A 57671-nucleotide genomic window follows, 5' to 3' on the forward strand; every position below is an offset into this window, starting at 1 on the left:
CAGCGGCAGCCACAATAACCGCAGCAACCTGTTTGTCGATGCCGCGACGGGCGCCACCATGTCCGCCGGCGGCAACAAGGAAAATGACAGCAGCCGTCAGCGCGCGGCCCAGCTGGCGTCGGGTTTGTATCAGCTGGGTCAGCAGATCCAGGCCTTGGCCGGCGGAACGCTGCCGCAGTTCCAGGTACAGGCCAGCGAGGAGAAAAGCGGTTACAGCATCGGGGCGCTGAACCGGCTGAATACGTTCGGCGGCAATGATTATGAAGCCATTGCCCGCAACTTTGTCTCCGATGCGGTCAGCGCGCTACAGGGCGGAAATGCGGCGGCCATCGATATCCTGAAGGCCACGGATTGGAGCAACCTGACCCGTGGGTTCAGCGAGGCGGCTGCCAGCATCTATCAGCTGCTTCACCCCCGGCCCATGGCCAATGGCGGTGTGGTCACCGGCGGGATTCCAGGGCGCGATAGCGTGCCCTTGCTGGCCATGCCGGGTGAACGTCTTTTCTCGGTCCCGCATAGCGTGATGCTGGAGACGATCTATCGGCAGGCGGCGCGGGCAAGCCAGGGTCAGCCGGCCAGCGATCCGGCGCAGTTGGCGGAACTGCGGGCCATCCGGCAAGAGATGGCGGCGGGGCGGGAGCGGGAGGCGCAGGGGCGGGTCATGATTGCCGATCTGACGGCCCGTCTGGTCAAGTCCAATGAGCAGCTGGCCAAGCTGGCCCGCACCGAAAAGGCGGGGGGTCGGTGATGGGGGCTGCCTTTGATGCGCTGATCACCGATCCGGCATCCATCCGCGATTATCTGGTGACGGCGCAGCCCTATGCCATCGTGCGGGCCAGCATGGCGCAGCAGGCGGCGGGTAACCGGCTGCTGGCGGCGGCGGGGACGTTCACGGTGCTGCGGGTGGGGGATGCGCTGACCCTAACGCGCCCGGCCCTGGCCGATGTGTCGGTGACCATCGCGGATCTGGCGCAGGATGGGTCCTGGGTGGCGGTGACGGGTGTGACCCTGACCGATGTGGCGGCAGCGGGCCTGGAGCTGACGGGGTTGGTCACCCGCTACTGGTCGGTGCATGGCTATAATAGCAGCCCCGCTGACAGCCCCGCCAATGTGCATTATGAGGGCCGGGTGCAGAACGCTTTGCGCTTTACCCGCAGCATGTATGGCGGCGCGCGCATTGGCGGGCGGTCGATCCCCGGTTTTGGCGATATCGCGCTGAACAATCGCGACGGTGCCTGCGACGGTTTCGGGGAATGGGGGTGGGATGGCCGGCGCATCACGGTCGAGCTGGGCGGGGAGGATTTCGCGCGGGCCGATTTTGGCACCATTTTTGTCGGGATCACCGATGGCTGCACCCTGGATGACGGGACCTTCAGCATCGCCGTCAAGGACCTGACCAAGCTGCTGGATCAGGATCTGTACAGCCCGCGCTATCGCGGGACGGGCGGGTTTGAGGGGGGCATTGACCTGCGCGATCAGGCCAAGCCCATCTGCATTGGTAAAAGCTTGAATGTGGAGCTGGTGCCGCTTGGCATCGTGAATGGCCGCTTCACATTCCAGTTTCACGCCGGCGGGGCCGTCCATGCCTATGACAGCGGCTGGCATGTGGTGCGGGACCGGGGCGTGCCCCTGACCTATGTCGCGGCCAATCCGGCGGCGGGGCAATGGACCCTGGATGCCGCCAATGGTGCCGTGATTGTCGGGGGCGATGAACCCAGGCTGCTGACCGCCGATGTCATCGGCAGTGTCGATGCGCCGGCAGAGCCATCGGCGGCACGGGCCATGGAGTATCTGGCGACGCGGCGTCTGGTGCTGGACAGTGCCGTCAGCCTATCCAGCCTGACCATCGGGACCGGCAGCCGCACCCTGGCCCTACGGGACACGATGCCCATTGGGGTGGGCGGTTACGCGCTGATCGCCGCCACGACGGCGCCCGACAGCAGCTGGATGTTCGGGGAGGTTACCGGATGGGCGGCGGGGGTGCTGACCGTCACCGTGACGGCGGCGGCGGGGGTTGGGACCTTTGCCGACTGGACCGTGACCAAGATCGGTCTGTTGCCGGCGGAGATTGCCACCGCCGGCGGCGGCGATGTCTTTGATGCGCTGCATGCGATCAACCCGGCGGCTGTGCAGGTGTATCTGCGCGATGGTGGCAACGCGCTGGATGTGCTGGACGAAATCGCCAACAGCATTGGGGCCTGGTACGGGTTCAGCCGCGCGGGCCTGTTTGATGCCGGGCGGCTGGAGGCGCCGGCGGGCGCGCCGATTCTGGCCATTGACGGCGATAATCTGCTGGATGGTTTCGCGCGGGAGGAGGCGCGGGCGCCCGTCTGGCGCATGTCGGTGGGGTTTGCCCGTAACTGGCGGGTCATGGCCGTCGATGATCTGGCCGATAGCGTCCGCCGCAATGCCGTGGCCAATGGCACCTTCGACAGTGACACCGTCTGGGCCAAGGGCACGGGGTGGAGCGTTGCTGGCGGGACGGCCAGTGCCGCTGCCGGCTCTGCCTCTGACCTGACGCAATCCATCACTCTGGATGTCGGGCAGGATTACATCCTGACCGCCGATGTCTCCCGGTCGGCGGGGGCACTGACCTTCAAGGTGGGTGCCCTGACCCTGGGGGCGGTGTCGGCCAGCGGGACGGTTGAATATGTGTTCACGGCGACGGCGGCCACGCCCGTCCTGACCCTGGCCAAGGATGCGGCATTTGCCGGATCGCTGGACAATATCGCCATCACAACGGCGCAGCTGCGGTTTTTCCAGTCGGCGTACCGGTACCCGGTCGCGTCGGCCAATGGCCGGGTGCGCAGCCTTTATGGTCAACGGGCCGCCGCAGACCGCCTGGATACGCTGCTGCTGTCTGAGGCGGATGCGCTGGCCGAACAGCAGCGACAGATGGACCTGCATGGCGTGCCGCGCGCGGTTTTCACGGCGCCCGCCAAGACGGAACCCTTTGCCGTGGAGATTGGACAGGCCGTCAGCCTGACCGATGGTCGTTTCGGCCTTTCCGGCGGGCGCCTGATGCGCGTGCTGGGGATTGATGAAGATGCGGGCGACAACCGCGTGACCCTGACGCTCTGGGGGTAAAATGCCATTGGATGGAATGACCGGACGCGCACGCAATGTCGTGATCGCGAACAATGATTTTGCGACCAAGGACGGCGCAGTCCTGACCAGCCCGACCAGCTTTGTCGCGGGCATGGGCCTGTCCAATATCCTGAATGACCGGCTGAAAATGGTCTGCCGCACCATCGGCAACAGCGTGATCCTGGATCTGGATATGGGTTATCCCGTGCCGGTCAGCCTGATCATGATGTTGGGCCATAATTTTACGGCGGCGGCCCGGTGGCGCATTCGCGGCGCGCGGGCCCGCAGCGGTGCGGCCAGTGATGCCGGTGGGTATAGTTTCGCCCTGGCTGATACGGTCTATGACACGCGCAGCATCCTGGCCAGCGGTACCGCGCGCGGGGCCTATAGCTGGACCAGCACCATGCTTGACCATGATTTGACCAGCGGGACCCTGCCGGCTGGTCTCAGTCTCAGCCGGGCCAGCACGGCGACATATTCTGACTATACCGGCACGATGCGGACGGCGGCATCCGGTGAGGCGCGGTTTGATTATGACCCGGTGACCAAGACGGCGCGCGGACTGCTGGTAGAGCCGGCGGCGACGAACCAGGTGTTACGCTCGGAGCAGTTTGACAATGCTTTGTGGACAAAAATACAGGCTTTGGTCACGCCTAGCGCAGGCTTGTCTCCGGCGGGAACAAATTCTGCCCAGAAAGTAATCGAAGCGTCGGCATCAGGTATTCATCTCGCGTTGCAGACTACAGGGATGGTCGGCAATATCGTAGTCACAGGTTCTTGCTACTTTAAAGCCGCTGAGAGGTCCCGTGTTCGGTTGGCAATAGTCGATGCCGGCACGGGAGCTAGCTTTATTCAGGCGGATTATGATTTAGTAACTTTAAACACGGCGGCAGCCAACGCAGGAACGGCATCGGGGGCGACGGCGCGCATCCAGAATGTAGGTCTCGGATGGTTTAGATGCACGGTGAGTGGCATCCCAAGCACAACAGGTAATGCCCTTAGATTTGATATGTACCTGCTTGATAACGCCGGCAGCAACTCTTATGCAGGCGACGGTACGTCTGGGCTTTTCGCCTGGGGTGCGCAACTCGAAGCCGGATCGGCTCCCACCAGCTACATCCCTACTGCCGGCACTACAGCGACCCGCGCGGCGGATGTTCCCGCGATGCCGACCAGCGCGCTGCCGTCGTTCAACGCGGCGGGCGGGACGATCATCGCGTCGGTGAATTTTCCGTTTCAGGGCGGCTCTTTCTTCCCCTACATGGTGGCGTTGCTGGGCTCAAATCCCAACACAGATATCATCGGCCTACACACGCGTCTGTCTGGCGTCGGTGGCGCAGTCGGTGGGTTTGAGGCCGCTATTGTGGCTGGAGGGACGGCATCGTTTGCCGAGACTATCGCTGTAAGTATTCCCGGCACATGGACTGGCGGCATAGCTTACGACAACACAATGGCCATTGCTGGTGCCAATGGCACGCTTACGTCCGCGGATGTCACTATAACGCTGCCAACGGTGACGACATTGGCATTCTGCCCATCGGCTAGATTCCAGCCGCAGTCATCTGCATGGATCAGCCGCTTTACCTACATCGCTAGCCGGGTCAGCAACGCCGACCTCCAGACCCTGACCAATCCGGCTACCTCTGCCGCGACCCGCGCCGCGACGCTGGCGGTCTATGCCGGCACCGAATCTATCCAGCCCATTACCCTGGGGGCAGGCTCCAAGACTGTCTATGTCGATGATCAGGACATGCGGTTTTATGCGGGTGTCCGCGTCCGGCTGTCCATCGACAGCAGCAATTACATGGTCGGGACCGTCGCATCCTATGACCGGCCATCGCGCCGGCTGGTCGTGTCTATCGGGTCGGTTGTCGGGTCTGGATCGGCGGCGACGGTCACCATCAGCCGCGAGGCAGCAGACCTGGCCGTCTGGCCGGCGGTGGAGCCTTTTGGCCTGACCTATTGGGGTGATTTCCGATGGGGCGGGCAGATCGACCTGCTGGGAGAGGGGTATCAACCGCCGGGCGTGCATATGCCGGGGTTGGCCAATGGTGATGGTCAGCCCATCTATGCCCGCTATCTGAAGATCGAGGTGCAGGATAGCAGCCTGTCCTGGCTGGATATCGGGCGGCTCGTGGTTGCGGCGGCCTATCAGCCGACCATCAATATGGCCTGGGACTGGCGCGTCAGTTGGGTTGACCCGTCGCAGCGGGAGCGGTCACGCGGCGGGCAGCTTTATGTCGATGGCCGCAAGCAATGGCGGGTGGCCTCGCTCCAGCTGGCCAATGTCGGGCGCGATGAGCTGTTGAGCCAGGTCTATGAGCTGCGCCGCGCCGTTGGCGTGCGCAAGCCCTTTGCCCTGATCCTGGACCCTACCGACCCGGCCAACCTGCACCGGCTGACCATTTGGGGATCCATCCCTGACCAGACCATGGATTTTTCAAACCCCCAGTACGGCGATTACCGCGCCGCACTGACCGTGGAGGAGCATTTCTGATGCCAACGCTAAATGGCAATAATTACGATAGCGCTTCATTCCAGGGGCAGGCCTATGCCTCCGAAGATGGCGGCTTTGTACCGGCGCTTGACGATGCCGTCGCCCACTTTCGCGGCATTTACCGGGCATATAGCGCCACCAGCCTGACCATTGGTAACGGGACCAAATCGCTGATGGTCGATAAGGATCGGCCCCTTTTCGCGGGCTTTTGGGTCCGGATCGAAAGCGAGGCGAACAGCGGCAATTACATGGAGGGGACGGTCACCAGCTATAATGCCGACACCGGCGCCTTGGTGGTGAGCGTCGCTGTCGGCGATACCGGCGGAACGGGGACGCTATCGGCCTGGAACGTCCTTTCGATGGGAAAACGCGGGGCGACGGGGAACGCCGCCACATCGGCGACGGAAGCCAATCAAGGCGTGGTCGAGCTGGCCAGCCGGGCGGAGGTGGCCGCGCGGGCAGATGCATTGCGCGTCGTGGTGCCGGCCTACCTGGACCTCCGCGACCGCAGTGCCAGGACCAGCAACACCATTCTTGGTGTCGCGGATCGTGGCCATTTCATCGACATTGCCAGCGGCACGTTCACCCAGACCATCACGGCGGCGGCGACCATGGGGGCCGGATGGTGGTGCCGTCTGCGCAATAGCGGAACGGGCGACATCACCATTGACCCCAACGGGTCGGAGACCATTGACGGCCTGACCAGCTTCGTCATGTATCCCGGTGAGTGCCGGGACATTTTCTGCGACGGCACCAGCTTTTTCAGCGTGGTGGTGTCCCCGTTCCGCAAGGTCTTTGCGAGCAGCGCGACATGGACCAAGCCGCCCGGATATCTGGCGTTCGATGTGGACGGCCTGCCCGGCGGCGGCGGTGGTGGCGGCGGCGGGCGCCGGTCGACCGGCAACAGTGCGATGGGCGGCGGCGGCGGCGGCGGCGGCGTTCGTCGGCGGCTCCGGCTGCTGGCGTCGGCCCTGACCGCCACGGTTTCGGTCACCATTGGAGCGGGCGGGGCCGGCGGAACCAATGCTGCGGATAGCGGCAACGGTGGTGATGGCGGAACCGGTGGAAACACCTCATTCGGGTCGTACCTGACCGCCTATGGTGGGGCTGGTGGTACGGGCGGCGGTGGCACCACCGGCGGCAACGGCGGTGGCGGCGGCAGTGACCTTGCGGCAGGCAGTGGCACATCTGCCGGCGCCCCCATGGTTTCCGGTTCACCGTTCGCCGGTGGCACTGGCGGCACGTCAGGCGGCACGAAAACAGGCTCTCCTTCGACCTTTGGCGGTGGCGGTGGCGGCGCCACGGCGGAACTCTCCGATGCTGGCAATGGCGGCGGCAGCTTGGAAGGTGGTGCCGGCGGTGGCGCCGGTGGTGCGCTGACCAGCGGTTCTACCCCGCGCCTGGGCGGTGTCGGCGGATCGCAGACTGCAACCAGCGGCGGGGGTGGCACCAGTACCAATGCCGCTGCTGGCGGGGGCGGTGGCGACTATCAGGGCGGCGGTGGCGGCACGCCCGGTGCTGGCTTTGCGCCCAATGTCGGGGGCGCAGGTGGCAAGGGCGCTGGTGGCGGCGGCGGTAGCGCGGCCCGCGATGGTACCGGCGGTTCCACGGCTGGCGGTGCAGGCGGTAACGGTGAACTCGTTGTGATCGGGGTGGTGTGATGATCGAGCTGAACAATTACGCGCGCATCGAAAACGGCCTCGTGGCCGAAACCATTGCCGCCGCTGCCCCACCGCCGGAGGGCGAGTGGATTGCGTGCGCCGGCGATGTTGAGGCCGGATGGCTATTCGATGGCCAGGATTTCTATGCCCCGCCACCACCGCCGGAGGTTCCGGGCCTTTACGCCGAGCTGGTTGACAGCGTCGTCACCAACCGCGTCGTGGCCGCCCCCAGCGTCGCTGCGGAGCGTGGCTGGGAAGCTATCGGCGATGACGTACAGATCGGCTGGGTGCGGGATGGGGATGGGTTTATCCCACCCCCGCCACCCGTGCCGGTGCCCGTGCCAAGCCTGAAAAAGATGACGTTCCTGGGCCTGTTGGTGTCGGTGCTTGGTGAGGCCAGGTCGATTGCCATCCTGTCGAATGGCCCGCTTCTGCTGGTATTCGCGGGGGCGGAAAAGATCGACTATGTCGATGTCTTTGTCGGCATTGATGGCGACCCGGCGCAACCCAGTTACACGGCGCAGCTGCTGGCGGTGGAAGCCGTCACGGAGGCCGAAGTGGCGGCCCTGCTGGCGGCCTGGCCTGTCATCTGATCGTCCCGGACGATTGGGGGCGACAATGTCTATGTGGCATTTGCTGGCCTGGCGGATTGGCCAGGGCGGGTCCTTGCTGTCCTGCGCCCTGAATGTCCTGATCGGGACGGGCCATCGCAAGCTGACCTTGTCGGCGGGCACATGGCAGTTGCACCGACAGGGGGCGCGGCGGGCGCGGCTGTTGCTGCCCCTGATCGAGGGGATCAACCGGTTTTTCACACGGCCCGACCATTGCCGGCGGGCCTGGATCAAACACATCCCCATCCTGGTGATGGAGGGTATCGATATTGGCGATGGGAGCGGGGGATAATGAGCAATCAGGACAAGGATGCCCTGACGGTGGGGGCGCGCGGGGTTTTCATCCCCACGGCCTTCGTGCTGCTGGTGGGCGGGGGTATCTGGTATGCGGCCATTCAGCACGCAGCGGTGCAGGCCCTGACAGTCAAGGTTACGGCTCTTGAGGTGCGTGTGGAGCAGCGTACCGAGACCGAACTGCTGATCGACAAGCGGCTGGCGCGGGTGGAGATCCTGTTGGAGACAATCGCCGCCCGATTGCCGCGCGATGATGCCCGGCCGGGCGGCCCCCGCTAAGGCCATCACACCATCACGACATTGACCAGCCCGGCCTTCGTGCCGGGCTTTTTCATGGGGGATTGTCATGATCACGACGGCATTGCTGGCGGCTCTGGTGCCGACCACACGGCCCGGTATCCTGGCCAGTTTCGCCCCGCCGCTGGAGGCGGCGTGCGAACGCTTTGACATTGGCACGCCGGCGCGCAAGGCGATGTTCCTGGCGCAGGTGGCCCACGAAAGCGGCGGCTTCAGCCGGCTTTCGGAAAGCCTGAATTACGCGGCGGACAAGCTGGTGCCGACCTTCGGTGCGTCGCGGATCAGCGAGGCGGATGCCGCGCGCCTGGGTCGTACGCCCACCCGGCCCGCCGATCCGGCAGCCATCGCCAACATCGTCTATGGCGGGGAGTTTGGCCGTGTGCAGTTGGGTAATGTCCAGCCGGGCGACGGCTGGCGTTATCGCGGGCGGGGCCTGATCCAACTGACGGGCCGTGCCGCCTATCAGCGGGCGGGGGCTGCACTTGGCCTGGACCTGATCGGACAGCCTGACCTGTTGCTCAACCCTGACTATGCGGCCCTGTCGGCGGCGTGGTTCTGGGATTGGAAAGGCTGCAATCGCTTTGCCGATACGGGTGAGCTGACGGCCTGCACCCGCAAGATCAATGGCGGCGTGATGGGGATCGATGATCGCCGCGCCCTGTGGGTGATGGCCTGCAAGCTGCTGGGGGTGTGAGATGCTGGGCAAGATACTGACGGGCCTGATCGGCGGTGGTGCCCAGGCGGTGGCCACGGCCATCACGCCCTTTACCGGCGACAAGGTGCAGGATGAGGCCAGCCGGCACGCGGAGATGCTGGCCCGGTTTCAGCAGTACGGGGCGGAGTTTGCCGACCGCCAGAACCGCACCTGGTGGGACAGCTTCATTGATGGTCTGAACCGGCTGCCGCGCCCGGCCATGGCGCTGGGGGTGATTGGCATTTTCGTGTGGGCGTCCATCGATCCGGTTGGGTTCGCGGCGGCGGCCCAGGCCTGGGCCCTGATCCCGGATGAAATGTGGGTCGTGCTGGGCGCTGTCGTCGCGTTTTTCTTCGGCGACCGAACCTTGTTGGCGGCACGGCGTGGCAGGGGTCCGACAGTAGAGCAGGTGCGGGCGGTCATAGCCACGCGGGCGGAGATACAGGCGATGCAGCCAGCGCCTCCGTTGCCACCGGCACCGCCGCCGGCGCCCATGGATGACGCGCAGTATCAGGCGGAGATGGCCGCCACGGGGCGGCCACTATCGGATGAGGCCATTAGGGAATGGAACCGGCGACACGCCGCAGACAAGCGGTGATGCTCTAGCGGTGATGTGCGTCTGCTGCCGCAGCAGTACCGGGCGTTGCGCCCCGAGGTGACAGGATCAGCTTACAATCCCTGGGTAGCCCCTCCCAGATCAGCCGGAGCGTGGTGGCGTGTGCAGCCGCCGAAGGCCAGCCCAGGGACTTTGCTTCTTGATCGTCGGCGCAAAAACCGAGTTCAATTTCGCCCGGTCCATGCGTAGCCACCTGGATCGCGATCACCTTTAGAGCTTCGTCAGCGGCCTTCTGCTGACGAAGATAGAGGTTCCTGAGATCGGCAATCCATCCTGCCGGCACGTGCATTTTGTGTGGCCGGTTGAGAGCATCCTTCACTGTTTGTGTGGACACGCCGAGAAAGGCCGCCGCCTGTGGGGAGGAAAACCCGCAGGCGGCCATCGCCAGGTGAAGGGGAGTCATTCTTCCTCGCTTTCGACGTTCGCGACCATCGCATCATATTCGGTGTCGGTGGCCGCCACGGCGCCGTGCCAAGCTTGCCCCACGATCTTTTCCCGGAGCTGGTCCAGCGTCGGCGCAAACAGCAGGGTTGGGAGCAGCCGACCGGTGCCGCCATAGCTGTTCTGCGAACGCTCGGAGATATGGACCGTCTGCACCCCACCCTCGCGGCGGAACTTGAACAGGTAGCCGTCCTCACCCAACAGGGTCTCAGCGGCATCGCGCAGAGAAAGCCCCCGACCGGAAATGTTGGACAGGTTGCCCTCGGAGTAAACGGTATAGGTGACCTTGCTCATTTCGGCGCTCCCGACTTGCCGCTGGCCATCCCTGCGGCGAATAAACAAACGATACCCTACGTTCCGTAGGGTTGCAATAGATATTTGTGAATGCGACACGGGCTTGCTTCGTCTAAATGTTCTTATTGTGTTCTCATTATGGAGCCGCGCATCGACCATTCACGGCTAGTCGGCACCCTGGGTGACCTGATCCAGCGAGAGATAGACCTTTGCATGTTCTGTCAGGTCTGCGACGACTCGCGGCTATGGGCTTTTGATTGGCTGGATCGGGACGAAGGAGGGGCTGGCTAGCCTCATTGGTGGGACACAAACAGCAAAAAGCATAATGAAATCATATGGCTTTTTTGCGTCCCACATTTAACTAATGCATTGAAAAATATGAATGTTTATGGTCCCACCGGAATCACCATCCCGAAGTAAATTTAGTCTGTCACGAAAAGGCCCGGGCGTTGTTCCGGGTCTTTCGTTTTTCCGATGTTTCCATCATCGGTGGAAAAATCCGTTCCCTGCCCAAAGGATATAAGCAGGCGATTGCGCGTTATGCGTGTCGCCTACATACTATGCTGTGTGGAAAGCCATCCACCAGTGGCGGCGACGGGCGATTCCGGCGTCGGCGGGGTTCCGGTCGTGTTTCCACTTCTCTTGTGCACGGAACACGCCTGTGTTGAGCCCTTGGTACCGTATCCAGGACGATGAAACGATACGGGCCGCCCAATCGGCGGCCTTTGTGCGGCAATTGCCCATGATTATCTTGGGGAACTTGCTGGGCGCCTGGATCGGTGCCGTCGTCCTTTGGCATGATTTCTCGCTTCTGGCCCTGATGCCCCTTCTGGTGGGCGTACCCTTGTTGATGCTGCCGGCCATCAAGGGGCTATTGCGCAGTCGGGGACGGCGTCCGCCACGCACGGCTTCCCGCCGCCGCATCCGTACCATCATCATCAGTTCCAGCATCATGGGCCTCTATTGGGGCGGCATGATGCTGTTCTACCTGTCCAATGCCGCGCTGGAGGCAAAGGCGCTGCTGCTGGGTGGCTGCGCCTTCCTGGCGGTCGGCGCGAACGCGGCTCTGTCTGTAGTGCCACAGGCCTGTGTCGCCTATGCCGGCCCCATGATGGCGGCTGCCATCGTGATGAGCATTTCCGACCGCAGCGACCCGATCTGGTTGGGCATGTCCCTGCTGATGCTGCTGATGACCATGGGGCAGATCCTGTTCTTGCGCGGCAACTGGGAAGGGTTTCGCACCCTGCGCTGGGGAGAGGAACGGATGGCGGCGGCACAGCGCGTCGCCAATCTGGCCTGGCTGGTGGAGGACGTGGGCGGCGGTTGCGAAATCTCCGGCAATCTGCCGCGTCTGATGGGCCTGTCGCATGACGAGGCGATGTCCACCGAACGGCTGCCCGCCCTGATCGCCGAACGTCTGGAGGCGGGGGAGCAGGCGGACGCACTGCGCAGCGCCGACGGTGTCATCAACCGCCTGTGCCGGCTGACCATGCCCGATGGCGGCCATCGCTGGATTCGGGAGGAAAGCGCCCCCGTCCTGGGTGATGGCGGTCGTGTCAGCCAATGGATTCGTACCTTCCAGGATGTCAGCCTGCTGGAGGAAACACGGGCCACGGCGCGGTCGCGGGAAACGATGCTGGCCACCGTCCTGGACACCGTGGATCAGGGGATTGTGGCCTTTGATGCCGATCTGCGCGTCCTGGCCTTCAATACCCGCTTCATTTCCATGCATGGTCTGCCACCCGGCCTGTGCCGGCAGGGCGTGGGCATGCGCGAGCTGATCCGCTGGAAAGCCCTGCGGGAAGAATATGGTCCCGTGGCGCCAGACGGTGTCGATGACCTGATCGAAGAAAGGCTGCGCGCCACCGCCAACAACGAGCCGCATCATTTCGAACTGACAAGGCCTGACGGAACCGTGCTGGACGCGCATGGAAACCCGATGCCGGGCGGTGGCTTCGTCACCTCCTATGCCGATGTCACCCAGGCGCGCCGACGCGAGGAGGAGCTGCAGCGGCTTGCCGAGGCGCTGGGCGAAGCGAAACTGGCCGCCGAGGCCGCCAGCCGCGCCAAGTCGGAATTCCTGGCCAATATGAGCCATGAAATCCGCACCCCCATGAATGCCGTGATCGGCATGAGCTATCTGGCGCTGCGCACCGATCTGCCGCCCAAGGCGCGGGAATATCTCACCAAGATCGAGGAAGCGGGCAAATCCCTGCTGGGCATCATCAACAGCGTCCTGGACCTGTCGAAGATCGAGGCAGGCCGCGTCACCATCGAATGCGTTGATTTCCTGCTGGATGAGCTGCTGGACGCCGTTGCCTCGCTGCATGCCGATGAGGCGCGGCGCCACGGCCTGCAATTCATCCTGCGCCGGCCCACGGGTGCGCCACGTGTTCTGCTGGGCGACCCGCTGCGCCTGACCCAGGTGATCAGCAATCTGATCGCCAACGCCATCAAGTTTACCCACGAGGGCCGTGTCACCGTCACCGCCGCGTTCGAAGCGGAGGAGAATGAGAGCCTGCGCCTGTCGGTGCAGGTGGAGGATACCGGCATCGGCATGAGCGCGGAGCAGATGGAACGGCTGTTCATCAGCTTCTCCCAGGCCGACAGTTCCACCACCCGCCGCTATGGCGGCACCGGGCTGGGTCTCGCCATCAGCCGACAACTGGTAGAGATGATGGGGGGCACCATCGGCGTTGAAAGCGCCGTCGGGCAGGGCAGCCGCTTCCATTTCAGCCTGCCGCTGCGCTGGCGTCCCGTTGCATCCGGCGATCTGCTGCACAGCGACGTGGACCTGACCGGTAAGCGTGCTCTGCTGGTCGATGACAGCGCGCTGGCCATCGACGTCCTGACCAGCATGCTGGAACAGTACGGGCTGGCGGTGGAAGGGGTGCAGACGGTTGAGGAAGCGCTGGAGCATCTGCGCTGCGGCGAGGGACCGGCGTACGATCTTGTCATCGCCGATTGGCGCATGCCGGGAACGGACGGGCTGGATCTGTGCCGTGCCATCATGGCCGCCGCGTCGCCGCCACCGCCCATGCTGATGGTCACAGCCTATGATGTGGACGAGTTGGCTGCCGCCACGGCGGGCACGCCCGTGCGCAACATCCTGGCCAAGCCCGTGACGCCCACGGCCCTGCGCGAGGCGTTGCGTCAGTCCTTTGCACAGGCGCGGGGGCCGGCATCGACCAGCGCCCGGCCCGAGGAAAGGCTGGCCCCGGTTGCCGGTGGCGAAATCCTGCTGGTTGAGGATAACCCGCTGAACCAGCAGGTGGCGTTCGACATGCTGACCCGCTGGGGCATGCATGTCACCCTGGCCGAGGATGGGCGGCAGGCCGCCGACAAGGTGAAGGCCGGCCGGTTCGATCTGGTGCTGATGGATATCCAGATGCCGGTGATGGACGGGTATCAGGCGACCCGCGTGATCCGGGAAGAGGCGCTGGCCATGCCCGGCAAGCCGCGCCTGCCCATCCTGGCCATGACCGCACATGCGCTGCAAAGCGACCGGCAGAAATGCCGCGAGGCCGGCATGGATGGCCATGTCACCAAGCCTGTGGTGGTGGACGAACTGGTCGAAGCGCTGCTGACCTGGCTGCCGCGCCGTGACGCGGACGCCGCCGTGGTCTCCACGCCCCTGACTGTTCCCCCGCGCCTGATGATCAATTTCCTGCGTGAACTGCCGCCGCTTCTGGATGTGGAGGACGCGCTGAAACGGGCGGATGGCAATCCCGATCTGCTGCTTCGGCTTCTGGATGGATTCGCCCGGCAGCAGGGGGCGGATTTCCTGCATCTGCGTACGGCGATCCAGGCGCGCGATGCGGACACCGTCCTGCCCATCCTGCACACGCTGGCCGGTACCGCGGCCAGCATCGGTGCCGCCGACCTGGGTGATCAGGCCCGCGCGGTGGAAGACATGATGCGCTCCGGCCATGATAACTGGGCCGCTTGCGTTGAGCCCGTGCTGGACCGGCTGTCGGCCATCCTGGCCCGGTTGGCACAGCGGCCCACCCAGACGCCGGAGGCGGACGCGTTGCCGTCGGTGGAGCCGGAGGCGCCCCATATCCTGGTGGTTGATGATAACGATATGAACCTGACCCTGGTGACCAGCGTGCTGGCCCGTGCCGGGTACCGCGTCAGCCAGGCCCTGTCGGGGCAACAGGCCATCGATGCCGTTGCAGACACGGCGTTCGATGCCGTCCTGATGGATGTGCAGATGCCGGGCATGGATGGGGCCGCCGCGACGCGTCGTATCCGGGCTCTGCCGGGACCGGGCCGGCATGTGCGCATCATCGGCATGACGGCGGCGGAACGGTCGCGGGCATGGCCGGCACTGGCGGTGGCCGGCATGGATGGCTTCATCGGCAAGCCCTTTACCGCCACCTCCCTGATCGATCAGGTGCGCGCCGAAATGTCATCGCCCCTGATCCGCGAAGAAGAGGATGAGGAAGAGGGCGCCTGATACCATCGGTCACATATTGTGACCGATGGTACGGCGGCGACTGCCGCCGCGCCGCCCATGCGGCGTAGCCAAGGGCGCGGATGCGCCCGCCCGGCGATTGAGGGGCACGAAAGCTTGACCATCGGTCATGATTTCGTGCCGCTGGTATGACGCCGATCAGCGGGCCAGCGAGGCCAGCGGTACGCGCGTCACCTCGATATCTTCCTTGTTCGTGCTGTAGGCCACGTAGAGATAGCCGTTCCAGATCAGGCTTTTAGGATAATGATATCCGGGGCGTTTGAACCGGCCTGCATGCCTTAAAGGCGGCAGATCGCCGGCACCGCGCAGCAGGAACGAGCGGTCGAACACCTGTCCGTCCGCCGACAGGGTCAGGGCCAGCGGACTCCGTGCCTTGTCCTGGCTGACGGCGGTGGCCAGAAATGCGGTGCCGTCCGGCAGGTTGCCGGCACTCTGCTTGGCCCGCGCATCGGGCATGGCGGTCAGCGCAGGTGTCGTCCAGCTTTCGCCCCGGTCGCAGCTTTGCGATGCCAGTTGCCGGAAGCTTTCGGCCTGATCGCGGAACACCATGATGGCGCAGTCCCCACGCAGGAACAGGCTGGGTTCCAATTCCCGGCTGACCCGTCCCTCATGCGGCAGATTGTCAAACCGCCCAGGGACCCAGCCCGTCACGGCCAGGGGATCATCCGTGTACCAGGGGGCGACGATCATGCCCGGTCGTTGATGAAAGGCGGTGATGATGCGGCCCTCGCGAAGGGCGTGTGGGTCCTGCTCAATAATCCCCTCAACGGGCTTTCCATCCTTGCCCATCACCCGGTGTGCCGGTGACCAGTTCTGTCCGTCCGTACTGATCCTGTATTCGGCATAACCGCCATCGCCAGACTGAAACCCCGTCGGCCAGACATTGGTGAAGGCGACCAACTGCTTCCCATCAGTCCACCAGCCGCCGTTGGAGCGCATCTCCCCCGGTTTGGTGGCGGGGGGTGACAGGGCGGCGGGCGGGGACCAGGTCTTGCCGCCATCATCGCTGACGCTGTGCGCGATCCAGGTGTCAAGCGTATCCTCGTCCCGCTGCGATGCCTGCCATTGTGCATGCAGCCGTCCCTTGAAGGCGGTCAGCACGACACCGTTATGGAACTTATCCCGCGTATCGGGGCCGGGGGAGAAGATCGTGAAACTCTCTGTTCCCGGCGCCGGCACCAGCCCCAGATCGCCGGGCCGATCATGGTTGAACAGGCCGGTCGCCACCGTATAGGGCGGTGCATCTGCCATGGTCACCGGTGTCATAAGGGCGAGGGCGCTCAACAAAGTAATGCCCGGCAGCAATTTCATATGTGGTTTCCCTGTGTCTGGGCCCCATCGGTGACGCGGCGGCGCAGGTTGCCCACCGTCTGCGGCGATACGCCGACACGCCGGGCGATTTCACGGTCGGGCAGGCTGGCCATGGTGGGATCGGACAGAATGCGCATCACTTCCTCGCGCCGTTCAGAGGCGGTGCGGAAATGGGTCGGTGAACCGATCTCCGTCTCCGGCCCATCCTGTTCCCGGCCCGCGCGGTCGATACCGGCCAGATGGCGCAGGTCGGCCAGGATCGCTGCCTCCACCCAACTGCCGCGCCCGCTATGCGCCCGCCAATATTCGGCCCTGGCCAGGGCATCCTGGATCGTTGCGGCGCGCAGCCCATGTTCGACAAGCCGGCGGATCACGATGGCGCGGGCATAGGCGGGCAGGTCCAGATGGCGTGTCGGCTCGATATCCTCGGCGATCACCTGTCCATCCAGTCCCCGGACGGACGCGATTTCGAACCCACGCTTTTCCCAATATTCAAGCTCTGCCAGCGCCCCCGTGACACTGATCGGCAGGGAATAGGCGGTTTCCACGGCCCGGCGGATTTCCGGGGGCATGTGCCGGGGCAGGCTGTCGCTGGTCCAGCCGGACAGGCTTTGCGTCCAGCGCTCATTGGGTGGCTCCTGCGCGACCGACCAGCGGGCGACAGCGGCCCGCAGCAGCTTTTCCCGCGAGCAGGGGGCCATCACGGCGTCGCGCCCGCCATGCCGGTCCAGTACGGCTTGCGCATCGGGCACACCGGCCCGCGCCCGCCGGCCCCTGAAGTCGGGCCGTGGAGTGGTGGCGGCATGGGGTGCTGCGGGCGGGGGCGGTGGTGCAGGCGGGGGAGGCGGCGGCGGTGGTGCGACCGGTGCTGTTTCCATCAGCATCGCAGCCAGATCGGCGAAGCGTTTGCCGTCGCGGGCCAGAAGGCGCCGTGCGCTTTCAATGGCGGCTGCGGCCTCGCCCTCGTTCGAGCTGTCGACCAGGGCCAGCACCTTGCCCAGCTTAACGAGATCCAGCATCCGAAAACCGTCCATATTGGACGGTCAGCATAGCAGCACCCCGCGCCCTGTCCAGTTCGGCCACGCGGCAGCGCACAAATTCTCCCGATCCTTGGTTGCGCGACGGGCATTACAGTTTCCGGTAAAGAGACGATTCTGCCCCATTATGGAAGTCCGTGCCCGTCCGGCATCAAGTGCTGACATACATACGCAATCTAAATTCTATCGAAGCGCAATAGGGGCGGTAATGGCTGAAGGGCAGGGGATTGGTGAATGACCCGGACGGCAAACACTGATCCGATCCTGATGATCCCCGTGGCGCCCAAGGATTTGCCGATGCCGGACAAAAACCGCATCCGGACGCGGTGCAATCATTTGCTGCGCTTACCCGGATGGTGGTAGCAATAAGACGGGCCGGGTTGCCAGCCGCGTGGGGCGGCGGGACCGGGTAACGGCCCGACATAAGGAATGGTGCGGCATCTTGCACGAAATGGGTAACATTCCGGGTCTGTCAGAGGCGGAGTATACCGCCCTTTACGACCGAATCGCACAGTCGCCGCAAGGACTTGCCTTTCTGCGCGAGCATGCGCGCCGGGCGGGCGACGCGGGCCAGTCAAAGGTCGACGCGGCGTTGCAGGACCTGCGCTATCTGTTCGAAAGCCAGGCTAGCCTGATGCAGACCTCTGGCCGGGCCGAGGTGCTGCGTAATGAGCTGCTGGAAATGGCGGCCTCCATCGAGCATGCGCGACGCGAGATTGCGGCGCTGCGCCCGAAGGACCAGTCCAACAACCGTCTGGACATCGCCACCAACGAGCTGGATGCCATCGTTTCCACGACGGAGCGGGCGTCGATTGAGATTCTGCAATCCGCCGAACGGTTGATGGAGGTCGCGGGCCGGCTGAAGCGTCTGGGCGCCGATGCCGATCTGGTCAGCGATATCGAGAACGAAGTTACCAATATCTTCACGGCCTGTTCCTTCCAGGACCTGACGGGGCAGCGCACCAGCAAGGTGGTCAACGCCCTGCGCTATGTGGAGCAGCGTATCAACGCCATGATCTCCATCTGGAGCATCGAAGGCGTGAAGGCGCCGGCCCCCGCAGGCCCTGTCGATTCACGTCCCGATGCACACCTGCTGGGTGGGCCGCGCGATGATGGTGTGAACCAGAATGATGTGGATGCATTGATGTCGGGGGCCACACCGGCACCGCGTCCGGCATCGCCGCCCCCACCGCCGCCGAAGCCGGCGTCCCCTGCCGCCGCCTCTGCGGCGGATGAGGAGCCGCCGAACCCGCTTGATCAATCCGAAATCGACAATCTGTTCGACTGATTTAACGGAGACTTCTGATGGACTACACCGTCCACACCGCCGCTGATGGGTTGCGCGTCACCCTGTCGGGCCGTATGACGCTGATCGACCATGAAAAGTTCCGCAACGTCGTCGATGCGATCGAAAAGGCGGAAGGCACCGTCTGCATTTTCGATCTGACGAAGCTGGAATTCGTCGACAGTTCCGGCCTGGGCATGTTCCTCATTGCCCGCGACGTCGCCCTGCCGAAGAAAATGGAGATCGAGCTGTTCGGCGCGCAGGAATCGGTCAAGCGCATCCTGCAGATCGCCAAGTTCCAGACCCTGTTCCGCGTCACCCCCTGATCCTGGCGCACCGATGGTGACTGCCGCCGACCCCTCTGCCGCGCCCCCCCACCCGCCATCCATCGGCGGGGAGGTGGCGTCGGCATTGCTGTGGCGGCTGGCAACCGGGCATGGGCTTCGCGTTGTCGATTGGGCCGTCGAAGCGGCGGAGATGGGGGAACTGACGGTCGCCCCCGATATCCTGGTGGCCTTGCGGGGATGTGTCCGTGACATTGGCGCCTCCCTGTCGCTGGGCGGGTCGGCCTATGTTGAACTGGGCGATGACACGGACCTGCCGCCGGGACTGCTGACGCTGTTGTCGGGGCCGCCCTGTCTGCATGTGTCCCTGTCGACGGCGACCTGTTTCAGTTTGGATCTGGCACCGCTTCTCTGTGCCACCATGGTGGCACGGGGCTGGTTGTCCGCCGACCGCCGGGCCGATGCCGAAATCTGTGTGCATGAGGCGGTCAGCAACGCCATCGTCCATGGCAATCTGGATGTCCATCAGGGGCCATCCGCCGATGCCGGCGCCTTTGACGGTTTCTTCCGCGCGGTCCAGACCCGTTTGGCCGACCGCGCCCACGCCGCCCGCCGCGTGACGGTGGAGGCGGTGGCCGAACCGGACATGCTGTGCATCACCATCCGGGACGAGGGGCGGGGCCATCCCGGTCATGTCCTGACGGCGGTGGAACGGCTGGAGGCCAAGTCAGGCCGGGGTATCCGCATCATGGGTGAACTGGCCGACCGCGTCGCCTTCACCGAGGGCGGGCGTGCCGCCAACCTGTATTTCCGCCGATGACGGAGGTGCCACCCCTCCCGGCCCTGGGCCCCAACCGGATCAGCTTTGCCGATTGCCGCGTCCTCATCGTCGATGACAGCCGATTCAACCGGGAGATCCTGTCGCGTTTCATGCAATGGGTCGGCATCGGCCGCATTGATTTCGCCGGCAATGGGGAGGAAGGGCTGGCCCATCTGCGGACCACCAGCTACGACCTGATCCTGCTGGATACCGACATGCCGGTGATGGATGGGTTGAGCCTTTGCCGCCATATCCGTGGCGAACCGGCCTGGGCCGACCTTCCCGTGCTGATGCAGACATCGGCGGCCAGCGACCCGGCGGGCGTGAAATGTTTTGAGGCCGGGGCCAGCGACATCATCACCAAGCCCATCAATCCCGGCGAATGCATGGCCCGTGTCCGCCTGCATCTGGAAAAGCAGTTCTTCTTCCGCAATCTGACGGATTTCCATCGCCGTTTGCAGAGCGATCTGAAGCTGGCGCGGTCGATGCAGAAATCCCTGATCCCGGATGCCCGCACCATCGCCGGGGCCAGCCAGCGTCACAAACTGTCCATTGAGGGCCATTTTGAGCCGTCGGACGAACTGGGCGGTGATTTCTGGACCATATTCGACTTAGGCGACGATCAGTTGGGTGTGCTGGCGGCGGATTTTTCCGGCCATGGCATTTCGGCGGCCATCAATACCTTCCGATTCCATACCCTGATCGAACGTATTCCGCCGCAAGGGTTCGAACCGGTGGAATGGCTGACCATGCTGAACCGGCCCTTGAAGGACCTGTTGCCTGTGGGGCAGTTCGCCACCTGCTTCTATGGCATCATCGACAGCCGCTTGGGCACCCTGTCCTATGCCGCCGCCGGTGCGCCCAGCCCCATGCTATTTCATAACGGTCACGTAACGATGCTGGATGCCAGTGGGCTTATGCTGGGTGTTTCCAACAATCCGTCGCTGACCGCCGATACGGTGCCGTTTCCGCGCGGGGCGTCCATCCTGATCTATTCCGATGCGATGACGGAGGCCGATGACAAGGGCGGCCACCTGATCGGGGAGGATGGGTTGCTGCGCCTTGTCCGGCAATGTTTCCCAGGGGGCGAGAACAGGCTTGCGCGATTGCTCGCCGCCTTCGACACTATGGCTGCACGGCCCCTGGCCGACGATCTGACCGCCATTTGCATCAGCAGGGTATGACCATGCCGGCGATGTCCCTTTTCACCTGGTTCAAAGGTCTGTTCAAGCCCAACCGCCGCCGCTACGACCGGCATGCGGTACAGTTCCCCGTCCGCATCCAGGCGGGCGGAGAGGGGCATGAATGCAGCATGCGCGACGTTTCGCCCAGCGGTGCCATGCTGGTGGATGCCCCCGACCTGACCATCGGCACGCTGTTGCAGCTGGAAATCCCGCAGATCGCGCTGACCGCCAATGCCCGTGTCGTGCGACGCACCGAAATGGGAATCGGGATTGAATTCTCCAAGGAAGGCATCGGGGCCATCGTCGCCGGCTGGGCAAGGGGGCAGAGCCCGCTAACGCCGTAACCGCGCAGGAATGCCAGGGTCCTGGACGCCGCTCTTGCGTCGGCGTGATGCACGGGCCATGTGCTATGGTCTTTCGCGTGCCACCCACGGAACCTGACCTTGGCCAAACCCATTCCTGCCCCCGCCGTCAAGCGCTCGACCCCGACCGGCACCCTTCTGCGCCGGCTTTCCGGGGCCTATCTGGGGCCCTACAAGCCGAAGCTTCTGGCGGCCCTGCTGCTGATGGCGCTGGAGGCGGCGGGCACCGGGGCGGTTGCCTGGGGTTTCCAGCCGCTGCTGGACCGCGCGTTCCAGCCGGACAATCAGGGTTTCCTGCTGCCCTTCGCCGCCCTGATCATGGCGGCGTTTTTCGTGCGCGGTACGGCGGCCTATGGCCATTCGGTGCTGGTCAACCATGTGGGGCAGCGCATCGTGGCGTGCATCCAGGCCCAGGTCTATGGCCACCTGATCCGTTCCGACCTTGCCTATCTCCATGGCCGCGCCTCCGGACAGTGGATTTCGCATCTGGTCAATGATGTGAACCAGATGCGGCTGGCCGTGTCGGAATGCCTGACGGGGGCCGTCAATCACAGCCTGACGCTGGTCGTTCTGGTCGTCATGATGTTCTATCAGGATTGGCGCCTGGGCCTGATCGCCTTCACGGTGTTTCCCGTGTCGGGCTGGTTCCTGGGCCGGCTGGGCAAGCGCCTGCGCCGCATCGCGGCCAGCCAGCAGACCGAGTTGGGCAATTTCTCCGCCGTGCTGGGCCAGACCTTCCAGGGCGCGCGCCATGTGAAGGCCTATGGCATGGAAGCGCATGAGGAGGCGCGGGTCGGCATCACCATCGACCGGCTGCGCAAGCTGACAGCCAAAAGCTACCGCACCGGCGCCTCCATGCTGCCCATCAACGAGATTTTCAGCGGTGCCGCCGTCGTGGGCGTCATTATCTATGGCGGCCTGGCCATTGCCGATGGCACCCGTACCGCGGGACAGTTGGTCAGCTTTATCGGCTCCTTCATGCTGGCCTATCAGCCCATGAAGGCCCTGACCAAGCTGAACGCGCAATTGCAGGTCGGGCTGGCGGCGGCGGAACGGGTGCTGGGCGTGCTGGACATGCCGCCATCCATCACTGACCGGCCGGGCGCGGCAACGCTGCCGGCGGATGCCACCCACGATATCCGCTTTACCGGCGTCCACTTCTCCTATGATGGGGAGAAGGAGGCGTTGGACGGCGTGGATATCATGGTGCCGGCGGGCCGCACGGTGGCCCTGGTCGGGGCGTCCGGATCAGGCAAGACGACGGTCCTGAACCTTATCCCCCGCTTTTATGAGGTGACGGGCGGGTCGGTTACCGTGGCCGGGCACGATGTGCGTGATCTGACCCTGTCCAGTCTTCGCGCCTCCATCGCGCTCGTCAGTCAGGAAACCGCCCTGTTCGACGACACGATCCTGGCCAACATCGCCTATGGCCGCCCCAGCGCCAGCCGGGCAGAGGTGGAGGCGGCGGCCCGCGATGCGGCGGCCCATGAGTTCATCATGGAACTGCCCCATGGCTACGACACGATCGTTGGTGAAATGGGCCTGAAACTGTCGGGCGGGCAGCGTCAGCGCATTGCGATTGCCCGCGCCATGTTGAAAAACGCCCCCATCCTGCTGCTGGACGAAGCGACCTCGGCGCTGGACAGCGCGTCCGAACGGGCGGTGCAGGATGCCCTGCGCCGTCTGGCGGCGGGCCGCACCACCCTGGTCATCGCCCACCGCCTGTCCACCATCGCCGATGCCGACCATATCTATGTGATGGATCAGGGCAGGGTGGTGGAGCAAGGGACGCATGGCGAACTTTTGGCCAGCGGCGGTGCCTATGCGCGGTATCAGGCGCTGCAGGGTGGTGCGTGACTTCCGGTGCCAAAGTCGTGGCGGCTGTGTAGCGCGGATTAGGCGCAAGCCGTAATCCGCGGAAATCCCGTCACCGTGGCTCCGCGGATTACGCTTCGCTAATCCGCGCTACCCTTCTTCTTCGCGCCGATCTTTGGCTCCTCGCCCTTCACAAGGCGGGCGATATTGTCCTTGTGGCGGATATAGACTAGCACCGCGATGAACAGGCACAGGCCCGCCACGGCGGGACCGGCCAGGAACCAGGCCACCACCGGGCTGGCGCCCACGGCGATCAGGGCCGACAGCGACGAGATGCGGAACAAAGCTGCTGCCAGCAGCCAGGTGCCACACGCCGCCAGACCCACGGGCCAGGAAATGGCCAGCAGCACGCCAAGCGAGGTGGCCACACCCTTGCCGCCCTTGAAGCCCAGCCAGACGGGGAAACTGTGGCCCAGCATGGACCCCGCCGCCGCCGCGATCCCGGCCTCCGTGCCTGCGACATACAGCGCGATCAGGGTGGCGATGGCCCCTTTGCCGCTATCCAGCAGCAGGGTGGCAAGGGCCAGCGGCTTGTTGCCGGTGCGCAGCACATTGGTGGCGCCGATATTGCCGCTGCCGATCTTGCGGATATCGCCATAACCGGCAATCCGGGTCAGGACAAGACCGAACGGGATGGAGCCAAGCAGGTAGCCGCCGATCAGTGCGAGGATCAGCGGCAGCGGGGAGAGATCGGCCATGGTCTTGCTTCTTGTTTGTGGTCGGTCTGCAATCAGTTGCGGGCGAACACCGTGCGCCCATCCACGATTGTGCGCAAGACCATGCCCTGGACCGGGCGGCGGTCAAAGCAGCTGTTCTTGGACTTGGACGCCAGTTTCTCGGCCTCCACGCGCCAGGGCCGCTCCAGATCGAACAGCACCAGATCGGCAGGCCCGCCCACCGACAGCCGGCCCAGATGGCGCAGGCCCAGGATATCGGCGGGAATCGAGGTGACCGCCGCCAGCGCGCGTGACAGGGACATCGCCCCCTTATGCACCAGTTCCAGGGTCAGCGGCAGCAGCGTTTCCAGACCCACGGCGCCGAAGGCCGCCTGGGCAAAGGGTACGCGCTTGCTGTCCTGGTCATGCGGGTGATGGTCGGACGCGATGGCGTCGATGGTGCCGTCGGCCAGCCCCTCGATGATGGCGCGGCGGTCCATCTCACCCCGCAGCGGCGGCGACAGCTTGAAGAAGGTGCGGTAATCGCCGACATCCACTTCCGTCAGCGCGAAATAGGGCGGGGCGGTATCGCAGGTGACCTTTAGCCCGCGCGCCTTGGCCCGGCGGATGACAGCAACGGATTCGGCGGTGGAGATGTTGGCGGCGTGGTAGCGACCGCCCGTCATCTCCACCAGACGCAGGTCGCGTTCCAGCATGATGACCTCCGCCATGCCCGGAATGCCGGCCAGGCCCAGGCGGGTGGCGATCTCACCCGCATTCATCACGCCGCCGGCCAGACGCGGTTCCGAGGGATGCTGGAAAATCGTCTGGCCGAAACCATTGGCATAGGAAAGTGCGCGGCGCATCAGGGCCGGGTCGGCAATGGGACCGCCATCGGTGAAGCCAACGGCCCCGGCTTCGGCCAGCAGGCCGATCTCGCTGATCTCCTTGCCCGCCGTCTCCCGCGTGACGGTGCCATAGGCGAAGATCTTCACCAGTTTGGTTTCCCGCGCCCGGCGCGCGATGAATTCCAGGCCCGCCTCGTCATCGATCACGGGATCGGTGTTGGGCAGGGCCGCCAGGGCGGTGATGCCGCCGGCAGCGGCACTGCGGCTGGCCGTCTGGATCGTCTCATTATGTTCCAGCCCCGGTTCACCCACCTGGGCACGCAGATCGACGAGGCCGGGGGCCAGGACCAGACCCGTGGCATCCACAATCTCCGCACCCGCCGTCAGGTCGCGTGCAGCATCGGCACCGATGGCGGCGATCTTGCCACCATTGGTCAACAGGTCGCCAATCTGGTCCAGGCCGCTGGCCGGGTCGATCAGACGGGCATTGCGGTAAAGCACGGGCTGGGTCATGGCGCTGTCGTCTCCCTGGCGTGGTCCGGGGGTATTTACCAGAGGCGGCGGCGGCGCGGCGTGCTGATTTCGCGGGCGGAGGTTGAAAATTGGCAGGCTCACCCATTTGCACTGCTGTCATCGGCCTGCGGGCTTCTGCTACGCTGATGTGAAGGTTCGTCTTGGCAGGATGTGAAGCATCATGTGCGTTCTGTGCGGCAGGCTTGAGGATTCCCATGCTGTAACCACGGCGGAGCTTGCGGCCGGCGCGACGGCGGCTGGTGCCAAGCCTGCCATTTCCGATGCCGTGTTCATTGATCGCCTGCAGGAGGAAAATGGGGGCGCCTGGGCCCCGAAACAGGTCATTGGCTACAGCTTCCTGACCAGCAGGCCGTCCAGCAGTTCCGGTTCGGACTATACCGGCTTCAATGTCTTTACCGATGCACAGAAGGACACGGCCCGGCTGGCGCTGCAGCTCTGGTCGGACGTGGCGAACCTGACCTTCAAGGAGGATGCGACCGCCGCCGAACGGCAGGGGCAGATCACCTTTGCCAATTCCAGCAGCATTTCCAGCGGTGTCTGGGGATTTGCCTTCACGTCCGGCACGACCCGGCCCGTCTGGGTCAATTTGGATGGCAGCAAGGATAGCTGGGGCGGGCGCACCCCCGGTTCCTATGACCTGACCGCCATGATGCATGAGATCGGGCATACGCTGGGCCTCAACCATCCGGGTAATTACAATGCTTCGGACAAGGGGGAGGCGACCTATGCCAACAATGCTACCTTCATGCAGGATAGCCGCCTCTATACCATCATGTCCTATTTCAGCGCGTCGGAGGTTGGCGGCAATCATGGCCGCAAATATGCCGCCACGCCGATGATCTATGATCTGCTGGCGGTTCAGGATTTCTATGGCCGCAATTATGCGACCCGGTCTGATGACACGGTCTATGGCTTCAACAGTACCGCCGGGCGCAGCGTTCTGGATTTCACTGTCAATACCCAGCCGGTTGTCACCATCTGGGATGGCGGCGGGCGCAACAGCCTGGACCTGTCCGGTTTCACCAACACATCCAATATCGATCTGCGCCCCGGCTCCTATTCCGATGCGGCCGGTCTGGTCCGTAACCTGTCGATTGCCTTTGCGACCTATATCGCCGACGTGACCACAGGGGCGGGGACCGATACGGTTCGTGACAATGCCTTGGCCAACCGTATCCTCACAGGCGCCGGCGACGATGTGATCACGCTGACCATCGGCAATGACACGGTGGATGGCGGGGCCGGGACCGACCTGTTGCAGCTTCAGGGGGTCAAGGATCTCTACCGTGCCGTCAGCAATGCCGACGGCACCCTTACCCTGCGCGGCCCGACCGGCAGCATCCTGGTCAGCAATGTCGAGAATTTCAGTTTCAGCGGATCGGTGGGGCAGACCCTCACCCGGCAGCAGGTTGCCGGGCTGGATTTCAGCAGCATGCTGTATGTTGCGGCCAATCCTGATCTTATTCTGGCCTTTGGCGGCAACCTGACAGCCGCCACCAACCATTGGTTGACCTTCGGCAAGAATGAAAACCGCAGCCTGGATGGGTTCAGCGCGCTCGACTATCTGGCCAGCAACAAGGACCTGATCGCGGCCTTCGGCTATGACCTGACCGCCGCCACCATGCATTACATTACCTATGGGTATCGCGAGGGGCGGGCGGTCAAAGGTTTCGATGGGCTGGCCTGGCTGGCCAGCGATACGTCGCGCCTGGATACGATCGGATTGAGTGCTGCGGGCGGCATGATCGACTATATCCAGAACGGGGCGCCCAAAGGCCTGGGCATCACGTTCGACGGTCTTGCCTATGTGGCCTCCTATGCCGACCTGCGGGCCAGCATCGGCATGAATGCCGCCGCAGGGCTTCAGCATTATTTGAATAATGGGGTTAAGGAATATCGGGAGGTGAAGTTCGACGTTGCCAATTATCTGGCCTCGAACCCCGATCTGGCCCGTGCCTTCGGCTATGACCTGGACCGCGCCTATTTCCACTATTTCTATTATGGCGTGGTGGAGGGGCGGACGGATAAAAGCTTCAATGTCTATGATTATGCCGGCTCAAACCCGAATGTCGTGGCCTCTGTCGGCTATGATCTCGCGGCATTGACCCGGCATTACGTCACCACCGGTCTGGTGCAGGGGCTGGACACGGCCAAGTTCGACGTCACCGCATATGCCATGAAGAACAAAATCACCGGTGATGATTGGCAATTGGCGGCGACCAAGGCCTATCTGTCCGGCAATCGCACGGACGGCACACCCTATGGCACTGACCAGACGCAGCACCTGCTCACGGTCGGTAAGGCGTTAACCGACACATTCACCAATATTAATGACGTGGACTGGTTCAAATTCCATGGTGATGCCTATACAAAATATAAGGTCACCGTTGAATTTCTGACGCAGTCAAGCAGCCCGACGCTGGCATCCTTGAACCTGCGTGGCGAAGACAACGTCCTGGTAACGTTTGACTATGGCCGCTATCCGTCTATGTCCATGGAGTTCTTCACCATGGCGCCGGAAGATGTCTATATTGAGCTGGAGGCCTACAGCTCCACATCGAAGGACTACAGGATCACCATCACTGCCGTGTCGGGCACAACAGCCGCTGCGGCACCGGCGGAACTGGCTGCGGCGATACCGGCGGTCGATGTAAACGGCCTGTATGATCCCTATGCCGGCAACCAATATTGGCTGGTGTGACGGGCGAAAGGCCCGTCACCGCCGTCCCTGACACTATCGGGCTATCAATCTTCCAGCATGTTGGCCAGCTTCAGGGCGATGCCCATGCTGCCGCTGACCTTCAGCTTGCCGGTCATGAAGGCCAGCGTCGGTGCCAGCTTGCCGTCGGCCAGCTTCGCCAGGTTTTCCGGAGAGATGGTCAGCGTCGTGTCCGGCGTGCCGCCTTCGCGGCTGATGGTCGGCGGGGTGGTGCGGCCATCGATGAACAGCGTGCTGCCGCCGCCCAGTTCGAACTTCACCAGCGCGCCCAGGCCGACGAAATTCAGCGCATTGGCCTTCATCTGGGCTTCGATCTGGTCAACGGTCATGACGTTCCTCTTGGTTTTCTAACGTTTACGTAAGCGGAACTTATAGCGCAGATGTCTCGTCCAGGCAAGAAGGCCCGGCGGGCGGGGATCAGCGGGCCGCGACCGCGACCGCGACGCCAGCCATCAACCCGCCCGTGGCACGGTTGACGGTCCGCATGCGTTCCGGGGTCGCGATGAAGCGCCGCGCGCTGTCGGCCAGCATGGCATAGCCCGTCATGATGCCACCCAGCACCACGACCATGATGGCGCACAGCTCCACAATGGCCAGCGGCGTGACCGCCTGCAGCGGGATGACCTGCGGCAGGATGGCCAGAAAGAATACCATGGTCTTGGGATTGCCCAGCGTCAGGCCCAGGCCGCCCAGCACCAGCTTGAAGCCCTCGCCCTTGATCTGCGGCTGTTCGTCGATGCCCTTGGCCGGGGCGCGCCACAGCTTCCACGCCAGATACAGCAGATAGGCGGCACCGGCATATTTGATGATCGTGAAGACGATCTGGAAGCTCTGCGCCAGGACCGCCAGCCCGCCCACCACCAGGGCGAACCAGACAAGATCGCCGATCACGATGCCGGCGATGAAGGGCAGGGTGCGTCGCGTACCGCTGCCCATGGCGCGCGCCACCACGGCGGCCACGCCGGGGCCGGGGGAGGCGACGGCAACGGCATAGATGCCGACAAAGATCATCAGGGCGGTCAGTTCCATGGCACGGTACCCGCAAACAAGGTTTCAGGCGTCAGATTACCACGGAACCCGGTCAGAACCGCAATGTGAAGACGGAACCCCCGTCGGGATCGGGGGACAGGTTGATGCTGCCGCCATGGGCCAGCATCACCTGGCGCGCCAGGGACAGGCCAACGCCGGACCCGTCGCGCTTGGTCGTGTAGAAGGGGATAAAAATCTTCTCCGCCACGTCGGACGCAATGCCGGGTCCGTTGTCGCCGACATTGATGACCACATGCCCGCCCTCATCCAGATGGGCCGTCAGCCGGATGCGGTGCCCGCCATCGCGCGCGTCCATGTCGCGCATGGCCTCCACGGCATTTTTCAACAGGTTGATCAGCACCTGTTCCACCATGTCGGCATCCGCAACCAGTTCCAGCTGCGGCGGCAGAACCAGCACTTCCAGGGTCACGCCATGGCTCTGCGCGGCGGGCGCCATCAGGCGCTGCAGGCGCTCGGTGATCTCCTTCACCTTGATGCGCGACAATTGTGGCTTGGGCACCGAGGTGAATTGCCGGTAGCGTTCGACAAAGCGCAGGAGGCTGTTGGACCGGCGGGCCACCGTATCGATGGCCATTTCCGCGTCCTGCATCTCCTCCACCAGATCGCTCTGCCCCTCGATCTTCTCCTTCAGGTCGGCCAGCACCCCCTGTGCCGTGCGCGTCAGGGAGGAGATGGGGGTCAGCGAATTCATCATTTCATGTGTCAGAACGCGCACCAGATCCTGCCAGGCCCGGACCTCCGTCGCCTCCAGATCGCCCGCGATATTCTGCAAGGACAGCAGCAGCCGGCTTTCCCCGCTGAGGATCAGCTGCGTCGCCGTTACCGTCAGTTGCTGCGGCCCCACCGAACTGCCGGCGGCGACCCGGATCAGGGTGCGCGTGCCCGGCGACAACCGGCGCAGCGCATCGGCGATCAGCACACCATCGGTGGTCCGCCGGCTCAATTCCTCCGGTCCCAGCAGGCGGTGGGCGAAATTGTTCAGCAGCTCGACGCGCCCATCCTCGTACACGGCGGCAAGCGCCACCGGCACATGGTTCAGCATGGCGTTCAGGTAATCCGCCTGCCGTTCGGATGTCGCGCGGCTGGCGCGGAACTTGTCCATCACCTGGGTGATCGACGCGCCCAGTTCATCAAAGGCCGATCCCTGGCCCAACTGGCTGAAGGTCTGGCTGAAATCGGAATGGGCGATGGCGCCCAGGAAACGTGCGACCTCCCGGTTGGTCTTGGTCACGGCGCGCAGCAGCCCGCCCACCTGCGCCAGAATGGCCAGGGCCACCAGAAAGCTGGTGGCGCGGTATGTCGTCTCCACCAGCATGATGCCCAGCAGCATGGAGGAAAGCGCCAGCGCCGCCACCCGCAGGGTGACGTTCAGCTCGAACCGCCTATAGCCCATGCTTTTCCATCCGGCGATAGAGGGAGGCGCGGGTAATGCCCAGATCCTGGGCCGCGTGGCTGATATTGCCCTGATGCTTGGACAGGGCCTTGCGGATCGCCTCGCGCTCCACCGCTTCCAAGTCCAGCGTGTCCAGGACCAGCGTGCCCGCCGGTACGGCAGCCGGCGCGGACGCAGCCACAGGCGTGGCGGGCGCCTGTCCGGCGGTCGACGGCAGGGAGAAATCGTCTGCCTCCAGCATCGGCCCGCCCGACAGGATCATGGCGCGTTCCACCGCATGACGAAGCGCACGGACATTGCCGGGCCAGCGCCAGGCCATCAGCCGGGGCATGGCCGCTGCCGATACCTTCTTGGCCGGCATATTATATTTGCGGGCATAGATGGCGACGAAATGCTCAATCAGGGCGGGGATATCGTCGGCCCGGTCGCGCAGCGGGGGCAGGTGCAGCTCGACCGTATTGATACGGTAGAGAAGATCCTGCCGGAACACGTCCTCCCGGCCCAGCTGGTCCAGCGGCATGTTGGTGGCGCTGACCAGACGGACATCGATGGGGATGGGCTTGGTCCCGCCCACCGGGATCACCACCCTTTGTTCCAGCACCGACAGCAGCTTGGATTGCAGATACAGCGGCAGATTGCCGATTTCGTCCAGGAACAGTGTGCCGCCATTGGCGGCGACCAGACGGCCGACCCGGTCTTCCTTGGCGTCGGTAAAGGCCCCCTTCTTGTGGCCGAACAGCTCACTCTCGAACAGGCTTTCAGAGACGGAGCCCAGATCGACCGACACGAACACCTGGGCCGCGCGCTTTGACCTTCGGTGGATTTCCCGCGCGATCACTTCCTTGCCCGTCCCGTTCTCCCCCAGGATCAGGACATTGGCCTCCGTCGGGGCGGCGCGGTCCAGCAGGGCGAAGATGCGGGCCATGGCGGGGGCCGACCCGATAATAGTATTGGGCGTGCCATCCATGACGGCGCTGGCCAGTTCCTTGGTTGTCGCCGCCGATTGCTGCGCCTCCCGCTTCGATGCGGTCAGCTTCAGTGCCGATGACAGGGTGGCCAGCAGCCGCTCATTCTGCCAGGGTTTCAGCACGAAATCGGCGGCCCCCTGCTTCATGGCCTCCACCGCGGTACCGACATCGCCATAGGCGGTGATCAGCACCACCGACAAGGTGGGGTCGATCTCCACGATGCGTTTCAGCCATTGGAAACCTTCACGCCCCGTATTGGCGCCGATGGCGAAATTCATGTCCAGCAGGACCGCGTCGAAGGTGCCATCCTTCAGAAGTTGCGGAATACGGTCGGGCCTTGGTTCGGTATGGCACAGGATGCCTTCGCGTTTCAGCATCAGGCGGGCGGCGACAAGGATATCCTCGTCATCGTCAACGATCAGAACACGCGGCTGTTCGGCCATGTCTCACCAGAAACCAATGGAACTGTCCGGAAACGTACAGTCTTTGTCGATTGATGGCGAGGGGATATGGGTTTCAGGCTGGTGCCACAGGCTGACATGTTTTGGCACCGCATTTACCGTGCGGAAACAAAATGCCCGTCGCCGGCGGCGGTGGTAGAGCTATCTTGTGACACAAATAATCCCAATGGCAGAGGGTAAGGCGATGATCGAACTGACCATCAATGGCAAGGCACACCGGCTGGATGCCGATCCCGACATGCCGCTGCTGTGGGCCATCCGGGACATTGTGGGCCTGACGGGTACCAAATATGGCTGCGGTGTCGCGCAATGCGGCGCCTGTACCGTCCATGTCGATGGTGTCGCCACCCGTTCCTGCTCCATCCCGCTGGAATCAGTTGCCGGGTCCAAGGTCACGACGATTGAGGCGCTGGGCGGCAATCACCCGCTGCAAAAGGCGTGGGAGGAGTTGCAGGTGCCGCAGTGCGGCTACTGCCAGTCCGGGCAGATCATGTCCGCCGCCGCCCTGCTGACGGATACGCCAAAGCCGACCGATGCCGATATCGATGCCGCCATGGATGGCAATCTTTGCCGTTGCGGCACCTATCCGCGCATCAAGGCCGCGATCAAGCGTGCCGCCGGCGTCGCGTCCTGAAGCGGGAAGGGAGGATAAGCCATGGATAGCCATCTGATCCACGATGCCGACCTGTCCCGCCGCGCCCTGCTGGCCGGTATGGGCGGTCTTGCCGTCGCCATTGCGCTGCCCCTGCCGGTCCTGGCCCAGAATGCGCCGCCGGCCCCGCCGCCGCTGGGCGCTGCTGCTGCCGGGGCCAATGCCCAGGCCGGCATGGTCACCGCCCATCTGGTGGTGAAGCCGGACGGCAAGGTCGTCATCATTTCCCCCACCACGGAAATGGGGCAGGGCACGCACACGGCCCATGCCGCCATCATAGCGGATGAGGTTGGGGTGGATTTCGCCGCCGTATCGGTTGAAACCGCCATCCCCGCCGATGCCTATCGCTGGGGTGGGTCCATGGGGTCGGGTGGCAGTCAGGGGGTGCGCCGCTGGAACGACCATCTGCGCAAGGGGGCGGCCCAGGCCCGCGCCGTCCTGATCCAGGCGGCGGCCAACCGCTGGCAGGTTGATCCCGCCACCGTCACCCTGGATAATGGCCGCCTGACACATGCCCCGTCCAAGCGCAGCTTGGGGATCGGGGAGGTTGCCGAAGACGCCGCGAAGCTGACGCCGCCCGACAATCCCACCCTGCGGGATCCCAAGACCCGGCGCTATGTCGGCAAGGATATCCCCCGCCTGGACATTCCGCCCAAGGTGCGCGGCGAAACCGTCTACAGCATGGATTTCCGACTGCCCGGCATGCTCTATGCCTGCGCCCGTCTGAATCCCGTCTTTTACGGCGACGTTGCCAGTTTTGACGCCGCCCCGGCCCTGAAGGTCAAGGGCGTGAAGAAGGTGGTGAAGATCACGGGTGGCGTGGCCGTGGTGGCTGACAGTGTCTGGGCCGCCATGAAGGGTGCGGATGCCGTCACCGTCACCATGGCCCCCTCGCCGCAGGATGGCATCAACAGCGCCGCCCTGACCGCCGCGATGATTGAGGGGCTGGGCGCCGACAACGCCATTCCCGCCACCGAACGCGGCGATCTGGCGGCGGCCCTGAAATCTGCGGCCAAGACGGTTATCGCCGATTACGCCGTGCCCTATATCTGCCACGCCCCGATGGAGGTGTGGAGCTGCACGGGCCTGTTCAAGGATGGCAAGCTGGAACTCTGGGCCCCGACCCAGGTGCAGGACCGCTCCCGCCGTACCGCCGCCAGCACGCTGGGCATCGATGCGGAGGCGGTGACGGTCAATACCCTGATGCTGGGCGGCGGGTTTGGCCGGCGCCTGATGGATGAGGGCATTCCCGGTGCCGCCCAGGTCGCCAAGGAACTGGCCGGCACGCCCGTCAAATTCTTCTGGCGGCGGGAGGATGAGTTCGAGCGTGGCCATTACCGCCCGGCCCAGATGGCCCGCCTGACCGCGTCGCTGGATGCAAAGGGGCAGGTCACAGGCATGGCCATCCGCATCTCCGGCCCCTCCATGCGGTCGGAATTCACCCCCGGTAGTGTGAAGGAGACGGACCTGGACACCTCCTCGGTTCAGGATCTGTCGAACCTTCCCTACAACCTGCCCAACTTCAAGCTGGACTGGGCGCGCCGGCATGTGCGCGTGACGACGGCCCCCTGGCGGGCCGTGGGCGCCACGCATAATGCCTTCTTCCTGGAATGTTTCATCGATGAACTGGCCGCCGCCGCCGGCAAGGACCCGGTGGCCTTCCGCCGGCAATTGCTGGCTGGGAACAAGCGGGCGCTGGCCGTGATCGATCTGGTCGCTGCCAAGTCGGACTGGGGCAAGAAGCTGCCCAAGGGCCATGCCCAGGGCATCGGCTTCTTCGCCAGCTTCGGTTCCCTGTCGGCCCATGTCGTGGAAGCGTCGGTGTCCGACGGACAACCGAAGATCCATAAGGTCACCACCGTCCTGGATTGCGGCGATGTCGTCCTGCCCGATGGCGCGCGCAGCCAGATGATGGGTGGTGTGGTCATGGCCCTGTCGGCGGGTCTGTATGAGGCGGTGACGGTGAAGGATGGCCGCGCCGAACAGCGCAATTTCGACAGCTACCGCCTGATGCGCCATTCCGAAGCCCCGCCCGTCATTGATGTCCACTTCATCAATTCCGGGGAGGCGCTGGGCGGTGTCGGCGAACCCGGCCTGCCACCCACCTTCCCGGCGGTCGCCAACGCCCTGTCGGCGGCGACGGGCAAGCGGCTGCGGCATTTGCCGTTGGTGGAGGCGCTGCAGGTGTGACGGCAATTCACCAGCGTAGCGCGGATTAGGCGGTAGCCGTAATCCGCGGAGCGACGGTGCCACTCCGCGGATTACGCTTCGCTAATCCGCGCTAAGAACCCGCAGCACCCATATTTTCAGCATCGGTCGGCCCTGGTGGCGTTCCCATTTCGGGTTCAGCGCTGCCAGGGCATCATCGCCCAGAACATCGCGGCTTTCCTCTACTGCCAAGCCGGCGGCATGGGCGGTCGTTTCCACATCCGCCGCACTGTGCGGATATCCGGCCAGCGCCACCTCCTGCCCATCCTCATCCTTGAAATGGGCGAAGGTGCCCGCGGCGGTGCGGTCGGGATGGATTTCGGAGATGTAGAAGGCGGCACCCGGCTTCAGCAGCGCCTTCACCCGCGCGAAGAATCTCGCCAGGTCACCAATATGTTCGATGACCAGGGCGGTCAGCGCCGCATCGAACGGCCCACCGGGAATGTCGATCCCGGCCATAACGTCGCCCTGTATCAAGGTGACAGGCAAACCTGCCAGCTTCAGCGCCCCCTGTTCCAGCATGCCCGGTGACAGGTCCACCCCCGTCACCCGATTGCCGGCCCTGGCCAGCTTCAGCGTATGCCGTCCCGTACCACAACCGATCTCCAGCACATTCAGGCCGGACAGGTGCGCCCAGAACGGCGGAAAGGCCAGATCATCGGCGGCGACCGTCGGGTTGGGGTAGGCGTCATAAAGGCGTGACCAGCGGTTATAGCCGGCCTCATTGGTGGAAACGGTCTGGTCGTGATTGGCATTGGTCATGGCGTGCGTCCCCTGGTTCCCGTTTACCGGTACGGGAAGGGGCGTAGATTTAGGTCCGATCAGCCGGAAAGCAGCGCCACTGCGGGGCTGTAATTATCCAGCCCCGCAGGAATGGTCAATCTCGCTTACTTCCGATCGATGCGCACCAGCTTCCCGTCAGTGCCGGGCGCTTCGATCAGGGCATAGAGGCGGCCATCCGGCCCCTGTGCCACATCGCGGGTGCGCGGCAGTTCGGCCTCCAGCAGGCGTTCAGTCGCCACCACCTTCTCGCCCTCCACATCCAGCCGCGCGATGCCGCCGGCCAGAAGCCCGACGATCAGGTCACCGCGCCAGAAGGGCAGGGAGCCACCGTCATAGAAGGTCATGCCGTTCACGGCCAGCGAGGGCACGAAATACAGCTCCGGCTGCGCCATGCCGGCCTTTTCGGTGCCTTCACCGATCTTTAGGCCCAGGCCATAGGTTTTGCCATAGGTGATGACGGGCCAGCCGTAATTGGTGCCGGGACGGATGATGTTGATCTCATCCCCGCCCTGCGGCCCATGCTCGCTTTCCCAGATCAGGCCGGTGCCCGGCTGGGTCGCCAGACCCTGCGGGTTGCGGTTGCCATAGGTGAAAATCTCCGGCAGCGCATCGCTGCGGCCCGCGAACGGGTTGTCGGCAGGCACGCTGCCGTCGCGGTTCAGGCGGAACACCTTGCCGGCGGCATCCATCAGGTCCTGCGCCCGGTCCTGCGACCCGCGCTCCCCAATGCTGAAATAGATATGGCCCTGATTGTCAAAGGCGAAGCGGCTGCCAAAATGGAAGCCGCTATCGACCAGGGCGCCCTTGTAGAGGACCTTCATGTCCTTGAAGGCGGTGCCATCATCGGTGAAGCGGGCGATGACGGTGCGGTTGCCCTTGTCCTGATCGCGCGGCTTGGCGTCCGGCCCCTTTTCCGCCTTCTCCATGAAGGAGAGATAGACGTAGCGGTTCTGGGCGTAATCGGGGTCCAGGGCGATATCCATCAGGCCGCCCTGCTTGAACTCCTCGATCTTCGGCAGGCCAGCAACCGGTTCCGGCAGCAGCTTGCCATCCTTCACGACACGCAGATTGCCCGTGCGCTCGGTGACCAGAATGCGACCATCGGGCATGAAGGCGATGGACCAGGGCGTGTCCAACCCTTCGGCCACCACCGTCACCTTCACATCATGCCGGTTCTTGGGCGCCGGGAAGGTGGTGAACTCCTTAGGCGCGGCAAGGGCGGCGGTGCCGGTCAGCAGGGTGACGGCAAGGGCGGCCAAGGCCTTCCTGGTCAGGGACATAGGGGCAATTCTCCCGTCGGAACATGAACTTGCCCGCAATGTGGGGTTTCCGCCCCCTTCTGCCAAGGGTAATAATGTTCCCTCATGCGCCGGGCGCCGCTATCCGGCGGCTTGGCTCACGCGGCATGGGCCGCGCGGCGGCAGTCGCCGCCGTTACACCTCCGGTCGCGTCTGAATGGCCACCGTCAGACGTTTCTGGATGTCGGTCAGCGATACCGGTTTCACCAGATAGCCAGACGCCTGATACTGCACCGCCTGCTTCACCAGATCGCTGGTGGCGTGGCTGGTGACCATCACGATGGGGGTGGTGGCGATATGCTTGATATCGACGGAACGGATACGCTGCAGAACCTCGATGCCGTTCACCGGCTCCATCTCAATATCGCACAGCACCGCGTCGGGTTTCAGGCGCGTGATGGAGGCGATGGCCGCCTCGCCATTCTCGGCCTCCGCGATCATGCGCACGCCTGCCTGAAACAGCAGCCGTTTCAGGATACCGCGATAGAACTGGTCGTCATCGACGATCAGGACTTTCAGCTTGGCGAAATCCACATCGGCCATGGTGCCGTCACCCTTTCACAAGTCTGATTTGATGGCGCAGATCCTCAAAGGCCGGCGCGATGTTCCAGCGCAGATCCTGCGCCATGTCCTCGTCCCCCTGTTTCAGGGCTACCTCGATCCGCGCGAACAGGTCGCCCAGGGCAACGGCGCCCACGCCATTGGCGGACCCTTTCAGGGAATGGGCGCCATCCTTGGCTGCCTTGATATCGCCCTGGTTCAACGCATCCTCAACGGCGGCTGCCCGCGCCTCCGCCTGCACCAGGAACTCGTCCAGAAGGGCGATGGCTTCGGCATCCAGATGTCCGAACATTTCCTTCAACCGATTGGGATCGAAGATGGCGGGATCGGTTTCGGGCTTTGCAACGGGCGTCATGGGGGCGGTGGCCACAGGCGGCGCATGTTTCGCCGACACCCGCCGCCGCATTTCCGCCGTCACCGGAGCCCAGCGCAGGATGGCGGCTTCCAGCTTTGCCAGCTCGATGGGCTTGGTCAGGTAATCATCCATGCCGGCATCGCGGCATTTCTGGGCGGCATCGCTGACCGCGTCGGCGGAAAGCGCGATGACGGGGACATGCCGGCCATCGGCGGCGGCCCCTTCATCAACGCGGATGGCGCGGGTCATGTCATACCCGTCCATTTCTGGCATGTGGCAGTCGGTGACCACCAATCCGAAGCGGCCCGTGCGCCACGCTTCCAGCCCCTCCAGCCCATTGCCTGCGATCTCGGCGGCGAAGCCCAGCTTGCGCATGGCCTGCCGGATGACGATCTGGTTGGTGGCATTGTCCTCCACCACCAGGACCAGGGCGCCATTGGCCGCCGCTTCATCCACCTCCGGCGCCTGCCAGACGGTCTCGCTGCTGCCCGTCGTGGCGGTGATGTCCAGGGAGGCGCGGCCATCGGCGGCGGCCACCACCTTGATCAGGCGGGCTTGGCGCACCGGCTTGGGGATGGCGGCGAAGATGCCCTTGGCACGGCCCGCCTCCGACAGGGTGGAGACCAGCAATACCGGCGCAATCAACACCGTCCGCGTTCCCCCCGTACCGTCCGCCAGCCCCAGCCGGCGGGCAATGTCCAGCCCGACCCCGTCGCCCGGATAGGCATCGATCAGGATCGCGTGGAAATGCATGCCGTCATCGGCGGCCTGACGCAGGGCCGCCAGGGCCGACGCCTCATCCGCCATCTCCACCACTTCCGCCTCCCGCGCCGTCAGGCTGCGGGTCAGGCTGGCGCGTTCGGCCGGCAGCCCGCCCAGGACGGCGACGCGCAGGCCCCACAGCGATGGTTCATCCACCGCGCCCTCATCTGCTTTGCCCTCGTCCAGCCGCAGCTCGCACCAAAAGGTGGAGCCTTCGCCCGCTTCCGACGTGACGCCGATGGTGCCCCCCATCAGTTCCACCAGACGCCGGCAGATGGACAGGCCCAGCCCGGTCCCGCCAAAACGGCGGGCCGTGGACCCGTCGGCCTGGGCGAAGGGCTGGAACAGCTTGGCCTGCTGTTCCGGGGTCAGGCCGATGCCCGTATCCACAATCTCCGCCCGCAGACCGACCTTGCCATCGCCCGCATCGGGCATGCGGTTCAAACGGACGGTGACGCCGCCATGTTCGGTGAACTTGATGGCATTGCCGGTCAGGTTCAGCAGCACCTGACGCAGGCGGGTGGGATCGGCCACCAGATGTCGGGGCAGGGCGGGATCGACATCCACGGTCAGGGCCAGGCCCTTTTCCTCCGCCCGGCGGGCCAGAAGATCGCCCACCCCCTCGGCCAGGGACAGGATGTCGGTATCGATCCATTCGATATCCAGCTTGCCGGCCTCGATCTTCGAGAAATCCAGAATATCGTTGATGATGGTCAGCAGCGCGCCGCCACTGTCGCGCACCACCTTCACCATGCCCTGCTGATCCTCGTTCAGCGGGGTATCGGCCAGCATTTCCGCCATGGCCAACACACCATTCATCGGCGTGCGGATTTCGTGGCTCATGGTGGCCAGGAAGGTGGATTTGGCGCGGGTGGCCTGTTCGGCCTCATCGCGGGCGCGGGCAAGGTCCAGGTTGGTGGCGGCCAGGATGTCGGACTGTTTGCGGATGCGGGCATCGGTGCGGCGGCGGAACTCCATGCCGCCGATCAGGCCCAGCAGCAGCAGCGCCACCAGGATGGGCGGCGTGCTTTCCCGCATGACGGCGCGCAGATGGCCCGTGCCATCCTGTGCCATCACCATGCGCCAGGGCGATTTGCGCAGGATATGGCTGGTGAAGGTCCAGCCATCCTTCTCCAGCCGCATCTGGCCGTCGCGGCTGATTGTTTCCTGGATGGCGGCTTTCAAGGCGGCCTCCGGTGGATGCCGCCGCCCCTCGCCATGCGAGACGCCAATCATTTGCCCGTCCGGCGCCACCAGCGCCAGCGTGCCGAACCCGGATGGAAACCCATCCAGCAGGGAGGAGAGATAGCCGACCGTCATATCCAGGGCGACCACGCCCAGATGCCGGTCGCCCTGATAGACGGGCATGCCGATGGTGGCCATCATGCCCTTGCCACCATCATCCTCATACAGTTTGGAGAAGAACAGTTCCCCCGATGGGTTGTTGGCAGGCAACGAGGCCTGGAAATATTCCATTTCCAGGTCCTTGTCGGCAAAGGTCAATTCCGCCGACGCCACGAACGGATAAACGAACTCGAACCGCTGGGCCGAGATGTAATAGACCCAGGGAATATTGGGCAGCCGTCGCTGCGCCTGGGAAAAGGCGGTGTGCAGCGACAGTGCCGCCTCCATCTCCGCCTCAAAATCCGGACCGCGGCTGTTCAGCCCACCCAGACCCGTCATATTGCCGACCAGATCACGCTGATAGGGGCTGGGCGGATTGTCCAGATGGTAGGAACCATCCTCGCCCGCCTGCAGGGCGCGGCGCAGCGGGGTGGGCGGGGCGCCCGGCACCGCCTTGACCAGCCCTTCCTCCATCTGCGCATGCATCAGTTCCAGGAAATCCAGCGCCGTGCCGACCGCCTGTTCCACGCGGCGGGTCACATCCACGCGGGCCGTCTGACGCTGTTCCTCCAGGCGATGATTGGCTTCCGCCATCTGCAGCCAAAGGAAGGTCACGACCGCCGCAATGGCCGCCACGTAAAATAGGAGATGCCGTACCGGTATCCGCACGTCCGCCGCCCCGTTCTCTATCTTCGATAGTGAACGGACCATAAAAATCGCGGAAATTCAACCAGGCGTTCTCTTTTACCGGCGCCACATGGTCACATGCGGAATGCCGCCATCATCATAGGGTGGGCCTTCGGCGGCAAAGCCGAAACCGGCATAGAACTCCGCCAGATGCTGTTGCGCACCAATCTCGATCGGCTGCCCCGGCCATGTCCGGTCCATGAAGTCCAGCCCTTCCTGAACCAGCCGCCGGCCAAGTCCCGTGCCGCGCCCCGCCGGCCCCACCACGATACGCCCGATGAAGGCCGGGCTGTCCCGGTCGGGCCCACGGGCGCGCAGATAGGCAACCAGCGTGCCCGCCGGGTCGGTAACCAGCAGATGCTGGCAAAACGGGTCCAGCCCGTCCAGGTCGGGATAGGGCGACTGCTGCTCCACGATGAATACATCCTGGCGGAAGCGCAGCATGGCGTAGAGGCTGGCAATGTCGAAATCGTCGAAATGCTGCCAGCAAAAATTCAGTTCACTACTCATCGCCGGGTGCTCAACAGCACGGCCAGCTTCTCCCGCAGGCCCACCACCGTCACCGGCTTGGCGATAAAGGCATTCACGCCCAGATCGCGGGCCTTCAGCACCATGTCCTTTTGGGCATGGTTGGTCAGGAAGATGACGGGCGTGCGCCGGCCCAGTTCTTCCTTCTGCCGCAATTGCTGCAGGAAGGTCAGCCCGTCCATGGGCGCCATCTCGATATCGCAGATGATCACGTCGGGCTTGCGTTCCAGCGCCAGGGTCAGGCCGCCGGTTCCTTCATCCGCCTCAAAAATCTGATTGAATTCAAGCTGCTTCAGGATACGGGACACGACGGTCCGGATGAAGGCCTGATCCTCAACGATCAGGGCATTCATACGGCTGAAGCTGCTGAAACCCACCATCGTACTTTTCCCCATGGACGCGCATGTATCCAGGGTCTTGCGACCTCGGACCGTCCTAGTTGACTACAAGGCGTCGATGGCGGCAACCACCCGATCAATCATGCCGGGTATTTTCAGGGCATTTGTGCGCGCATCCGCATAGTCCCCCTGCTTCAGGGACCGTTCGACACTGTCGGCCAGGGCGCCAAGCGCGGGGGCGCCCCCATTCTTCGCAACACCGGCCAGGGCATGAATGCCGCGTCGCGCCGCGTCCATATCGTCGCTGGCAAAGCCCTTCTCCGCCTCTGCCCGCAAGGTGTGGAGAGAGCTGGTGAACTCCGCCAGGAACCCGCGCGCATCGCCATCCAGGCCGCCGAACAGATCAAGGGTCATGGCGGGGTCGAAGATCGCTGCTTCTACCGGGGCCGCTGCCGATACTGCTGTCTGCGCCGCCGTTCCCAGCCAGCGTGACAGGCAGCGTTCCAGTTGCGTCAGGTCCAGCGGCTTGGACAGGAAATCATCCATGCCGGCATTGATGCAGCGCTGATCCTCTCCCGCCATGGCATTGGCCGTCAGGGCGATGATGGGCAGACGCGGCAATCCGTCCTCGGCCTCCCGCGCGCGGATGGCGGCGGTCAATTCATACCCGTCCATCACCGGCATGTTGCAGTCGGTCAGCAGCAGACCATGCGCGCCGGGACGCCAGGCCGCCAGTGCCGCCGCCCCGTCGGCATGGATTTCGACCGCGAATCCAAGGATCGACAGCTGCCGGCTGATCACCATCTGGTTCACGCGCTGATCCTCCGCCACCAGGATCAGACGGCCCTGGGCCGCTGCCTCTTCGGGGCTGGGGGCGGCGATGGCCGCGCGCGGTGCAGCAGCCGTGACCGACGTGCTGCCGGCCAGCCGGTTGGCGGCAACGGCAACGGCCCGAAACAGGGCGGACCGGCGCAGGGGACGGGCCACCAACTGCGTTCCGGCCGGAATGTCGCCCGACCGGCGCGAATCTGCGTCCGCAATCACGACGGCGGGCAGGGGCCCCTCCGGCACCGGCCAGGAGGCACCGCTGCGCCCGGCACAGATGACAATATCCGCCGACGGCGCGCCCGCATCCATGGGCACCGCGCCCGCCTGCACCAGATAGGCGCTGACCGTCTGCGCCAGTTCCGGTTCGGCGATGTCGAGCGCGACATGCAGGCCGGCAATGTCGGCGAAACCTGCCCCATCCGATGTCCCCTGATCGGAAACTTCCAGATCCAGCGTGAACCAGAAGGTGGAGCCGTGGCCCGGCACGCTGTCCAGCCCGATATGGCCCTTCATCAGTTCGATCAGGCGGCGGCTGATGGACAGGCCCAGGCCGGTGCCACCAAAGCGGCGGCTGGTCGATACTTCCGCCTGGGCAAAGGGCTGGAACAGTTTGGTCTGCTGATCCGGTGCGATGCCGATGCCGGTATCGGTGACGGAAACACGGATGCGGGCCACGCCGGGGGCCGCGTCGGGGTGACGCTCTGCCCGGACCATGACACCGCCCTGTTCGGTGAACTTGATGGCATTGCCGGTCAGGTTGAACAGGATCTGGCGCAGCCGCACCGGATCACCCATCAGCGCGGTCGGAATGGCCGGATCGACATGCAGATCGAAGGACAGGCCCTTCTTGCGCGCCGCCGGGGCCAGCGTGTCGGCCACCCCCTCCATGATGGCACCGATATCGACCGGATGCCGGTCGATATCCATGCGACCGGCCTCGATCTTCGAGAAATCCAGGATATCGTCGATGATCCGCAGCAGGGCGCCCGCCGAATCCTGTGCCGTCAGCAGCATGTCGCGCTGATCGGCATCCAGCGGCGTATGGCCCAGCAGTTCCAGCATGCCCAGCACCCCGTTCATGGGTGTGCGGATCTCATGGCTCATGGCGGCCAGAAAGCTGGATTTCAGCTTCGACGCGCTTTCGGCCATGCGGGCGCTGCGGATATTGTCATAGGACCGCAGGCCCGTGATGATGGTGATGAACAGCTTTTCCGAGGTCAGTTCGGTCTTCGACTTATAGTCGTTAATGTCATAATTGACGATGACGTCCCGCACCGGGGCCTGGCCCGGCTGACCGGTGCGCAGAATCAGGCGCGTATCGGTATTGGAAAATTCCTCACGGATGCGGCGCGCCAAGCGCAGGCCGGCATCATCCGTCTCCATCACGATGTCCAGCAGGGCGACGGCAATATCCTCGCGCCGGCGGAAGACATCATCCGCCTCATTCCCCGACCGGGCGGTCAGCAGTTCAAGCGGGCGGTCCTTGTAACGCAGCTTGGACAGGACCAGCCGCGTCATGATGTGCACCTCCTCGTCGTCATCAACGACCAGGACGGGCCAGGGCGGGAGAGGCGGCGGGGTGACAGGGGCCGCGGCGTTCACGCCCTCTGACGCGCCGAACAGCGCATCATCATCTTCCGGGGCGAACAGGTCATCCGCGTCATCACCACCCATGAATGCACAACCTTCCCTGCCAACCTGCCGCGCACTATGCGGAACCAAGTCTAAACGCAACGTTAACCAACAGTCTCGCGGCAAAGCGTCTGCGTCAGCAATGCTAGCAGCATATCAGGGCTTTATGTCGATTTCCCGTGCGAACGCGACAGGGGACTTGCCCCTGCCGCGCGTTTCGGCTAGGCGTGTGCCTGACGGAAGTGTGGCCGAGTGGTTTAAGGCAGCGGTCTTGAAAACCGCCGTGGGGCAACTCACCGTGGGTTCGAATCCCACCGCTTCCGCCACCTTTTCCCTTACATATCCCCGATCACCAGCGCCGCTTCGCCGCACCGAACGGCGGGCGCTTGACCAATGGTTTTGGCGGCGGGGGTGGGGGAGGTGGCGGCGGAGGGGGCGGAAGATCGGCCGTCACCTTCTCTCCGGCGGCCATCTGGGCCAGCGCCTGCATCAAGGTGCGCGCGCCCGCCATTCGGGTTTCGTCGGAATCCCAGGGACGCAGGAAGACCAGCTTATGGTCTGTGGGCCGCAGCTTCGCCGTCCCCGCCTGCTTCTGGATGAATTCCACCAGCTTGGCCGGATTTTTGAAGCTGTTGTTGCGGAAGCCCACGGTGGCCCCCTTCGGCCCCGCGTCCAGATTGGATACGCCCGCGTCCTTGCACAGGCGCTTGATCTCCATCAGGCGCAGCAGATTATCGACCTCCGGCGGCATCTTGCCGAACCGGTCGATCAATTCCACGCCAAACGCTTCCACTTCATCCTTGCTGTCAAGGTCGGACAGGCGGCGGTAAAGGGTAAGGCGCACGCCCAGGTCGGGGACATAGCTTTCGGGGATCAGGACCGGCATGCCCAGCGCGATCTGCGGCGACCAAGCGTCTTCGGCCACCTGCAGGTCCGACAGGCCGCCGCGTGCCGCCTCCACCGCTTCTTCCAGCATCTGCTGGTACAGTTCCACGCCGACCTCACGGATCTGGCCCGACTGTTCCTCGCCCAGCAGGTTGCCGGCACCACGGATATCCATGTCGTGGCTGGCCAGCTGGAAGCCCGCGCCCAGGCTGTCCAGCGTTTCCAGCACATGCAGGCGCTGCTGCGCCGTGGCCGACAGGACCGTCTTGGGCTGATAGGTCAGATAGGCGTAGCCGCGCACCTTGGACCGACCCACGCGGCCCCGGATCTGGTAAAGCTGCGCCAGACCGAACAGGTCGGCGCGGTGGACGATCATGGTGTTGGCGCGCGGGATATCCAGGCCGCTTTCGATGATGTTGGTGGCCAGCAGCACGTCATATTTGCCATCGTCGAAGGCCGTCATCACGTCCTCCAATTCCGTCGCCGCCATCTGGCCATGGGCGGTGATCAGCTTCACCTCCGGCACCAGTTCCTCCAGCCGGGCGCGGACCTTGTCCATATCCTCCAGGCGCGGACAGACATAGAAGCTCTGCCCGCCCCGGTGATGTTCGCGCAGGATCGCCTCGCGGATCACCACGGGATCGAAGGGCAGGACGAAGGTGCGTACGGCCAGACGGTCGACGGGCGGTGTGGCGATCACCGACAATTCGCGCACGCCGGACAAGGCCAGCTGCAGGGTGCGCGGGATGGGCGTGGCCGACAGGGTCAGCACATGCACATCGGCGCGCAGCTCCTTCAGCCGTTCCTTCTGCTTCACGCCGAAATGCTGTTCCTCGTCCACGATGACCAGGCCCAGGCGCTTGAAATCCAGGCTCTTGCCCAGCAGGGCATGGGTGCCGATGACGATATCGACGGTGCCGTCGGACACACCCTGCTTGGTCAGGTTGGCATCCTTGGTGGTGACCATGCGCGACAATTGCCCGATACGGACCGGCAGGCCCGCAAACCGTGCTTCGAACGTGCGGGCATGCTGACGTGCCAGCAGGGTGGTGGGCACGACCACAGCCACCTGACGGCCCGCCATGACGGCCAGGAAGGCGGCACGCAGCGCCACCTCCGTCTTGCCAAAGCCGACATCGCCGCAGATCAGGCGGTCCATCGGCTTGCCCGATCCCATATCCTCGATCACATCGTCGATGGCCCGCAACTGGTCGTCCGTCTCCGCATAGGGGAAACGGGCGCAGAACTCATCCCAGGCGCCATCGGGAATGGGCACGGCATCGGCCCGGCGCAGGGCGCGTTCGGCGGCGATGCGCAGCAGGGCATCGGCCATGTCCTTCAGACGGCGCTTGACCCTGGCCTTGCGCGACTGCCAGCCGACACCGCCCAGCTTGTCCAGGGTGGCGCCTGCCTCCTCGCTGCCATAGCGGGACAGGACCTCGATATTCTCTACCGGCACATACAGCTTGTCGCCGCCATCATAGATGATGCGCAGGCAATCATGCGGCGCACCACCGACGGTCAGCGTCTCCAGACCATCATATTTGCCGATGCCATGATCGATATGGACGACGAAATCCCCAGGGTTCAGCGATGCAGCTTCCGCAATGAAATTGGCGTTGCGGCGCTTTTTCTTTGACCCGGCGCGGACCAGACGGTCGCCCAGGATATCCTGTTCGGTGATCACGGCCAGACCGGGGGCCGTGAAGCCATGGTCCAGCGGCAGGACGATCAGCGCCGCCGTCCCCTTGTCCAGCGTCAGCAGATCGGCCCAGGCATCCACGGCCTTCAGCCGCGTCAGCCCATGTTCTTTCAGCACCGACAGCAGACGGTCGCGCGATCCGGTCGTATAGCCGGCGATGACGGAGGTGCGGCCATCGCGGGTCAGTGCCTCGATATGCTCGCGCAGCACATCATAGACATTGACGCCGGACTGCACACGGGCATCGGCAAAATCGCGGCCCTTGCGCCCGCCGCCATCCACCATGTCCTTGTTGGATGTCTCCCCCTCAATCGCGGCGAAGGGCGAAAGCTGCGCCACCGCGCGTACGGCCAGATGCCGGTCGAACGTGTCGCCATCCAGGAACAGCAGGGACGGGGGAATGGGCTTATAGGCCGGATTGCCGGATTTCTTCTCCGCCTCCACCATGGTGCGGCGGGCGCTGTAGAAATCCTGGATCTGCTCCAGCCGCTCGTCGCGCGCCTGTTCGACATTGGGGTCGAGCGTCACCGACGCGTCAGGCAGATAATCGAACAGGGTTTCCATGGAGCTGTGGAATAAGGGCAGCCAATGTTCCATGCCCGCATGCTTGCGCGCCGCACTCACCGCCTCATACAGCGGGTCGTCATCCATAACGGCACCGAAATGCTCGCGGTAGCCGGTGCGGAAGCGCTGAATCGACATTTCGTCCAGGAACACTTCCGACATGGGCGTCAGCAGGAAGCCGTCGCGCTTATCGACCGTCAACTGGGTCATGGGATCAAAGCTGCGCACCCCGTCCAGATCATCGCCGAACAGGTCCAGGCGCAGCGCCTCCCCGCTGCCGGGTGGGAACAGGTCGATGATACCGCCCCGGATGGCAAACTCCCCCGGTTCCCGCACCGTCTGCGCGCGGATATAGCCGTTCTGCGACAAAAACCGTTGAAGCTCCGCCACGTTGATGCGCGATCCCACCTTGCCGGCGAAGCTGGCATTACGGAAGGCCAGCCGGGGCGGAAGCTTCTGCACCACGGCATTGACGGTGGTCAGCACCAGGAACGGCTTGCCGGTATTGGGGCGCAGCAGCCGTGTCATGGTGGTGATGCGCTGGGCCACGATCTCCCCATTGGGGGAAATGCGGTCATAGGGCAGCACGTCCCAGGCCGGGAAATGCAGCACCTCCACATCCGGCGCGAAGAAGGACACCACCTCTGCCAGCCGCGCGGCGCGGGCATCATCGCTGGCGATGTGCAGCAGGCCCGCCGACCCGCCGCGTTTGGCCAAGGCCGCCAGCAATCGCGCATCCTGCCCGTCCGGCGCGCCGGACAGCAGCATGCGGCGCGGATGGCCCAGGTTAAGGGCGATGTCGGGCGTGGGGATCATGCTCATGACAAGGGCGCTTCACGGCTATCGGCAAGGATGCGGCGGGTATAGCAGGGTTCGTGGCCGATGGGAACAAAAGGGGGACGCATCCCCCAACATGCCGTCAACCCTGCTTCTCGCCAGCCTTGATCCAGAAGACGGCGCAATAATCAATGGGCTGGATATGGTCGGTGATCCCGTGCGCGTCACGGAAATCGTGCACTGCCTGCTTGCAGGCGGGGATGATGTTGTAATCATCGACGATGATCACCCCGCCGGGGGAGACCTTGTGGTACAGGCTGGTCAACCCGTCCATGGTCGATTCATACATGTCGCCGTCAAGGCGCAGCAGGGCCAGTTTCTCGATGGGGGCGGTGGGCAGCGTGTCCTTGAACCAGCCCTTCAGGAACTTCACCTGATCGTCCAGCAGATCATATTTCTGAAAATTGGCCTGCACTTCTTCCAGGCTGATGGCCAGTTCGACGTATTTCGACAAATCGTCGTACTTGGCATCTTCCGGATATTGTTCGGCATTGATGGGCGGCAGCCCTTCGAAACTGTCGGCTACCCAGACGGTGCGGTCGGTCACATTCAGGGCGGCCAGGATGGCACGCATGAAAATGCAGGCACCACCGCGCCACACCCCCGTTTCGATCAGGTCGCCGGGGATATTCTCCCGCACCACATGGACGACGGCGTCACGCAGATTATTCATCCGCTTCTCACCGATCATCGTATGGGCCTTCAGGGGCCAATCATGGCCCACCTCACGGTGAAACCGGCTGAACGGCTGGCCATAGGGGCCGCAGCCGGGGTCCTCATAGATCAATCCCGTCAGACACTTCTTCATCAACTCGATGTAAAGAAGACGGGGATCGGTCTGCACCATCATGGAACCTCAAGGCTGGGGCGGCGGCCGGAACGGCGGACAAGGCCCGGTACCATGTCTGCTTGTTCCGGCCTGATCCTGTCAAGCGCACCAGCTCACTTTACCTCAACCGCGTAGGTCGCGACGTCCGGCGTGGTCTTGATCAGGCCGCGCGCCTTGAGGAACTGCGCGAACCGGTCATAGCGGGCATTGTCCAGGGCGCGCGGGCTATGGGCGAAGCGGGCGATGCTGTCCTTCCAGGCGCGCTTGTTCAGCTCCGTATCCAAATCCTTGCGGCCCTTGATAAACAGGCCCCAGGCCTCGTCCGGATGGTTGATCAGGAACTGGGTGCCGCGTTCCACGGCGTTCAGGAAACGGCCGATGCGCGGGTCATTCACCTTGTTCTTCGCGGTAATGAAGACCAGCTCGTCATAGGCGGGCACGCCCTCTTCCTCGGGGAAGAAGGCCCGGCCTTCCTTCTTCTCAATCGCCATCTGGTTCAGTTCGAAATTGCGGTAACCGCCGACAATGGCGTCCACCTGACCCGTGAACAAAGCCGGCGACAGGGAGAAATTGACGTTGATCAGGGTGATGTCCTTCAGCGACAGGCCGTGCTTTTCCAGCATGGCGCCCAGCAGCGCATCCTCGAACCCGCCGACAGAGAAGCCGACCTTCTTGCCCTTCAGGTCCTTGATGGACTTGATCGGCCCATCCTTCAGGACGATGACACTGTTCAGCGGCGTGGCGACCAGGGTGCCGACGCGGACCACCGGCAGGCCGGCATCGACCTGCAAATGCAGCTGCGGCTGATAGGACACGGCGATATCACCCTGGCCGGCGGCGACCAGACGCGGCGGGTCGTTGGGATCGGCGGGCGCGATCATCTCCACCGTCAGGCCTTCCTCCTTGAAGTAGCCCTTTTCCTGCGCGACATAGAGCGGGCCATGGTCGGGGTTCACGAACCAGTCCAGCAGCACCGTCATCTTGTCCTGCGCCAGGGCGGGCAGGGTGCCTGTCGCACTGGCGGTCATGGCGGCGGCCACGGCCACCGCGCGCATCCAACGCATCTTCATCATCTCTCTTCCTTGCTCATCACGCTGTCAGGCAGCCAGGGCAATGCCCGGCGAACGGTAAGATCGACCAGCAGCCACAGGCCAACGGCCAGCAGCGCCAGAATGAAAAGGGCGGCGAAGGTCAGGTCCGTCTGCACCCGCGCCGTGGCGTGCAGCATCAGGTAGCCCAGCCCCGCCGACGCCCCGACCCATTCCCCCACCACGGCCCCGATGGGGGCCACGGCGGCGGCCATGCGCAGGCCGGAGCCGAGCGCCGGCAATGCCGCCGGCATGCGGATATGGCGCAATACCGCCCAGGGGCTGGCCCCCATGGTTCGGGCCAGATCAAGCCAGCCGGGATCGGTGCGGCGCAGCCCGTCGAAGAAGCTGGCGGTGACGGGAAAGAAGATGATCAGGGTGGCCATCGCCACCTTGGACGCCATGCCATAGCCCAGCCACAGCACCAGCAGCGGGGCAATGGCAAAGACCGGCACCGCCTGGCTGGCCAGCAGCAGCGGCAGCAGCCAGCGCCGGGCCGCCACCGATGCCGTCAGGGCCAGCGCCGCCAGCCCGCCGCAGACCGTGCCCAGGATCAGGCCCAGCACAATCTCCAGCAAGGTATAGCCCGCATGGCCGGCCAGCAGCGCCCAGTCGTCGACCAGACGCAGCGCCACCCGTTCCGGCCCCGGAAGGATGAAATGCGGCAGATCCGCCAGCCGCACCAGCAGCGCCCAGGCCAGGATCAGCCCCGCCAATGTCACGATAGCGCGCAGGAAACGACCTGCCCTCATGCCGCCTCTCCCCCGCCGCGCAGGCGTGACAGCAATTCACCCTGCAGCGTCAACAACGCGTGTTGATCCGGCGGGCGCGGCGTGTCGCCAACCGGGGTCAGCGGTGTGGAGAGCCGTGCCGGACCACCGCTCAACACCAGCACCTGATGCCCCAGGCGCAACGCCTCCATCGGGTCATGCGTCACCATGATGACGGTACGGTCGCACAGAAGCCGCGCCGCCAGATCCTGCATATCCAGCCGGGTGATGGCGTCCAGCGCTGAAAAAGGCTCATCCATCAGGACGATGGGCCGGTCCTCGAACAGGGTGCGGGCCAGGGCCGCGCGTTGCCGCATGCCACCCGACAGGGCATCGGGCCGGTCGCCCGCGCGGTCCCCCAGGCCGACATTGTTCAGCAGGGCCATGGCCCGCGCCCGGTCCGTGGCGCCGACCCGGCCCCCGCGCAGCGTGACGCCCAGCGTCACATTCTCCAGCACGCTGGCCCAGGGCAGCAGCAGATCCTGCTGCCCCATCCAGGCGATGCGACCGGACAGCGGTTTGCCATCATCGGCGGTGACGCTACCCGTACCGGCCAAAAGCCCCGCGATCAGCCGCAGCAGGCTGGACTTGCCAACCCCGCTGGGGCCCAGCAGGCAGGTGGTCATGCCCCCCGGTGCGTGCATCGACAGCCCGCTGAACAACAGGCGCCCGCCAAAGCCGATGGCGGCGTCGGAAACCTGAATGGCGGGGGCGGGCGGGGCCGCAGCGGGCCCCGGAACATCAATCATGGATCACTGTCCCTACGCCGGTATCAGCCGGATCAGGTTCCAGGGGTCGTCCCGTACAGGACCTCTCAGCCGACCATCGGCTCCCCCCAGTGAGGTTGGTTGGTTATGGCAAAGCACCGCAGGGGCCGCAAGGAAATGATTGGAACCCTGACGATCCCCCTGGTCGGCCCTTGGCCATGCGGACCGGATGCGGTTGAGTGAAGGTCCATCGATTGTGGAGGCCGTTCTGATGCACCGCACCTTGTTGATCGCCGCCCTGCTTGCCGGCCTGTCGCTTCCGGTTTCGGCGGCGACATTGCCGGAAGGCCCGGCCCTGCGCGCCACCATTGAAAAGGTCGATGCCGAATTCTTCGACCTGTTCTTTGAACAATGCGATCCCGCACGGGCCGCCGCGTCACTGACCACCGATTTCGAGATGTATCACGACAAGGACGGGGAAGTGGCACGCTCGGGCGCCGACATGGTCAAGCTCTATACCAAGCAGTGCGAGGGGCGAAAGGCGCCTGACGCGTGGCGGTCACGGCGCGAACTGGTGGCGGGCAGCATGACCCTGCACCCGATTGCCGGCGTCGGTGTGTTCCAGCAAGGCGAACATGTCTTCTATGAGCGGCAGGGGAACGGGCCGGAAAAGCTGGTGGGAAGGGCCAAGTTCAGCCAGTTCTGGCGGCTGGAGGTCGACGGCTGGAAACTGGCGCGGGTCTTTTCCTACGATCACGAAGCCATTAAATAACTTTCCGCCTCTTGTGCCATGCGGCGGCGCAACATAAGTTGCATTCATCATGCCCGACAGCGCTGCCCCGCTCCTCTCATCCGTCGCCACGACCCGCCCGCTTTACCTGGGTGGTGAAATCTATCGCCATTCCAGTTACGGCAAGAAACACCCGCTTTCCATTCCGCGCGTGTCGGTGGCGACCGATCTGGCCCGCGCCATGGGCTGGCTGGATGATGCCGTCTATCTGGACAGTCCGATGGCCACGGCGGAACAGCTGGCCCGCTTCCATGACCGCGATTATATCGCGGCGGTACAGCGGGCGGAGCGGGATCAGAAAGTCGATCTGGATACGGCCCTGCGCTATGCGCTGGGCAAGCTGGAAAACCCGGTTTTCCCGGAAATGTACCGCCGTCCCGCCATCGCCGCCGGTGCCGCCATCCTGGCCGCCGACCTGGTGCGCGATGGCGGGGTGGTGCATTCCCCGGCCAGCGGCACCCACCATGCCCGCCCCGGTCGGGCCAGCGGCTTCTGCTTCTTCAATGCGCCGGTGCTTGGCATCATGGCGCTGCTGGATCAGGGGCTGGACCGTATCCTCTATGTCGATCTCGACGCGCATCATGGCGATGGGGTGCAGGATGCCTTCCATGATGATGAACGCGTCCTGACCATCTCCACGCATGAGGAGGGGCGCTGGCCGCACACGGGCAAGCTGGATGATCGTGCCGGTGGCATGGCGCGCAATATCCCGCTGCCCGCCGGCGTGAATGATGATGAATTCCGCCATGTGGTGGAGGAAGCGATCATCCCGCTGGCCGTTGCCTATCGGCCCCAGGCCATGATGATCCAGACAGGGGCCGACGTCCTGGCCGATGATCCCCTGTCGCGCCTGTCCTTGTCCAACCGCGCGCTGTGGCGGGCGGTGGGCGATCTGGTGGGGCTGGCCCCGCGCACCATCGTGGTGGGCGGCGGCGGCTATAATCCCTGGTCGGTGGGGCGTGCCTGGGCCGGCATCTGGGCCGTGCTGAACGGGATCGACCCGGCAGAGGCTCCGCTGACCCCTGCCGCGGCGGACGTCCTGAAATCCCTGACCTGGGACCGGCGGGAGGGGCGCAATCCGCCCCGCCGCTGGATGGAAACGCTGGTCGATCCGCCGCATGAGGGGCCGATCCGCGACATGGTGCGGCAGGCCGCAGCATCCGTGCGCGACCTGTGGTAAGGTCTGGCTTACTGTAACCCAGCGCCTGGAACCATCATGCTGCTGCGCCGTCTGGCCCTTGCCCTGCTGCTGTCCCTTTCCCCCGTCATCCTGCCCGGCGCCATGCCCGATGCCGCCGCCCAGATGGGGCCGCAGACGGGACTGAATCGCGACACGCTGGTGATTGAAACCAAGGGCGGCCAGCGCCACAGCTTCAATGTCGATCTGGCCCTGACCCCGCAGCAGCAGGCTATCGGCCTGATGTTCGTGGAGAAGATGGCGGATGAGAAGGGGATGCTGTTCCTGAACGATCAGGAAGGCAAACTGTCCTTCTGGATGAAGAACACCCTGATCCCGCTGGATATCATCTTCATCGATGCCAACGGCTATATCCTGAACATTCAGCATGGCAAGCCGCTGGACCTGACGCCGCTGCCATCCGCCGGGGCGGCGCTGGCGGTGCTGGAACTGAATGGCGGGCTGTCGGCCAAGCTGGGGATCAAGGCGGGTGACCGGCTGCTGCATCCCGCCTTCGGGGTACGCCGTCCGTAACCATCATGCGCCACGCGGGCAACTGACGCCCTGAAACGCCCGAAACCAGCGCATTTCCAAACGGATACGGCGTGGTAAAATCGGGTATGGCATTCTATACGTCCCCTTTGCAGCGACTGCCCACGCCGGTGACGCCGCCGTCGAAGGATCGTCACGTTCTGGGTGTCAACAGGATTGAGGAACGGCAGCGGCGGGAGGAAAAGGGACGGGAAGGGCGCAGCCTTCGCCATCGCCTGATCGACCTGGTGATGGACGAGGTCGAAAGCCTGCCCGACCTGACCACCCCGCAGAAGCAGCGTATCCGCAACAATCTGGGCCGCTTCGCCGACCGGCAGCCCGACCATCCGCCGGACCACCCGCCGCCGCCGCCGCCAACACCCGATCAGACCCTGGCCGCCATGACGGCGGAGGAGGAGATGCCGGCAGAAGCCCCGGCCCTGCCGGCGGTCGGCGATGGGGTCGATGCGGTACAACTGGCGCAGCAGATTCAAATCCTGCTGGGTCTGCATAGCGAACGGGCCACCAAGATTTCCAACTATATCCATGCCCTGATGGCCGTCACCCCGGACAGCCATCAGGTGGATCTGGATATCTGACGCCGGCCCTTATTTCCCCAGCGCCTTGATCAGTTCGCCCATATTCTTGACGAAGGCTGCGGTGGAGATGCCTTCCACCGGGTAATCGGCATTGTAGGGGGAGGTGTCATACAGGTCGCCCACACGCGTCGCCCGGTATTCGCCCCCCGTCGGCGTGGCCGGCCCATCGCCGATATAGGGGTTCGATACGGCGGTCAGCTTCACCGGCCAATATCCGCGCGGGTTCAGGCCCCGGATCAGATCGGCCAGCTTGTCGGCACCTGCCACCTTTTCGGCATTGTCGGTCTTCATCATGTCGAAGACATCGACATCGCGCAGCGTGAAATAGCGGGGCAGCTTGTAGGTGCCGGGCTTGGCCAGCATGGGCGAGCCCTTGGAAATCTCTTCGCCCTTCGTGGCCGCCAGCTTCTGATATTCCGCACGCAGGGCGGCGGTGTCGATGGACCGGAAGGACCCGTAATGGGCAATCACCTCATTCGGGCTGTCGCTGGTGTAATACTCACCATTGACCACGTTCGACCCGCGCCGATGCAGATATAGCGGCTTGTCGCTGCCAATTGCCAGGAAGGTCGGGTGCGTGCGGCCCTGGGTGCGCAGGCTGGGCGGTGACTGCACCTTGTCCAGCCAGTCCAGCGCCTCTGGCACCCGTGCCAGATATTTCGCATCGCCGGTCAGGCGGTAGAAGCTCAACAACTGCTTGATATTGTTGGCCGTCGTATGGGTGGCGAAGGCTTCCGGTTCATAGGTGCGTGCACCCGCCGGCTTCAGGTCGGTGGTGCGGTGCTGTAGACCCCAGGCGGGCTGCGGCTGCGGCTGCTGCGTGGCGATGAAGATATCCATGCCGCGCCGGATCGGGTCGATCAGCTTCTTATCGCCCAGCACCTGATAGGCGAAGACCAGCACCTCCAGGTTCTCACCCGACACGTCATCATTGAAGGTGATGTAGCCGGTATAGTCCGGCTTGCCATGCAGGCCGCCATCCTTGACCAGGGGGAAACGCTGTGGCCAGCCGCCAGTGGGATATTGGGCATTCAGGATGAAGCCCAGTGCCTTGTCCAGCGCCTTCTTGATGCCCCTGTCCTTCTTCTCCAGGTACAGGCGCAGCAGGAACTGCGTCGCCTCGGCGGTACCGGCATCGTCAAAGGTGCCGTTGCCGTAATAATGGTGGAATTCCTCCATCCGCCAGGCATTCTTGCCATAGGTGTCGTACCAGCGCTTCAGCGAGTCTTCACCGGCTGTATCGATGACATAGTTCCAGCCACCGCTTTCCAGCTGTCCCTTGATCAGCGCGTCCGCCGTCTTCATGGCGGCATCCAGGTACCAAGCGTCGCCCGTGGCGTGCCAGGCATCCAGGAACAGGTGCCCCATGGTGGGCGTGCCCGGCGGCTGTACCCAGATCATGGTCTTGTTGGCTTCCAACTCACCCCAGCGGCGGGAGAAGTCGGGCAGATACTGCCAGACATAGCCGCCATTGACGGCAGCCTCATCCATCATGAACGTGGCTGCCCGCTTCATGGTGGCCAGGATTTCCGCGCGGCTGGGGGCCTGCACGGCCTCCTGTGCGGCGGGGCTGCTGGTGGCGGTCTGGGCATGGCCGGGCAGGGCCAGCATCAACGGCAGGCAGGCACAGATCAGGGCACGCTTGAAAGCGGCGATGGTCATTCGAACGTCTCCGGGCTTCGCTCCATGGATGGCTCTGCCGGCCATCTCTCAAGCCCCGAGTAAATCACACATGACACCGGTTTCCTAGTGCGATCATGTCGCAAATTGTCACCGGTGTCAGCGTTTGCATTTCCCTCAGGCGCCGGGCGGCGGCATCCGCCGCCTTGGCTTACGCGCACACGGGTGCGCGGGCCAGCGGTCGCTGGCCTCCAAGGATGACCCTTGGTATTGATCATCAGAACCGCACAGTCCCCATCAGTACCCATTCCCGCGGCGGCTGCGGGAAATAGGCGAAGGGACCGTCATTATTGGCCACAACAGTGTTGACCTTGCGGTCGAACAGGTTGCGCCCCGTCAAGGTAACGTCCAGCCCGTCCAGTGCTGCCCAGGTGATGGCGGCATTGGTCAGCATATAGCCGCCGGCCTTGCGGCTGTTGGCCCCGTCATAGGCGTAGTCGCCGGAGATATCGGCCCAAGCGCGCAGGGTGACGGGGACATCCGGCATCGCCTGCACAATCTCCACCCGCCCGGCATGCCGGGGCACACCCGCCACATCCTTGCCGGTGAAATCGAAGGGCCGGTTGGTGTCCGGCTCCAGGAAGGCGTTTTCGGTCCAGATGGCATCGGTAAAGCCATAGGTCAGGTTCAGCGCCGTACCATTGCCCAGATCGGCGGATGCCTCCATTTCCACCCCGCGCGACCGCTGCCTGCCATTATTGATGGTCCGGGCAGACCCGCCGACGGGCAGAAGCTGCAACAGGTCGGAGCGGCGAAGCTGATAGGCGGTGATGCTGGCCGTGAAGCGCCCATCCGCCGTATGGCCCTTCAATCCCGCTTCGATATTGCGGGCGATTTCGGGGTTCAGGTCCTTGTTACGGTTGCGGAAGGACCAGATGGGGCCAAAGCCGGGGCTGAACCCCTCCCCAAACGCGGCATAGGCCGTGACCAGATCACTGACCCGCCAGCGCAGCGATGCCTTGGGGCTGATATGGCTGTCGCTGTCCTTGACGGTGACCTCCGGGTCGGGGCCATAGCCGCTGCCCGACGGGCCGTAATGCACCTTGCGCCGAAACCGGTCCAGCCGCGCGCCCACACTGGCCGCCACCTCGCCCCAATCACCATCGACCTGAGCAAAGGCGGCCTGGGTGCGGTTGCGGGCCTGGGCGTTCAGCAGGTAATCCGACTGCCACAGGTTGGCATCAACATGCGCGCCCGTCAGGGCATTGCGCCGCTGGGTATAGAAGCGGGGGCCGAAATCGAACTCCCCGGTCCAGGTCTCCATATGGTGGGCCTCCACCTGCTCTGCCGACAGACCAGCCAGAACGCGCCAGGTATCATCCAGGCGCGCATCCACCTGCTGTTCGGCAAAATAGGTATCGGTGCTGCCATCCACGCGGAAGCCCGTGAAATTCACGGTGCCGCTGGCCGGGTCATACGGGTTGAAAAACCCTTGGCGACCGGCGGTGTTGGCGTGGCGGGCGTGCAGGCGGGTGGTGCTGGTGACATCCTCCGTCACCGCGCTGGACAGGACCGCCGTGCCCGTCCACATCCGCTTATCAAAGCCGGCACCATCCTGGTTCCAGTTGCCTTTGCGGCCACCGGGTAGGGCGACGGGGATGCCGTTCGCGTCGGTCGGCAATTCGCCGGCCAGCCCCTGTTCGGTGTTCACATAGGTGCCGGTCAGGTTCAGGGTCGTGGCCTCCGTCAGGTCCAGACGCTGTTTCACGAACAGGGTCTGTTCCTCCCGCTCGGTATGGTCGCGCCAGCCATCTGAACCTTGGACCTGCGCGGAGATCAG

Annotated in this window: 47 protein-coding genes, 1 tRNA gene and 1 riboswitch (2 of these 49 cut by a window edge); of the genes, 24 read left to right on the forward strand and 24 right to left on the reverse strand. The window is 64.3% G+C overall.

What is annotated here, in order from left to right; all coding sequences use genetic code 11:
• The 9 genes from ACODSP_RS12625 to ACODSP_RS12665 form a co-directional block, all read left to right on the forward strand.
• Nucleotides 1-748: the final stretch of a hypothetical protein gene (locus tag ACODSP_RS12625; protein WP_488965930.1), read on the forward strand. Its footprint begins 2549 nt before the window's first position; only the last 748 of its 3297 coding nucleotides appear in the window; the start codon falls outside the window, past its left edge; its stop codon occupies nt 746-748.
• Entirely contained in the window at nt 748-3087 is a 2340-nt protein-coding gene (locus tag ACODSP_RS12630; RefSeq protein ID WP_488965931.1) for a hypothetical protein, read from the forward strand. Before ACODSP_RS12625 ends, ACODSP_RS12630 begins: the two co-directional genes overlap by 1 nt.
• Before the next feature lie 16 nt (nt 3088-3103).
• The gene (locus ACODSP_RS12635) at nt 3104-5584 is read left to right on the forward strand and encodes a phage head spike fiber domain-containing protein (protein ID WP_488965932.1); all 2481 of its coding nucleotides are present in this window, start codon (nt 3104-3106) and stop codon (nt 5582-5584) included.
• Nucleotides 5584-7245, forward strand: coding sequence for a glycine-rich domain-containing protein (locus ACODSP_RS12640; RefSeq protein WP_488965933.1), 1662 nt, complete (start codon nt 5584-5586; stop codon nt 7243-7245). The genes ACODSP_RS12635 and ACODSP_RS12640 overlap by 1 nt, the downstream gene beginning before the upstream one ends.
• Nucleotides 7245-7838, forward strand: a complete 594-nt coding sequence (locus ACODSP_RS12645; RefSeq protein ID WP_488965934.1) for a hypothetical protein — start codon at nt 7245-7247, stop codon at nt 7836-7838. Before ACODSP_RS12640 ends, ACODSP_RS12645 begins: the two co-directional genes overlap by 1 nt.
• 25 nt (nt 7839-7863) lie before the next feature.
• Nucleotides 7864-8148: a hypothetical protein gene (locus ACODSP_RS12650; RefSeq protein ID WP_488965935.1), complete on the forward strand. Its 285-nt coding sequence runs from the start codon at nt 7864-7866 to the stop codon at nt 8146-8148.
• Nucleotides 8148-8429 (forward strand): hypothetical protein, encoded by a 282-nt coding sequence (locus tag ACODSP_RS12655; RefSeq protein ID WP_488965936.1) that lies wholly within the window; start codon nt 8148-8150, stop codon nt 8427-8429. The genes ACODSP_RS12650 and ACODSP_RS12655 overlap by 1 nt, the downstream gene beginning before the upstream one ends.
• Nucleotides 8430-8496: 67 nt before the next feature.
• Complete coding sequence (locus ACODSP_RS12660) at nt 8497-9141, forward strand: glycoside hydrolase family 19 protein (protein WP_488965937.1); 645 nt, start codon at nt 8497-8499, stop codon at nt 9139-9141.
• Nucleotide 9142: 1 nt separating this feature from the next.
• Nucleotides 9143-9739 (forward strand): 3TM-type holin, encoded by a 597-nt coding sequence (locus tag ACODSP_RS12665; RefSeq protein ID WP_488965938.1) that lies wholly within the window; start codon nt 9143-9145, stop codon nt 9737-9739.
• Nucleotides 9740-9743: 4 nt separating this feature from the next.
• On the opposite strand, the gene ACODSP_RS12670 is transcribed toward ACODSP_RS12665, so the two are convergent.
• Nucleotides 9744-10160 (reverse strand): hypothetical protein, encoded by a 417-nt coding sequence (locus tag ACODSP_RS12670; RefSeq protein ID WP_488965939.1) that lies wholly within the window; start codon nt 10158-10160, stop codon nt 9744-9746.
• A complete protein-coding gene (locus ACODSP_RS12675) occupies nt 10157-10492 on the reverse strand; it encodes a hypothetical protein (RefSeq protein WP_488965940.1) in 336 nt (111 codons plus the stop codon). The genes ACODSP_RS12670 and ACODSP_RS12675 overlap by 4 nt, the downstream gene beginning before the upstream one ends.
• A gap of 742 nt (nt 10493-11234) precedes the next feature.
• Between ACODSP_RS12675 and ACODSP_RS12680 the strand changes: the two genes are divergently transcribed.
• Nucleotides 11235-14951, forward strand: a complete 3717-nt coding sequence (locus ACODSP_RS12680) for a response regulator (protein ID WP_488965941.1) — start codon at nt 11235-11237, stop codon at nt 14949-14951.
• Nucleotides 14952-15107: 156 nt separating this feature from the next.
• Here the strand turns inward: ACODSP_RS12680 and ACODSP_RS12685 are convergent, their stop codons facing one another.
• Together ACODSP_RS12685 and ACODSP_RS12690 are read right to left on the reverse strand one after the other, a co-directional pair.
• Entirely contained in the window at nt 15108-16280 is a 1173-nt protein-coding gene (locus ACODSP_RS12685) for a sialidase family protein (protein ID WP_488965942.1), read from the reverse strand.
• Nucleotides 16277-17299 (reverse strand): DUF2786 domain-containing protein, encoded by a 1023-nt coding sequence (locus ACODSP_RS12690; RefSeq protein ID WP_488965943.1) that lies wholly within the window; start codon nt 17297-17299, stop codon nt 16277-16279. Before ACODSP_RS12690 ends, ACODSP_RS12685 begins: the two co-directional genes overlap by 4 nt.
• A gap of 469 nt (nt 17300-17768) precedes the next feature.
• Here ACODSP_RS12690 and ACODSP_RS12695 point away from each other — a divergent pair, with 469 nt between their 5' ends.
• The 6 genes from ACODSP_RS12695 (at nt 17769) to ACODSP_RS12720 (ending at nt 23109) form a co-directional block, all read left to right on the forward strand.
• Entirely contained in the window at nt 17769-18605 is an 837-nt protein-coding gene (locus tag ACODSP_RS12695) for a protein phosphatase CheZ (RefSeq protein WP_488965944.1), read from the forward strand.
• Between the two features lie 17 nt (nt 18606-18622).
• Nucleotides 18623-18928 (forward strand): STAS domain-containing protein, encoded by a 306-nt coding sequence (locus ACODSP_RS12700; RefSeq protein ID WP_054168696.1) that lies wholly within the window; start codon nt 18623-18625, stop codon nt 18926-18928.
• A gap of 13 nt (nt 18929-18941) precedes the next feature.
• Entirely contained in the window at nt 18942-19706 is a 765-nt protein-coding gene (locus tag ACODSP_RS12705; protein ID WP_488965945.1) for an ATP-binding protein, read from the forward strand.
• Between the two features lie 5 nt (nt 19707-19711).
• Entirely contained in the window at nt 19712-20890 is a 1179-nt protein-coding gene (locus ACODSP_RS12710) for a PP2C family protein-serine/threonine phosphatase (RefSeq protein ID WP_488965946.1), read from the forward strand.
• Nucleotides 20891-20892: 2 nt separating this feature from the next.
• Nucleotides 20893-21234, forward strand: a complete 342-nt coding sequence (locus tag ACODSP_RS12715; RefSeq protein WP_488965947.1) for a PilZ domain-containing protein — start codon at nt 20893-20895, stop codon at nt 21232-21234.
• Nucleotides 21235-21333: 99 nt separating this feature from the next.
• Nucleotides 21334-23109 (forward strand): ABC transporter ATP-binding protein, encoded by a 1776-nt coding sequence (locus ACODSP_RS12720; protein ID WP_488965948.1) that lies wholly within the window; start codon nt 21334-21336, stop codon nt 23107-23109.
• A gap of 98 nt (nt 23110-23207) precedes the next feature.
• On the opposite strand, the gene plsY is transcribed toward ACODSP_RS12720, so the two are convergent.
• Nucleotides 23208-23825, reverse strand: coding sequence for a glycerol-3-phosphate 1-O-acyltransferase PlsY (gene plsY / locus ACODSP_RS12725; protein WP_488965949.1), 618 nt, complete (start codon nt 23823-23825; stop codon nt 23208-23210).
• A gap of 32 nt (nt 23826-23857) precedes the next feature.
• The gene (gene pyrC / locus ACODSP_RS12730; RefSeq protein WP_488965950.1) at nt 23858-25144 is read right to left on the reverse strand and encodes a dihydroorotase; all 1287 of its coding nucleotides are present in this window, start codon (nt 25142-25144) and stop codon (nt 23858-23860) included.
• A 181-nt stretch (nt 25145-25325) separates the two neighbouring features.
• Between pyrC and ACODSP_RS12735 the strand changes: the two genes are divergently transcribed.
• Nucleotides 25326-27866, forward strand: coding sequence for a M10 family metallopeptidase C-terminal domain-containing protein (locus ACODSP_RS12735; RefSeq protein ID WP_488965951.1), 2541 nt, complete (start codon nt 25326-25328; stop codon nt 27864-27866).
• Between the two features lie 44 nt (nt 27867-27910).
• Here the strand turns inward: ACODSP_RS12735 and ACODSP_RS12740 are convergent, their stop codons facing one another.
• From ACODSP_RS12740 to ACODSP_RS12755, 4 genes are all read right to left on the reverse strand, one after another.
• The gene (locus ACODSP_RS12740; RefSeq protein ID WP_102111165.1) at nt 27911-28213 is read right to left on the reverse strand and encodes an SCP2 sterol-binding domain-containing protein; all 303 of its coding nucleotides are present in this window, start codon (nt 28211-28213) and stop codon (nt 27911-27913) included.
• An 88-nt stretch (nt 28214-28301) separates the two neighbouring features.
• A complete protein-coding gene (locus tag ACODSP_RS12745; RefSeq protein WP_054168688.1) occupies nt 28302-28913 on the reverse strand; it encodes a LysE family translocator in 612 nt (203 codons plus the stop codon).
• A 52-nt stretch (nt 28914-28965) separates the two neighbouring features.
• Nucleotides 28966-30327 carry a sensor histidine kinase gene (locus tag ACODSP_RS12750; protein ID WP_488965952.1) on the reverse strand — a complete coding sequence of 454 codons (1362 nt, stop codon included), beginning with the start codon at nt 30325-30327 and terminating at the stop codon, nt 28966-28968.
• A complete protein-coding gene (locus tag ACODSP_RS12755; RefSeq protein WP_488965953.1) occupies nt 30317-31738 on the reverse strand; it encodes a sigma-54-dependent transcriptional regulator in 1422 nt (473 codons plus the stop codon). The genes ACODSP_RS12750 and ACODSP_RS12755 overlap by 11 nt, the downstream gene beginning before the upstream one ends.
• Before the next feature lie 202 nt (nt 31739-31940).
• On the opposite strand from ACODSP_RS12755, the gene ACODSP_RS12760 reads away from it, so the two are divergent.
• Both ACODSP_RS12760 and ACODSP_RS12765 read left to right on the forward strand, forming a co-directional pair.
• On the forward strand, nt 31941-32390 hold the full coding sequence (locus ACODSP_RS12760) for a (2Fe-2S)-binding protein (protein WP_488965954.1): 450 nt from the start codon (nt 31941-31943) through the stop codon (nt 32388-32390).
• A 21-nt stretch (nt 32391-32411) separates the two neighbouring features.
• Nucleotides 32412-34598, forward strand: a complete 2187-nt coding sequence (locus ACODSP_RS12765; RefSeq protein ID WP_488965955.1) for a xanthine dehydrogenase family protein molybdopterin-binding subunit — start codon at nt 32412-32414, stop codon at nt 34596-34598.
• A gap of 81 nt (nt 34599-34679) precedes the next feature.
• On the opposite strand, the gene ACODSP_RS12770 is transcribed toward ACODSP_RS12765, so the two are convergent.
• The 7 genes from ACODSP_RS12770 to ACODSP_RS12800 form a co-directional block, all read right to left on the reverse strand.
• Nucleotides 34680-35378, reverse strand: a complete 699-nt coding sequence (locus ACODSP_RS12770) for a class I SAM-dependent DNA methyltransferase (RefSeq protein WP_488965956.1) — start codon at nt 35376-35378, stop codon at nt 34680-34682.
• 125 nt (nt 35379-35503) lie between these two features.
• Complete coding sequence (locus tag ACODSP_RS12775) at nt 35504-36679, reverse strand: PQQ-dependent sugar dehydrogenase (protein WP_488965957.1); 1176 nt, start codon at nt 36677-36679, stop codon at nt 35504-35506.
• 153 nt (nt 36680-36832) lie between these two features.
• Nucleotides 36833-37240 carry a response regulator transcription factor gene (locus ACODSP_RS12780; RefSeq protein WP_488965958.1) on the reverse strand — a complete coding sequence of 136 codons (408 nt, stop codon included), beginning with the start codon at nt 37238-37240 and terminating at the stop codon, nt 36833-36835.
• Nucleotides 37241-37247: 7 nt separating this feature from the next.
• Nucleotides 37248-40388 (reverse strand): ATP-binding protein, encoded by a 3141-nt coding sequence (locus tag ACODSP_RS12785; protein WP_488965959.1) that lies wholly within the window; start codon nt 40386-40388, stop codon nt 37248-37250.
• Nucleotides 40389-40463: 75 nt separating this feature from the next.
• Entirely contained in the window at nt 40464-40916 is a 453-nt protein-coding gene (locus ACODSP_RS12790) for a GNAT family N-acetyltransferase (RefSeq protein ID WP_488965960.1), read from the reverse strand.
• Nucleotides 40913-41314 carry a response regulator gene (locus ACODSP_RS12795; RefSeq protein WP_158659716.1) on the reverse strand — a complete coding sequence of 134 codons (402 nt, stop codon included), beginning with the start codon at nt 41312-41314 and terminating at the stop codon, nt 40913-40915. Before ACODSP_RS12795 ends, ACODSP_RS12790 begins: the two co-directional genes overlap by 4 nt.
• Before the next feature lie 63 nt (nt 41315-41377).
• A complete protein-coding gene (locus ACODSP_RS12800; RefSeq protein WP_488965961.1) occupies nt 41378-43774 on the reverse strand; it encodes a response regulator in 2397 nt (798 codons plus the stop codon).
• Nucleotides 43775-43970: 196 nt separating this feature from the next.
• Between ACODSP_RS12800 and ACODSP_RS12805 the strand changes: the two genes are divergently transcribed.
• A tRNA-Ser gene (locus tag ACODSP_RS12805) sits at nt 43971-44058 on the forward strand.
• 23 nt (nt 44059-44081) lie between these two features.
• Here ACODSP_RS12805 and mfd read toward each other — a convergent pair.
• The 5 genes from mfd to ACODSP_RS12830 all read right to left on the reverse strand — a co-directional run bounded on the left by mfd (nt 44082) and on the right by ACODSP_RS12830 (nt 51156).
• Nucleotides 44082-47705 carry a transcription-repair coupling factor gene (mfd, locus tag ACODSP_RS12810; RefSeq protein WP_488965962.1) on the reverse strand — a complete coding sequence of 1208 codons (3624 nt, stop codon included), beginning with the start codon at nt 47703-47705 and terminating at the stop codon, nt 44082-44084.
• A gap of 97 nt (nt 47706-47802) precedes the next feature.
• Complete coding sequence (locus tag ACODSP_RS12815) at nt 47803-48570, reverse strand: TylF/MycF family methyltransferase (RefSeq protein ID WP_488965963.1); 768 nt, start codon at nt 48568-48570, stop codon at nt 47803-47805.
• Between the two features lie 92 nt (nt 48571-48662).
• Nucleotides 48663-49613: an ABC transporter substrate-binding protein gene (locus ACODSP_RS12820; protein WP_488965983.1), complete on the reverse strand. Its 951-nt coding sequence runs from the start codon at nt 49611-49613 to the stop codon at nt 48663-48665.
• 5 nt (nt 49614-49618) lie between these two features.
• Nucleotides 49619-50389 carry an ABC transporter permease gene (locus ACODSP_RS12825; RefSeq protein ID WP_488965964.1) on the reverse strand — a complete coding sequence of 257 codons (771 nt, stop codon included), beginning with the start codon at nt 50387-50389 and terminating at the stop codon, nt 49619-49621.
• Nucleotides 50386-51156: an ABC transporter ATP-binding protein gene (locus tag ACODSP_RS12830; RefSeq protein ID WP_488965965.1), complete on the reverse strand. Its 771-nt coding sequence runs from the start codon at nt 51154-51156 to the stop codon at nt 50386-50388. Before ACODSP_RS12830 ends, ACODSP_RS12825 begins: the two co-directional genes overlap by 4 nt.
• Nucleotides 51149-51253, reverse strand: a riboswitch (TPP riboswitch). (Overlaps the previous gene by 8 nt.)
• A 132-nt stretch (nt 51254-51385) precedes the next feature.
• Here ACODSP_RS12830 and ACODSP_RS12835 point away from each other — a divergent pair.
• The 4 genes from ACODSP_RS12835 (at nt 51386) to ACODSP_RS12850 (ending at nt 54211) form a co-directional block, all read left to right on the forward strand.
• On the forward strand, nt 51386-51886 hold the full coding sequence (locus ACODSP_RS12835; protein ID WP_488965966.1) for a DUF4440 domain-containing protein: 501 nt from the start codon (nt 51386-51388) through the stop codon (nt 51884-51886).
• Nucleotides 51887-51935: 49 nt separating this feature from the next.
• Nucleotides 51936-53084: an acetoin utilization protein AcuC gene (locus tag ACODSP_RS12840; protein ID WP_488965967.1), complete on the forward strand. Its 1149-nt coding sequence runs from the start codon at nt 51936-51938 to the stop codon at nt 53082-53084.
• Nucleotides 53085-53120: 36 nt separating this feature from the next.
• Nucleotides 53121-53615: a DUF192 domain-containing protein gene (locus tag ACODSP_RS12845; protein WP_488965968.1), complete on the forward strand. Its 495-nt coding sequence runs from the start codon at nt 53121-53123 to the stop codon at nt 53613-53615.
• A gap of 86 nt (nt 53616-53701) precedes the next feature.
• Nucleotides 53702-54211 (forward strand): hypothetical protein, encoded by a 510-nt coding sequence (locus ACODSP_RS12850; RefSeq protein ID WP_488965969.1) that lies wholly within the window; start codon nt 53702-53704, stop codon nt 54209-54211.
• A gap of 9 nt (nt 54212-54220) precedes the next feature.
• Here the strand turns inward: ACODSP_RS12850 and ACODSP_RS12855 are convergent, their stop codons facing one another.
• Both ACODSP_RS12855 and ACODSP_RS12860 read right to left on the reverse strand, forming a co-directional pair.
• Nucleotides 54221-55873 (reverse strand): pectate lyase, encoded by a 1653-nt coding sequence (locus ACODSP_RS12855; RefSeq protein ID WP_488965970.1) that lies wholly within the window; start codon nt 55871-55873, stop codon nt 54221-54223.
• Nucleotides 55874-56108: 235 nt separating this feature from the next.
• A protein-coding gene (locus ACODSP_RS12860) for a TonB-dependent receptor (protein WP_488965971.1) crosses the window boundary here: on the reverse strand, nt 56109-57671 show its 3' portion. Its footprint extends 585 nt past the window's final position; 1563 of the gene's 2148 nt are visible here — the last part of the coding sequence; its start codon lies beyond the right edge, outside the window; it ends in the stop codon at nt 56109-56111.

This window comes from Niveispirillum sp. FG156, assembly GCF_057809555.1.

Bases quoted from the DNA above. Each gene is read 5' to 3' on its own strand.
- ACODSP_RS12700 (WP_054168696.1), top strand. From the start codon at position 18,623: ATGGACTACACCGTCCACACCGCCGCTGATGGGTTGCGCGTCACCCTG.
- ACODSP_RS12675 (WP_488965940.1), bottom strand. From the start codon at position 10,492: ATGAGCAAGGTCACCTATACCGTTTACTCCGAGGGCAACCTGTCCAAC.
- ACODSP_RS12645 (WP_488965934.1), top strand. From the start codon at position 7,245: ATGATCGAGCTGAACAATTACGCGCGCATCGAAAACGGCCTCGTGGCC.
- ACODSP_RS12715 (WP_488965947.1), top strand. From the start codon at position 20,893: ATGCCGGCGATGTCCCTTTTCACCTGGTTCAAAGGTCTGTTCAAGCCC.
- ACODSP_RS12670 (WP_488965939.1), bottom strand. From the start codon at position 10,160: ATGACTCCCCTTCACCTGGCGATGGCCGCCTGCGGGTTTTCCTCCCCA.
- ACODSP_RS12635 (WP_488965932.1), top strand. From the start codon at position 3,104: ATGACCGGACGCGCACGCAATGTCGTGATCGCGAACAATGATTTTGCG.
- ACODSP_RS12795 (WP_158659716.1), bottom strand. From the start codon at position 41,314: ATGGTGGGTTTCAGCAGCTTCAGCCGTATGAATGCCCTGATCGTTGAG.
- ACODSP_RS12800 (WP_488965961.1), bottom strand. From the start codon at position 43,774: ATGGGTGGTGATGACGCGGATGACCTGTTCGCCCCGGAAGATGATGAT.
- ACODSP_RS12820 (WP_488965983.1), bottom strand. From the start codon at position 49,613: ATGCGTTGGATGCGCGCGGTGGCCGTGGCCGCCGCCATGACCGCCAGT.
- ACODSP_RS12640 (WP_488965933.1), top strand. From the start codon at position 5,584: ATGCCAACGCTAAATGGCAATAATTACGATAGCGCTTCATTCCAGGGG.
- ACODSP_RS12770 (WP_488965956.1), bottom strand. From the start codon at position 35,378: ATGACCAATGCCAATCACGACCAGACCGTTTCCACCAATGAGGCCGGC.
- ACODSP_RS12845 (WP_488965968.1), top strand. From the start codon at position 53,121: ATGCTGCTGCGCCGTCTGGCCCTTGCCCTGCTGCTGTCCCTTTCCCCC.
- ACODSP_RS12665 (WP_488965938.1), top strand. From the start codon at position 9,143: ATGCTGGGCAAGATACTGACGGGCCTGATCGGCGGTGGTGCCCAGGCG.
- ACODSP_RS12835 (WP_488965966.1), top strand. From the start codon at position 51,386: ATGCACCGCACCTTGTTGATCGCCGCCCTGCTTGCCGGCCTGTCGCTT.
- ACODSP_RS12855 (WP_488965970.1), bottom strand. From the start codon at position 55,873: ATGACCATCGCCGCTTTCAAGCGTGCCCTGATCTGTGCCTGCCTGCCG.
- ACODSP_RS12650 (WP_488965935.1), top strand. From the start codon at position 7,864: ATGTCTATGTGGCATTTGCTGGCCTGGCGGATTGGCCAGGGCGGGTCC.
- mfd (WP_488965962.1), bottom strand. From the start codon at position 47,705: ATGAGCATGATCCCCACGCCCGACATCGCCCTTAACCTGGGCCATCCG.
- ACODSP_RS12660 (WP_488965937.1), top strand. From the start codon at position 8,497: ATGATCACGACGGCATTGCTGGCGGCTCTGGTGCCGACCACACGGCCC.
- ACODSP_RS12850 (WP_488965969.1), top strand. From the start codon at position 53,702: ATGGCATTCTATACGTCCCCTTTGCAGCGACTGCCCACGCCGGTGACG.
- ACODSP_RS12760 (WP_488965954.1), top strand. From the start codon at position 31,941: ATGATCGAACTGACCATCAATGGCAAGGCACACCGGCTGGATGCCGAT.
- ACODSP_RS12815 (WP_488965963.1), bottom strand. From the start codon at position 48,570: ATGATGGTGCAGACCGATCCCCGTCTTCTTTACATCGAGTTGATGAAG.
- ACODSP_RS12755 (WP_488965953.1), bottom strand. From the start codon at position 31,738: ATGGCCGAACAGCCGCGTGTTCTGATCGTTGACGATGACGAGGATATC.
- ACODSP_RS12745 (WP_054168688.1), bottom strand. From the start codon at position 28,913: ATGGAACTGACCGCCCTGATGATCTTTGTCGGCATCTATGCCGTTGCC.
- pyrC (WP_488965950.1), bottom strand. From the start codon at position 25,144: ATGACCCAGCCCGTGCTTTACCGCAATGCCCGTCTGATCGACCCGGCC.
- ACODSP_RS12680 (WP_488965941.1), top strand. From the start codon at position 11,235: ATGATTATCTTGGGGAACTTGCTGGGCGCCTGGATCGGTGCCGTCGTC.
- ACODSP_RS12695 (WP_488965944.1), top strand. From the start codon at position 17,769: ATGGGTAACATTCCGGGTCTGTCAGAGGCGGAGTATACCGCCCTTTAC.
- ACODSP_RS12705 (WP_488965945.1), top strand. From the start codon at position 18,942: ATGGTGACTGCCGCCGACCCCTCTGCCGCGCCCCCCCACCCGCCATCC.
- ACODSP_RS12655 (WP_488965936.1), top strand. From the start codon at position 8,148: ATGAGCAATCAGGACAAGGATGCCCTGACGGTGGGGGCGCGCGGGGTT.
- ACODSP_RS12740 (WP_102111165.1), bottom strand. From the start codon at position 28,213: ATGACCGTTGACCAGATCGAAGCCCAGATGAAGGCCAATGCGCTGAAT.
- ACODSP_RS12775 (WP_488965957.1), bottom strand. From the start codon at position 36,679: ATGTCCCTGACCAGGAAGGCCTTGGCCGCCCTTGCCGTCACCCTGCTG.
- ACODSP_RS12685 (WP_488965942.1), bottom strand. From the start codon at position 16,280: ATGAAATTGCTGCCGGGCATTACTTTGTTGAGCGCCCTCGCCCTTATG.
- ACODSP_RS12840 (WP_488965967.1), top strand. From the start codon at position 51,936: ATGCCCGACAGCGCTGCCCCGCTCCTCTCATCCGTCGCCACGACCCGC.
- plsY (WP_488965949.1), bottom strand. From the start codon at position 23,825: ATGGCCGATCTCTCCCCGCTGCCGCTGATCCTCGCACTGATCGGCGGC.
- ACODSP_RS12790 (WP_488965960.1), bottom strand. From the start codon at position 40,916: ATGAGTAGTGAACTGAATTTTTGCTGGCAGCATTTCGACGATTTCGAC.
- ACODSP_RS12780 (WP_488965958.1), bottom strand. From the start codon at position 37,240: ATGGCCGATGTGGATTTCGCCAAGCTGAAAGTCCTGATCGTCGATGAC.
- ACODSP_RS12825 (WP_488965964.1), bottom strand. From the start codon at position 50,389: ATGAGGGCAGGTCGTTTCCTGCGCGCTATCGTGACATTGGCGGGGCTG.
- ACODSP_RS12765 (WP_488965955.1), top strand. From the start codon at position 32,412: ATGGATAGCCATCTGATCCACGATGCCGACCTGTCCCGCCGCGCCCTG.
- ACODSP_RS12830 (WP_488965965.1), bottom strand. From the start codon at position 51,156: ATGATTGATGTTCCGGGGCCCGCTGCGGCCCCGCCCGCCCCCGCCATT.
- ACODSP_RS12750 (WP_488965952.1), bottom strand. From the start codon at position 30,327: ATGGGCTATAGGCGGTTCGAGCTGAACGTCACCCTGCGGGTGGCGGCG.
- ACODSP_RS12690 (WP_488965943.1), bottom strand. From the start codon at position 17,299: ATGCTGGATCTCGTTAAGCTGGGCAAGGTGCTGGCCCTGGTCGACAGC.
- ACODSP_RS12630 (WP_488965931.1), top strand. From the start codon at position 748: ATGGGGGCTGCCTTTGATGCGCTGATCACCGATCCGGCATCCATCCGC.
- ACODSP_RS12735 (WP_488965951.1), top strand. From the start codon at position 25,326: ATGTGCGTTCTGTGCGGCAGGCTTGAGGATTCCCATGCTGTAACCACG.